Consider the following 56396-nt stretch of genomic DNA (forward strand, 5'->3'; position numbering starts at 1 on the left):
ACACCGCCGCTCATCGACGCGCCGCCGATGAACGACGCGGCGATCGCCTCCAGTTCGAAGTTCACACCGGCCTTGGGCGAGGCCGCGTTGAAGCGGGCCGCGAAGACCAGACCGGCGAGCGCCGCGAGCATGCCCATGTTGAGGAAGACCAGGAAGGTGACCTTCTTGTCCCGCACACCGGAGAGCTTCGCGGCGGGCAGGTTGCCGCCGATCGCGTAGATGTGGCGGCCGATGACGGCGTTGCGCATCACGTAGCCGAAGCCGACGACGAGGACGCCGAGGATGATCAGCACCACCGGCGCGCCCTTGTAGCTGGCGAGCATCATCGTCACCGTGAGCACCGCGGCGGCCAGGGCCACGATCTTCAGCAGGAACAGCTTGAACGGCGGCACGTCGAGCGCGAACTCCTGCTGCCGCCTGCGGTCACGGAACTCCTGCAGCACGATGAACGCGATCACGGCGAAGCCGAGCAGCAGCGTGAGGTTGTGGTAGTTGGTGTCCGGGCCGACCTCGGGGAGGAAGCCGTTGGAGACCTTCTGCAGACCCTCGGGGAACGGGCCGAGCGTCTGGCCCTCCAGGAAGATCTCCGTCAGACCGCGGAAGGTCAGCATTCCCGCCAGGGTGACGATGAAGGACGGTATGCCGAGATACGCGATGAAGAAGCCTTGCGCGGCTCCCGCGGCGGCGCCCAGGAGCAGGCACAGCACCACGGCGATCGGCCAGTCGAGGTCGTGCTTGACCATCAGCACGGCCGCCACCGCGCCCACGAAGGCGGTGAGCGAGCCGACCGACAGGTCGATGTGGCCCGCGATGATGACGAGCATCATGCCGATCGCGAGGATCAGGATGTAGCTGTTCTGCAGCACCAGGTTGGAGACGTTGCGCGGGAGCAGCAGGTCGCCGTCGGTCCACACCGCGAACAGCACCACGATCAGGCCCAGCGCGATCAGCATGCCGTACTGCCGCATGTTGCGGCGCATGCCGTCGACCATCAGCTGCAGCAGGCCGTCGCCGCCGCCTGTCGAGCCGCCCTTGCCGGCGGGGGCCGGCGCGGGGGACTTGGCGGTCACATTCGTGCTCATCGGTCTTACCTCTTGTCCTTCGTCATCTGGCGCATCAGCACTTCCTGCGTGGCCTCGGCCCGCTGGACCTCACCGGTCAGCCGCCCGGCGGACATCGTGTAGATGCGGTCGCACATTCCGAGCAGTTCGGGCAGCTCGGAGGAGATGAAGACGACCGCCTTGCCCTCGGCGGCCAGTTTGTCGATGACCGTGTAGATCTCGAACTTGGCGCCCACGTCGATGCCGCGGGTCGGCTCGTCCAGGATCAGCACGTCGGGACCCGCGAAGATCCACTTGCTGAGGACGACCTTCTGCTGGTTGCCGCCCGACAGCTTGCCCACCGGCTCGAAGACGGTCGGCGCCTTGATGTTCATCGACTTGCGGAAGCCCTCGGAGACCTGCCGCTCGGCGTGCTCGTCGACGACACCGCCCTTGGCGACCTTGCCCAGCGCGCTGAGCGAGATGTTCCGGTTGATGGTGTCGATGAGGTTGAGGCCGTAGTGCTTGCGGTCCTCGGTCACGTACGCGATGCCGTGCTTGACCGCGTCCGACACGGTCTTCGTACGGATCTCCTTGCCGTCCTTGAGGACGGTGCCGCCCGCGTACCGGCCGTAGGTGCGCCCGAAGACGCTCATCGCCAGCTCGGTGCGCCCGGCGCCCATGAGCCCGGCGATACCGACGATCTCCCCGCGGCGCACCTGGATCGACACGTCGTCGACGACCTTGCGCTGCTGGTCGATCGGGTGGTGCACGGTCCAGTTGCGGATCTCCAGGGCCGGAGCCGCGCCCACCTCCGTGTCGTGCGGGGTGCGTTCCGGGAAGCGGTGGTCGAGGTCGCGTCCGACCATGCCGCTGATGATCCGGTCCTCGGTGGTCTCCGCGGCCTTCACGTCGAGGGTCTCGATGGACCGCCCGTCGCGCAGGATGGTCACCGAGTCCGCGACCGTCTCGATCTCGTTGAGCTTGTGCGAGATGATGATCGAGGTGATGCCCTGGTCCTTGAGACCCAGGATGAGCTCCAGGAGCTTGCCGCTGTCCTCGTCGTTCAGAGCCGCCGTCGGCTCGTCGAGGATCAGCAGCTTCACCTTCTTCGACAGCGCCTTCGCGATCTCGACGAGCTGCTGCTTGCCCACGCCGATGTCGGCGACGCGGGTGTCGGGGTGCTCGTCGAGCCCGACCCGCCGCAGCAGTTCGGTCGCGTGCTTCAGCGTCTCGGTCCAGCTGATGAACCCGCGCGTGGCGTGCTCGTTGCCGAGGAAGATGTTCTCCGCGATGGAGAGGTAGGGCACCAGGGCAAGCTCCTGGTGGATGATCACGATGCCGTGCTGCTCGCTCGCCCTGATGTCCTTGAACGTGCAGGGCTCACCCTCGAAGAGGATGTCGCCCTCGTACGTCCCGTGCGGGTGGACGCCGGAGAGGACCTTCATGAGGGTCGACTTCCCGGCGCCGTTCTCCCCGCAGATGGCGTGGACCTCGCCGGGCCGGACGCTCAGAGAGACGTCCGACAGCGCCTTGACGCCGGGGAAGGTCTTGACGATCGAGCGCATTTCCAGGACGGGTCCCGCCATGGTCGTGCCTTCCAATCCTTAGAAAACGGCGGTTGTTACTTGAGGTCGCTTTCCTTGATGTAGCCCGAGTCGACGACAACTTCCTTGTAGTTCGACTTGTCGACGTTGACCGGGTCCAGCAGGTACGCGGGGACGACCTTCGCGCCGTTGTCGTACGTCTTGGTGTCGTTCGTCTCCGGCTTCTTGTCCTTCAGCACGGAGTCGACCATGTTCGCGGCCACCTCGGCGAGCTTGCGGGTGTCCTTGTAGACGGTCTGCGTCTGCTGGCCGGCGATGATCGACTTCACCGAGGCGACCTCGGCGTCCTGGCCCGTGACGATGGGCAGCGGCTTGCTCTTGCTGCCGTAGTCGTCCGACTTGAGCGCGGACAGGATGCCGATGGAGATGCCGTCGTAGGGCGAGAGCACCGCGTCGACCTTGGCGCTCTTGTACGCCGAGGTGAGCAGGTCGTCCATGCGCTTCTGGGCGGTGCCGCCGTCCCAGCGCAGGGTGGTGACCTGGTTGAGCTTCGTCTGACCGGACTTGACGACCAGCTGCTTCTTGTCGATGTACGGCTGCAGGGCGTTCATCGCGCCCTTGAAGAAGTACTGGGTGTTGTTGTCGTCGTTGGAGCCGGCGAAGAGCTCGACGTTGAACGGGCCCTTCTTCGAGCCGTCCTTCAGACCGAGCTTCTCGACGATGTAGCCGCCCTGGAGCTCGCCGACCTTCTCGTTGTCGAACGACGCGTAGTAGTCGACGTTCGGCGAGTTGAGGATCAGGCGGTCGTAGGAGATGACCGGGATGTCGGCTTCCTTGGCCTGCTGCAGAACGTTGTCGAGCGACTTGTTGTCGATCGCAGCGATGATCAGCGCGGAGACACCCTGCGTGATCATGTTCTCGATCTGCGAGACCTGCGTGTCCGGGTCGTCCTCACCGTAGGCCAGCTTGGTCTTGTAGCCGGCGGCCTTGAGGTTCTTCTCCACGTTGGCGCCATCGGCGATCCAGCGCTCCGAGGACTTGGTCGGCATGGCGATGCCGACGGTGGAACCCTTCGCGTCTCCCTTGTCGCCCTCACTGCCGCCGTCACTGTCCTGCCCGCAGGCGGAGAGGGTGAGGGCGAGGGAGGCTGCCGCGGCTATGGCGGAGAGGGCTGCCTTGCGATTACGCATGATCATCTTCCTTGATGCTCTGACGGGGGCTCGGTCTTCAGTTGTAGGGCGTTGGAGCGAGGAACGACCGAGAGGAGATGTGTGGGATTGTGTTCGGCCGCGTCGGCTTTTGTGAAGGGGGTGTAGTCGGAACGTTATGAGGGAATGTCAAACCGTTGGAGTGTTCCGGGCAGTCGCGAGCCGAGCGGCGCCATGTCGCCGTCCGCGCCGTGCCGCGCCAGCAGGTCCAGGGCGAGCCGGCCGCGCCGCACCCTCTCCCGTGCCGTGGACAGCGTCAGGTCCCTCATGTGGTGGCCGTACGGGTAGATCCCGGGGGCCTTGGACAGGCCGAACTTCAGGTACAGCGGTGCGCCGCGCCGGATCAGCTCGGCCACCTCGTACATGCGCACGTAGCCGCCGAGATCGTCGGGGGCCTCGATGTACATGTCCATGGGGGCTGCGCTGACCCTGCGGATCTCCGTCAGGTGGTCCAGCGTGAGATCGCTGGGCACGTTGATGGAGTCTCCGCCGAGCTGCTCGTACACGGCGTACGCCGCCGGGTTGACCGGACCGATGAGCGCCGAGACCTTGAGCGTGGTGTCGGCCGGGATGATCCCGGCGACACGGGCCCTGTGCAGAGTCCACAGCACGCCCTCGTCAGCCACGAGGAGGCACTTTACGCCCAACTCCGTTGCGCGTACGGCGTCTTCGAGACAGCCCGCCACCGCATCGTGACCACGCGCCCTGGTACCGCCGCCCCGCGAGTCCGTACGCGTCGAGCCGCCGATGTCCCACGTGCCGCGCGGACCCGTGAAGAGGCACAGCTCGATGTCCCGCTCGGCGGTGGCGTCGACCATCTCGGTGATCTCGGCGTCGGTCAGCATCCAGACGCCGCTGCCCTGGCTGATCCGGTGGATCGGCACATCGAGCCGCGAGGCCTCCTTGAGGACCACGGCCAGCGCCTCGGGCCCCTCGCAGGAGGGGATCTCGGTACGCCACCGGCCGCCTCCCGGGAAGGAGTGCGGTGAGGCGTCGGCGGGGGACAGGGCGGGGGCGCCCAGGCCGAGCGCGGCGAGCGCCTGCTCACCGGGTCGACGGGCCGCTCTGGGAGAAGCGTCGGTCACAAGCTTTCCTTAGCTCTGGCGAAGTATTCGTTCGATATGTCGGACATGGTTCGTGTCGGTGGATGTACGCCGGTGCGGAGCGTCAGGTCTCCGCACCGGCGCACGGATCGGGGGCCGGCCGGTACCGCGGGCCCTCAGGGGCGCAGCAGCACCTTGCCGACCTTCGGATCGCCGGACCCCACAAGCTCGATGGCGTGGGCGAACTCGTCCAACGGAAGTTCGTGTGTCACCAGCGGCAGCGGATCGAGAAGCCCCGCGCCGAAGACCCGTACCGTGTGCGCCCAGGCCTCCGGCGGCGCCCCGAACACGGTGTGCACCTCCAGCTGCCGTACGACGAGGTCCGTGGGGTCCAGACCCTCCGCGCCCGCCGCCGGGATGCCCGTGAGCACCAGTCGGCCGCCGCGCCTGAGCAGCGAGGCGGCGGTGGTCGCGGCGGTCGCCGAACCGGCGGTCTCGATCACCACGTCGAAGTCGGCGGGCAGCTCCTGGTCCCGGGTACGGAAGTCGGTGGCGCCGAACTTCCTCGACAGCTCCGCACGGTCCGGGCGGGTGCCCACCACGAGCAGCTCCGAGGGCGAACCCGCCTTCAGGAACTGCACGGCGAACATGCCGAGCGTGCCGGTGCCGACGACCGCGACCCGCTCACCGGGCCGCGCGTTCGCCTTCAGCGCCGCCGCCGCGATGCAGGCCGCGGGCTCCAGGAGCGCCGCCGCCGTCAGGTCGGCGTCGTCCGGGAGGACGTGCAGCAGCCGGGCGGGCAGCGTGAGCGTGCCGGCCATCGCGCCGGGCTGGGTGAAGCCCGTCTCCTCGTAGCCGGCCGTGCACAACGTTGTCTCGCCCTCGTGGCAGCGGTCGCAGACCTGGCAGTTGCGGAACCCCTCGCCCACCACCTTGCGGCCCACGAGACCCTCGGGGACCCCGCCGCCGACCGCCTCGACCGTCCCGGACCACTCGTGGCCCGGGGTCAGCGGATAACGGACGTACCCCTCGGGGCGGTTGCCCTGGAACACCTCGCGGTCACTGCCGCAGATCCCGCTCGCGTGGACCCGTACCAGGGCCTCGCCGGCGGAAGGTGCCGTGGGCTCGTGGGGGGCCAGCCGGTGCTCGCCCGGCCCCTCGATGACGACGGCCTGGGATGCGGCGCTCATGACTGCTCCGTGGCGGTGGGGCGGGTCGGGGTCCCGAGGAGGCGGTACGCCCTTCGGGCCGCCGCGGCCCGCGACGACGGCGGCGTCCGGCGGCTGGGCACAGCCTGCCACAGACCCCTGTACAACTCGGCGCCGGGCGCCGTCACTTGGAAGCGCCCTTCGGCTTGCGCTGCTCCCAGCCGTCCGCCCACAGGTCGAAGCGCGCCTGCTGCTGCGGGAACTCCGCCGCCGCGTCGGTGTCCAGCTCGACACCGAGACCGGGCTCGTGCGACAGCTCGAAGTAGCCGTCGACGACCTGCGGAGCACCCTTGACGATCTTCTTGATGTCCGCGTCGGCGAAGTCGTTGAAGTGTTCGAGGATCTTGAAGTTCGGGGAGCTGAAGCCGACCTGGAGGGAGGCGGCGGTGAGGACCGGGCCACCCACGTTGTGGGGCGCCACGAGGACGTAGTGGGCCTCGGCGGTCGCCGCCAGCTTCCGGGTCTCCCAGATGCCGCCGAGGTGGCCGACGTCCGGCTGGATGATGTCCACGGCCTGGCTCTCGAACAGCTCACGGAACTCGATGCGATCGTGAATACGCTCGCCCGTCGCGACCGGGATGTCGACCTTCGCCGCCACCTTCTCCAGCGCCTTCAGGTTCTCCGGCGGAACCGGCTCCTCAAGCCACGCGGGCTTGAAGGGTGCGAGATCACGGGCGAGCCGGATGGCCGTCGCCGGCGAGAAGCGGCCGTGCATCTCCAGCATCAGCTCGGTGTCCGGACCGATCGCGTCACGGACCGCCTCGATCAGCGAGACCGAGTACAGCGACTGCTCGTGGTCCAGCTCGAAGTGCCCCGTCCCGAACGGGTCGATCTTCAGCGCCTTGTACCCGCGTGCGACGACCGCCTGAGCCGCCTTGTGGTACGCCTCCGGAGTGCGCTCCGTGGTGTACCAGCCGTTCGCGTACGCCTTCACGCGGTCGGTGACCTTGCCGCCCAGCAGCTGCCACACGGGCACGCCCAGGGCCTTGCCCTTGATGTCCCAGCACGCCATCTCGATCACGGCGATACCGGACATCACGATCTCGCCGGCGCGCCCGTAGTCGCCGTACTTCATGCGGCGTACGAGGTCCTCGACAGCGAAGGGGTCGGAACCGAGAATGTGATTGGCCTGCGCCTCGCGCAGATAGCCGATCAGCGCGTCGGTGTGCCCCAGCATGCGGGTCTCGCCGACTCCGGTGATGCCCTCGTCGGTGTGCACCTGGACATAGGTCAGGTTGCGCCATGGCGTCCCGACCACGTGTGTGCTGATTCCGGTGATGCGCACGGAAATTGCCCCTTGTGCTCTGCGGCTGCTTTTTACTTCTGTTCGATATTTCGTCACACGTTCGAAATGCTGGCCAGACAGTAAGGATGTGGCGGCGTAAGTGTCAATGGGTCGAACGAAGAACGGTTTCGGCGCGATGGCGAAGGAAGGCGGGGAATGGTCCGGCCTGTCCTCAACTGGCACACCCGAACGGGCAGTTCAGCACAGAACTTTCACAGCTTCGGCTGTGAACGTGACCTGAGCGGAGTTTAGTCTTCCGGCGTCATGGACTACTGCCTCCCGTGCCAACGGCACCTCAATGGCGCCCTCGCTTGCCCGGGGTGCGGTACATCGGCCGAAGCCTGCCGGGAGTACGCCGCCTCCCAGGACGAGCGGGAGGGCGCCGACGAGCGCGACGACCCGCCGGGCGAGGGTGACGGCGACGAGTCGGAGGGCGGCGCGGGGCGCCGGGCCCGGCGTGGACGCGGCGGGAGCCGCGGGGTGCGCGCGAACCGGCGCGACCGGAAGGCCGCGTTGCACCGGCGGCGGCGCAAGCGGGTGCTCCTCGTGGCTGCGGGGCTGCTGCTCGCGGCCGGCGGGCTGAGCCTCGCCGAACTGGGCATCGAGGCGCCCTCCTCCGAGCCGAAGGCGTCGGCCGAGGAGAAGCCGTCGGCCGGGTCCTCGGCCTCCGCGGACGGGTCGGCGGCGTCCGGCGGGGGCGGCGCCGGGTCTCCGGGAGCCTCGCCCTCCGCCTCCGAGTCGAAGAAGTCCAAGGACTCCGAGAAGGACAAGGCCAAGAAGGACGGCAAGGACAAGAAGGACGACGAGGGTACGGAATCGGCCGGTTCGGCGTCGGCGACGGTCGATCCGACGTCCTCCGCGCCGGCCCCGGGGTCGTCGGACCCCGGCGCTCCCGAGGCGTCGGATCCCGGTACGCCCGATCCCGACCCCACGACGGAGGACCCGGGCTCCGACGACCCGGAACCGAGCCCGACGGAGTCGTGCGACCGCTTCTTGTGGTGGTGCACGTAGCCGCTGGCCGCGGGGTGGCTGGTTTGTAGGGTGCGGGCCGGCGGGGGCTTGTCGCGCAGTTCCCCGCGCCCCTGGCGGTGGGGCCTGAGGCCGGTTCGCCGGGTGCGGGCCGGTGGGGGTTGGCCGCGCAGTTCCCCGCGCCCCTAGGGGGCGGGGCCCTTCAGGGGTGCGGGGAACGGCGCAATCTTTTGTTTTTAGGGGCGCGGGGGACGGCGCGGCCGGCCCCCACCGGGCCGCAGGTCATTCGGCGACGGGGCCGTCCCCCACCCCGGTGGGCCCGTCCAGCATGCGCAGCAGCAGGCCCCGCAAAGCCATCCGCTCCTCCCGCGACAGCCCGGCCAACGGCTCCCGGGCGAACCGAAGGGACAACCGCAGGCTCCGGGCGACAGCCCGCCCCTCCTCCGTCACCGCGGCCAGCTTCACCCGCCGGTCGGACGGATCCGGTCGCCGCTCCGCCAGTCCCCGCGCCTCCAGCCGGTCCACGATCCCGGTCACGTTCGACGGCTCGCACTTGAGCTTCTGGGCCAGCCGCCGCATCGGCAGCGGCTCCAGCGAGAGCAGGCTCAGCAGCCGCGCCTGCGCCCCCGTCAGCGCGTGCTCCGCCGCCGCGTCCTCGTACTCCTCGTGGTAACGGGCCACGACCGTGCCGATGAGGTCGACGACCTCAAGAGTCAGTGGGTCGAACGAGGGAGTCTTCTGTGTGGCCATGACCGACAGGCTACCCGGTTACTTGACATCATGAAATATTCAGGAGCATGGTTGTTTCACATACTGAAGCATTCTCATGTGTGGAACCCGTTGCACCAGGAAAGGCGCCCTCCATGACCGACACATCCGAGCTCCCCACCACGAACCGCGAATGGCACCTCGTGAGCCGCCCGGTCGGCGTGCCGAAGCCCGAGGACTTCGCCCTCGTCGAGGCCGACCTGAAGCAGCCCGGCCCGGACCAGATCGTCGTGCGCAACAAGCACCTCTCCGTGGACCCGTACATGCGCGGCCGTATGAGCGCCGCCAAGTCGTACGTCGCCCCCTTCGAACTGGGCAAGGTCATGCAGGGCGGCGCGGTCGGCGAGGTCGTCGCGTCGAACGCCGCGGGTGTCTCCGTCGGCGACCACGTCCTGCACCACTTCGGCTGGCGCGAGTACGCCGTCTTCGACGCCAAGCAGGCCGTCAAGGTGGACGCCGAGGCCGCGCCCCTGACCACGTACCTCGGTGTCCTCGGCATGACCGGCCTCACGGCGTACGCGGGCCTGCTGCGCACCGCCTCCTTCAAGGAGGGCGACTCCGTCTTCGTGTCCGGTGCGGCCGGCGCCGTCGGCAGCCAGGTCGGCCAGATCGCCAAGCTCAAGGGCGCCTCGCGGGTCATCGGCTCCGCCGGCTCCGACGAGAAGGTCAAGCTGCTCGTGGAGGAGTACGGCTTCGACGCCGCCTTCAACTACAAGAGCGGCCCCGTGGGCGAGCAGCTCAGAAAGGCCGCCCCGGACGGGGTCGACGTCTACTTCGACAACGTCGGCGGTGACCACCTGGAGGCGGCCATCGGCTCCCTCAACCTGCACGGCCGGATCGCCATCTGCGGAATGATCTCCGTCTACAACAACACGGAGCCCGCTCCCGGCCCGAAGAACCTCGCCCGCCTCATCGCCACCCGCGGCCGTATCCAGGGCCTGCTCGTCGGCGACCACTACGACCTGCAGCCGCAGTTCGTCCAGGAGGTCGGCCCCTGGGTCGCGTCCGGCGAGCTCAAGTACCGCGAGACGGTCGTCGAGGGCATCGAGAACAACCTGGAGGCGTTCCTCGGGGTTCTGCGCGGCGACAACACCGGGAAGATGATCGTCACGCTCTGAGTCGACATGACTTTCGGTGGCAGGGGCTTCTGCCACCCTTCCGTCATGCGGTAATTTCTTTCCGAAGCTGTCGTGAATCGTGGGCGCGAGTCGCGGCGGACCAAGGAGGAACACACCGTATGTCCAGCTCCGCAATCCGACCTTCCGATGTCCTGTACACCGCCGTGGCCACCGCGGAGAACGGCCGTGACGGCCGGGTCGCCACCGATGACGGCGTGCTCGATGTCGTCGTGAATCCGCCCAAGGAGATGGGTGGGAGCGGCTCCGGCACGAACCCGGAGCAGTTGTTCGCGGCGGGCTACAGTGCCTGCTTCCAGGGTGCGCTCGGTGTTGTCGCCCGCCGGGAGAACGCCGACATCTCCGGGTCGACCGTCACGGCGAAGGTCGGTATCGGCAAGAACGACGACGGGTTCGGGATCATCGTGGAGATCTCCGCGGACATCCCGAACGTCGACCCTGCGGTGGCGCGGGCGCTGCTGGAGAAGGCGCACGAGGTGTGCCCGTACTCCAAGGCGACGCGCGACAACATCACGGTCACCTTGACCTGACCTCCCCGGCGGGGGCCGCCCGCGCAGTTCCCCGCGCCCCTAAAGGATTGCGCCGTTCCCCGCGCCCCCAAGAAGGGGCGCGGGGAACGGCGCAATCCTTTCGTCTTTGGGGCCGCGGCCGATTGGGGGGGCTGAACCCCCGGTTCACGAGGCCGTGCTCAAGAGCGTGCCGCCGAGTGAACGGCGAGAACCAACCGCTGGTTCTCCGGCGCCGCGCCGCCCGGGAACGCGATCCGCCGCCGCGTGTACCCGTACGCCAACCCCGCCCGGGGATCCGCGAACCCCTGCGACCCACCGGCCCCACTGTGCCCGAAGGCCCCCGCCCCCAGGAACGGATGCCACATGTCGGCCGTGGCCTGGAACCCCAGCCCGTACGACTTGTGCGCCCGCGCGACCAGGTCGTACCCCACGGAGTGGATCTGCCCCACCTCGGCGACCGTGTCCGGCTTGAGCAGGGCGGCCCGCCCGCCGAGACCGACCGCCGCCGCGTACATCCCGGCGAGCCCGCGCGCGGAGGCGACCCCACCCGCGGACGCCTGCCCCGAGGCCCGCACCGCACGCGAGTTGGGGAAGTCCACCAGCGGCACAGCCCCCGGCACATGCTCGTTGAACGCGATCGAGGCCAGCGTGTGCGGCCCCCGGGGCGTCGCGTCCAGCAGCGCCTGCTCCGGCGGCGTCGGCGTCATCGGCTGCACCGACAGGTACCGGTGCTCCTCCGACTCGGGCAGCCCCAGATAGAAGCCCAGCCCGTGCGGCGCGCGGATCCGCTCCTCGTACACCTCCTGGAGCGTACGGCCGGTGACCCGTCGTACGACCTCGCCCGTGAGTGCGCCGATCACCAGCGCGTGGTAGCCGAAGGCCGTGCCCGGCCGCCAGAACGGCCGCTGGGCGGCGAGCCGTTCGGCGACCACCCGGTCGTCGGCCAGCTCGTCGAGGGTGAAGCCCGCGTCCGACCCGACCAGCCCCGCCCGGTGCGCCAGCAGCTCCCGCAGGGTCACCGCGGACTTGCCCTCCGCCGCGAACTCCGGCCAGTAATGGGCCACTTCGCGGTCCAGGTCCAGCGTGCCGTCCTGCACGAGCAGGGCGACCACCAGGTGGGCCGCCCCCTTCGAGGACGAGAAGACCCCGAACAGCGTGTCGCCGTCGGTGTCCGCGCCGGTCCACAGATCGACGACCCGCCGCCCCCGCACGTACGCGCTCAACTGGCCCGCGTAGTCCGGGCGTTCGGCGGCGACGACGGACGCGAACTCCTCGCGCACCGCCTCGAAGCCTTCGGCGACGGTGCCGTGGATCTCCTGTGCCATCCGTGCTCTCCTCGTATCGCCGGATCCCGGGACCTGTGGATCTCCGGATCCCCGTTCTCAGTGTTCCCTGTTCACTCTCTGCTCTCAGGACACGGTCAGCAAGGCCCGTGCCACCTGGGGGAATTCACCCTTCGGATGATCGCGGAAGAGCGGCTCCGTGCCGAACAGCACGGCATGCGGTCCGCTGACCACCGAAGCCCGTCCCGCGGCCTGCGCGGGGCCGCCGCTGCCGTCCTCCAGCGCACGCCAGTGGCCCGAGACGAGCGGAGCGCCGCTCGCGTACGACTGCTCCACGCGCACCCCGGCGCCGAGTCCCGTGAACCACACCGGCGCGTAGACGAAACTGTGGTCGGGCGCGCCCGCGGTCACCCCGCCGCCGGACGAGTTGACCACGCGGACCACGCCGTTGGCGTCCGGGTTGCCCTCCACCGGCTCGACCGCGAGGAGCCCCGCGGCGGCGTTGACGGCCGCCCCGGTGGCCCCGCGGCCCACAAGCCCGGCGCGGGCCAGGAAGGCGTCCAGGGCGGTGCGTGCGGTCGCGTCGAGGTCGGCGGGGTCCAGTCCCGAGGACGCGAACAGGACGTCCGCCCGCGACCAGTCGAAGCCCGCGTTGAGGACCGCCGTGGACACCGGGACGACGTCGAAGTTCATCTCCCGCAGGGCGAACAGCTCTCCCGGCGTGACCGCCGCGGCGACCCGGACCCGCCGCAGCGGAGCGCCCCCGGCGGCCTTCGTCGCGTCGAAGGCCACGTCGTACGTCCTCGCGAGCGCCGCGGCCCTCGCGCGGGCCGACGCGGGCACGATCGCACTGCCGTCGGCCGCCCGGCGTACCGGAACACCGTCCGCCAGCAGGGAGTTGAGGGCGGCGATCTCGCGGGCGTCGTCGAGACGCAGCCGCAGTGTGCCGCGCGGTGCCACGTACCCGACCTTCGAGGCGGCGTGCACCGCGCGGTCCGGCACGGCGAGCTTCGCGGTCCGTACGGTGTCGACGGTCGCCCCCCACAGCCGGCCGAGGCTCCAGCCGGAGATGTCGTACATCACCGACACCTTGTCGCTGATGTCCCGGCCGTCCGCCAGCATCACATTGGCCATGCCGCGCTTCGGCTGCCGCAGGTCGACGACGTACGAACCCTTCGCGTACGCCTTCCCGCCGAGCCTGAAGTCCCTTGTGGCCTGCCGGACCTGAACGTCGTTGGCGAGCAGGTGGTCGACGAGCCGGGCCGCGGCCGGGGCCGAGCGCTGGGCGTCGGCGCCCGCCGGAATCACGTACGCGCGGGGGAAGTCCGTCGTGTAGACGTCCTCCGGGCCGATGCCGGGGACGCCCGGCACGGTCTCCGGCGAGACGGGGACCTGCGCGGCGCCCGTCACGCTCCGGCGGAAGACCTCGATCTGGTCGGCGACGAGCGAACCGCGGTGCGTGCGGGCGTAGTCGAGGCTGGCGCGCATCGCCGCGCCCGCGATGGCCACGTTGATCGCCGAGCGGCGGCGCAGCTCGGTGACGGGCAGTTCGTCGTACTCCTCGTTGTTCACCGCCATCGGGAACTCGACCGTGTGCGCGGCGACCGTGCCGTGGAACGGCATGTACTGCGGGGTGAAGATCGGCGGCCAGTCGTCCCAGCCCTCCTCCTGGTCGCGGAAGGGAATCTGCGCGGGCTCGACGCCGTCAGCCCCGGGGGTGTATCCGAGGCCGTTGACGGCGGCCTCCATGCCGAGCGCGTTGGCGTAGGTGTTCTTCAGGAAGAGGTCGTACTCGTAGTTCTCACCGTGCGGGGGAGTCGTCGGCTCGATGAGCGTGCCGTTGACGTAACCGTGCAGGTCGACCATGAGCGCGGGCTGCTTGTCGATCGCGATCTGCCGCATCGCCCGTACCTCGGGCTGCGAGGCGGTCACGAAGTCGCGGTTCAGGTCGAAGCCGTTGGCGTTCGCGCGGGTGCCGGCGATACGGCCGTCAGGGTTCGCGGTGACGTTGAAGTACACGCGGTTGTGGGCGAGGAGGTCGGCGGTGGCCCCGTCCTTCGCCGTGGCGAGCTTCTCGATCAGCTTGAGGGAGGCGTCCGTGCCCTCCCACTCGTTGCCGTGGATGTTGTTGTTGAAGAAGACCGGCGTCTTGTAGTCACGCTTGACGGCGGGGTCCTTGGCGGCGGCGACGGGCGCGTTCTCGATCAGCTCGCGCATACGCTCCTGGGCGCGCGCCTGCCCGGCCGACTCGGGCGCGGTGACGGTGACCAGATAGAGCCGATGGCCGCCGGCCGACCGGCCCGCGACCTCCACGCTCACTCGGTCGCCGATCCGCTGCAGGGCGTTCAGCTTCGGGGAGATGGCGTGATACGGGGTGAGGCCCAGCTTGACGGACTTGTCCGCAGGGTCCTCCGGGTCCGGGGTGAGGACCTGCTCGCGCGGATAGCCCCGTACGGACCCCGAGCCGGGGGTGAGTTCGGTGACCGGGGCGGTCAGGGCGCGATCGGTGGCGCTCTCGGGTGCCTTCGCGGCACCGCCGGAGAGGCCGCCGTAGGGACCGGATCCCTCGCGGACCGGAGCCTCGGGGCCGGGGCCGGGGCCGGGCGTCGGGTCGGCGACGGCGCCGTTCGGGGTGAGCAGGAGCGCGGCCGCCGCGGTGGCGGTGGCCGTGGCGATCAGGACGGGTCTCGGTAGGCGCACGTGTACCTCCACGGAGAGGGCCTGACGGGGGTCACTTCGGTACGGGAGGTCTACCTGTTCGTCTCTCGTGCAACAAGGGGGCGTTGCCGTAACCAATGGGGCGGACGCGGGGTCCCCGGCCGATCGGAGGGGGCATCCTGGGTGTGGCCCCGGCAACCCGGCAGGCACCCGGCAGCACGCGCGCGTGAGGCGAGGAGAGCAGCCCATGGCAACGATTCCGTCGCTCCCCAGCAGGGACGACGTCGCGCGTATCGCGCGCAGCACGACCGACATCACCGGCCAGCTCCTGGACACCGCGGGGAACCTCACCCGCATCGCCGTCAACACCTTCGACCCGAGGGACGGTTCGGGCGCGGAGGTACTGCGGGTGCTGCGTGAGACGACCGCCGAACTGGCCGAGGCGAGTGCGTCGCCCGAGGCGCAGGAGGCGTTCTACCGGATCGTGGACACGCTGACGCGGCTGGGGACGAGCGGGGCGCCGCTCGCCGTCCACCCGGTCAGCGAGCCGGCGCGGGCGCTGCTCACCGCGCTCGGGGACAGCCTGCTGCCGCTCCTCGACGCGGTGGAGCCCGCGGTGGAGGAGGCCGCGGAGGCGCTGGGGGAGCTGGTGGACGCCACGTCGCCGCTGCTGCCCGCGGCGGCGGGGGTGGCGGCCGGGACGCTGCTGGTGCTCGCGCCGGTGATCCGCGCGGCGGCGGACGTGCTGCGGGACTCGTCGCCCGAACTACGGCGGGTCGCGGACGCGTTGACGTCGGCGCTGGCTCCGCTGCTGCCCGTGCAGGTGGCGTTGGCGGAGCGGGCGGCCGTGGCGGGGGCGGGGGCGGTCCGCGCGGTGCTGCCGCCGCTGGCCGACCTCACGGAGGTGGCTGCCGCCGGGTTCCGGGCGGGGCGGCCGTTGCTGATCGCGGGGGAGGAGGTGGTGGTCTCCGGGCTCGAACGGCTCCAGCCGCTGCTTCTCGCTTCCGCGGGGTGGGCGGGGAGGGTGGCTCGGGCGGGGGCGGTGCGGGTGTCCGCGGCGGTCTCGCCTGCGGCGGGCCCGGCGGTAGTGGTGGCCGTCCACCCATCGTGACGCGCGTCCCCCACGGGCCGGTCGCGCCGTTCCCCGCGCCCCTGAGGGGGTGCGTGCGGGGGTCGTTCGTCGGGCGCGGGCCGTCGTGGGTTGCCCGCGCCGTTCCCCGCGCCCCTCAGGGAGTGGGGCCTGGCGTCGGCTTGCACGGTGCGGGCCGTGGGGGCTGGCCGCGCCGTTCCCCGCGCCCCTGAAGGGGGCCCTTCAGGGGCGCGGGGAACGGCGCAGTCTTTTGCTTTTGAGAGGCGCGGGGAACTGCGCGGCCAGCCCCCACCGGCCCGCAGTCGGCGGAGGTACGTGAGGGGGGCTGCGGCGGCGCCCCGGGTAAGGTGCAGGCATGCGTGATCTTGGGGTGGGGTTCCGGTACTTGCTGCGCGGCCAGCGCTGGGTGACCAGGCACGGAAAACAGTTCGGCTTCGGACTGATCCCGGGCCTCATCACCCTCGTGCTGTACGCCGCAGCCCTGATCGCCCTGGCCCTGTGGGGCACGGACTTCGTCACCTGGGCCACCCCCTTCGCCGACGACTGGTCGTCCCCCTGGCCCGGCCTCTTCCGCGGCTTCCTGACGGCGGTCCTCTTCGCCCTCGCCCTGCTCCTCTCCGTGCTCACCTTCACCGCCGCCACCCTCGTCATCGGCCAGCCCTTCTACGAGAGCCTCTCCGAGAAGGTGGACCGGGACGTCTCCCCGGACGGCACGGCCCCCGAGTCGGGCCTCCCGCTCTGGCGCGAACTGCTGATCTCGACCCGGGACAGCCTCCGGATCGTGGCCCGGGCCGTGGTGTGGGGCGTACTGCTCTTCGCGCTCGGGTTCGTCCCGTTCGTCGGCCAGACCGTCGTCCCGGTGATCGGCTTCTTCGTCACCGGCTTCTTCCTCACCGAGGAGCTGACGGCGGTCGCCCTGCAACGCCGCGGCGTGGTGGTCCGCGACCGCCTCACCATGCTCCGCTCCCGAAGGATGCTCGTCTGGGGCTTCGGCACCCCGCTGGCCATCGCCTTCCTCGTCCCCTTCGTCGCCGTCTTCCTGATGCCCGGCGCGGTCGCGGGCGCCACACTGATGGCCCGCGACCTGCTGGGCGAGGAGACCCGCGGCGAGAACCCGGACGCCGAGAACCCGGACGAGCACCCCGCGGGCTAGTCCGTCGCTCCGTCCGCCGCCACCGTCAGGATCGACCGCACCTGGGCGATGATGTCCAGCCGGTTCTGCACGAACTGGGCGTCGGTGACCGCCCCGCTCGCCGGATCCGTGTTGCCCGCCCCGAACTCCAGTACCGGCGTGTGGACATGCCCGCCGGGGAGCGAGCCGCCCAGACCGAGCCGGTCCCGCAGAAGCGTCGCGCGGTAGGCGATCTCGTTGGAGAGGTAGTTGCCGCCCCCGCCCGCCCGGGCCGTCGAGCCGGCGGTCGGCCCCTCGGGGCGCACGACGGGATCCGTCCCGCCCGCCGGGATCTCGGTCACCGACGTGTTGTCGTACACGGGGAAACGCCCCGTGTCCGCGGCGACGATGTCCTTGTACGGGAGGGTGGTCGTCGTCCACTGCGGCTGCGAGGCCGGGTCGGTGACCGGGACCGTCTCGGTGCGTGAGAGGTTCTCGTTGTCCGGGAAGCCGCCCCGCCAGGCCCCGTTGGTGCGCTCGATGTCGAAGCGGCCCACCCGACCCTGGCTGACCGTCGTGAACAGGTCGACGTGCGGGAGATGCGGACGCAGCGTCCGTTCCACGGTCAGGTCGGCGAAGTCCTGCCAGCGGACCGGGAAGACGGCCGTCTCGATGCGCGCCGGACCGTCCGCCGTCCTGATCACCGTGCCGTCCAGAGCGAGCGCGGTCGCCCCCGACGGGTTGGAGATCCGCACGTCCCGGTCCAGCGTGAACGGGTCGAAGCCGGTCAACAGGATCCGCTTGACCTTCGTGGAACCGGACTTGGACGTGGACTTCGACTTGGCGTGCGGATAGCGGATGGTGTCCTGGCCGCGCGAGGTCCGCTCCAGCGCGGCGAGCAGCTTCGCGCGCCGGGCCTCGGTGAGGCCGAACTCCGGCTGCCACTGGCGTACTTCGCGGGTCATGCCGAGCCGGGCCCAGTACAGCGGCCGGTCGTCGTCCCTGCTGAGGTCGCCGCCCGCGGGGCCGCGGCCCTGGGCCCGGTCCACCGCCCGCTGCCACAGCCGGGCGCCCTGCCGTTCGACCACCCGCTCGGCCTGCGCGTACGAGCGGGCCTTGCCCAGGGCCCGGGTGAACTCCGTTGCCACCGTGTCGAATCCGGAGCGGGCCAGGATCTCCTGGGGCGCCGCCTTGGCGAGGCGCTGTTCCTCCACGGTGGGCGCCGCAGCGGGGTTCTCCGCGGCGAGGGCGGGCGGTGCGGCGAGTCCGGCCAGCAGAGCCAGGCCGAGGGCGCCGATCCGAACACGTATGTGCGTCAAGGCGGTTCAGGTCCTTCCGTCGCGAGTGGGGACGTCGTCGGATGGCGGCAGTATGCGTGACGCGCGGGACGCACGCCATAACGCGTGACCCTGGTGACGCCGGTGACCCCGGTGAGGGTCAGCCCTCGCCCAGCAGCGTGAGGAAGTCCCGGAACGCCGCCGGCATGTCCACCGACTCCGGCGCGAGCAGCCACTGGTACTGCAGCCCGTCCATCACCGCGACGAGCAGGGGCGCGGCCCGCTCCGGAGTGAGCCCGCTCGGCAGCCGCTCCCCGTACTCGGTCCGCAGCATCCTGGCCATGTTCGCGCGTACGGCCTCGTACCGTTCGGTGAAGAACTCGCGCGCCGGATGCCCCTCCGTGACGCTCTCGCCGAGCAGCGCCGAGAAGGTCTGTACGATTCCGGGCCGCATGGCGTTGTACTCGACCAGCTGGCCCAGCAGTTCGAGCCGCCACCCCGTGCCGGGGACCGCGTCCCACTGGTCGCGCTCCGCAAGGACGGCGACGAGCAGCGCCTCCTTGGTGGGGAAGTGGTGCAGCAGCCCCTGCGGGGTGAGGGCGACCCGCTCGGCGACCGCCGCCAGGCTCGCGCCCCGGTAGCCGCGCTCGGCGATCACCTCCAGCGCCGCCCGGAGGATCTCCGCGCGCCGCTCCGTGCCCCTGGCCGATCTGGGCGCCCCGCTCGTCATGACGTCACCGTACGACGGACAGGGCTCTCCATGCGGCTCTCCATCCAGAGATTATTACACCAGGATAACGAAACCTACCGATCAACAGGTAACGCGGGCAGGATGGTATCGACGGAGCGGACTCAACGAGGAGGCACGGCCATGGCAGGAACGCGGCCCACCCCGGCCGATCAGGCGCGCGAGGCGGTGGTCGAGGCGGCTCTCGCGCGCCTCGACCTGGACACGAAGGCGCGGCTGCTCGCCGGCCAGGACATGTGGTCCCTGCCCGAGCTGCCCGAGATCGGGCTGAAGTCACTGGTCATGTCCGACGGCCCGATCGGCGTCCGGGGCGTGCGCTGGACCGCCGACGACCCGTCCATCGCCCTGCCGTCCCCGACCGCGCTCGCCGCCACCTGGGACCCCGCCCTGGCCCGCCGCGCGGGCCGCCTCCTCGCCCAGGAGGCCCGCCGCAAGGGCGTCCACGTGCTGCTCGCCCCCACGGTCAACCTGCACCGCTCCCCGCTCGGCGGCCGGCACTTCGAGGCGTACAGCGAGGACCCGTACCTCACCGGACGGATCGGCACCGGGTACGTGAGGGGCGTACAGGAGGGCGGGGTCGGGACCACCGTCAAGCACTTCGTCGCCAACGACGCCGAGACCGACCGCTTCACCGTGAACAACGTGGTCTCGCGGCGCGCCCTGCGCGAGCTGTACCTGGCCCCCTTCGAGGCCATCGTCGAGAACGCCCACCCCTGGGGCATCATGACCGCCTACAACTCGGTCAACGGCACCACGATGAGCGAGCACCGGTACCTGGTCGAGGAGATCCTGCGCGGAGAATGGGGCTTCGACGGCTTCAACGTCTCCGACTGGATGGCCGCCCGCTCGACCGTCGGCGCCATCGAGGGCGGCCTGGACGTCGCGATGCCCGGCCCGACCACCGTGTACGGGCCCGCGCTCGCCGCCGCCGTCCGGGCCGGCGAGACCGACGAGGCCAAGGTCGACGGGGCCGTGCGCAACGTCCTGCGCCTCGCCGCCCGCGTCGGCATCCTGGAGGGCGCCGCACCGGTCGTCACCGAGGTTCCCCCGACGGTCGACGGCGAGTCCCTGGCCCGCGAGATCGCCCGCCGCTCCTTCGTCCTCGTACGCAACGAAGGCGCACTCCCGCTCCCCGCCGGGCACTCGGTCGCGCTCCTCGGCGCCGCCGCCCGTGACGCCCGCGTTCTCGGCGGCGGCTCCGCCACCGTCTTCCCGGCCCACGTCGTCTCCCCGCTCGACGGCCTCACCGCCGCACTGCCCGAGGGCGCGCTGACGTACGCGGTCGGCGCCGACCCGAGCCAGGAACTGGCCGCCGCCGACAAGGGGTTCGAGCTGCGCGCGGTCTGCCGCGACACCGAGTGCACCGTGCTGGGCACGCGCTCCGCGCCGAGCGGCCACATCCAGTGGATGGGCAACGACCTGCCCGACGGCGTCACCCACGACAGCCTCCACAGCGTCGAACTGACCGGCACCTTCACCCCGCGCGAGAGCGGCCCGCACACGTTCGGCATCAAGGGGCTGGGCGCCTTCACGCTCACGATCGACGGCGCCGAGCACTTCGACGGGGTCCAGAGCACCGACCTGGACGACCCGTTCGTGACGTTCTTCGGCGACCCCGTGAAGCACGCGACGGTGGACCTGACGGCCGGCAGCTCCTACGAGATCTCCCTGCGCCACATCGTCGTCGTCCCCGCAGACGCGCCCATGCGGGTCATCAGCTTCACGCTCGCCCACCAGGAGCCCGCCCGCGACCCCGACGAACTGATCGCCGAGGCCGTCGCCGCGGCCCGCGCCGCCGACTCGGCGATCGTCGTGGTCGCCACGACCGAACGCGTGGAGTCCGAGGGCTTCGACCGCAAGGACCTCCGACTCCCGGGCCGTCAGGACGAGTTGGTGCACGCGGTCGCCGCCGCCAACCCGAACACCGTGGTGGTCGTCAACTCCGGATCCCCGGTGGAACTGCCGTGGCGCGACGAGGTCGCCGCCGTGCTGCTCGGCTGGTTCCCGGGCCAGGAGGGCGGCGCGGCCCTCGCCGACGTCCTCACCGGCGCCCACGAGCCCGGCGGCCGGCTCCCCACCACCTGGGGCCCGTTGGAGTCCGCCCCCGTCACCGGGGTCACCCCCACCGAAGGTGAACTCCCTTACACGGAGGACGTGTTCATCGGCTACCGGGCCTGGGAGAAGGAGGGCCGCACCCCGACGTACCCCTTCGGTCACGGCCTCGGCTACACCGACTGGACATACGACGAGATCGACGTGACGGGCACGACGGTCACGGTCCGGCTCACCAACTCCGGCACCCGCACGGGCCGCGAGACCGTCCAGCTCTACCTGACCCCGTCGGACCCCACCCCCGACCGTCCGACCCGCTGGCTGGCGGGCTTCGCGACGGTCGAGGCCGCCCCAGGAGAGTCGGTACACACGTCCATCGACCTCCCGGTCCGAGCCTTCGAGATCTGGGACGAAGAGTCCAACACCTGGACCCCGGTGAAGGGCACCTACGAGATCGAGGCGTCCCACAGCCTCACGGACACCCGACTGAGGGCGCCCATTAGCTTTTAGCTTTTAGGGGCGCGGGGAACGGCGCGACCAGCCCCCACCGGACCGGCACCCGAAAACGAGCCCCCGGGGTCACCGAGGCGTACGGGACGTGACAACCCCGTACGCCATCTCGGCAAGCCGAGCCTGACCGTTCACGCTCGGATGGAACCAGTCCCAGTGACTCAACTGCGCGGTCCCGAACCGGTACTCGAAGACCGCCCCACCATCGAACCGGCACCGCCGATCCTTCGCACACACCTCTTCAAGAACCGAGTTGTACGACTCGACCCGGTCCTGCACCCGATCCCGCCGCGACGTGGCCGCCGAGCTCAACGAGTCGGCGTCCCCCAGCATCGAAGGACAGATCCCCAGCTTCCAGATCTGCTTGCCCATCGGATTCGTCCGCCCCTGCGACCACAGCCGCTTCAGATCGGGCACGCTCGACACGTACACCTGCGTCTTCGGCAGCGCGGACCGCAGCGTGCTCAGCGCGTCCTCGAACTGGGTGCGGAATCGAGCCACCGAGGTCATCGCGGACACCGACGAACGGCAGGCGTCGTTCGCGCCGGCCATCACCGTGACCAGCTCGGGCTTCTTCGCCGCGGCCTGCGCCATCTGACCGGGCAGGTCCGCCATGCGGGAGCCGGTCACCGCGTAGTTCCAACTGCGCTGCGCGGCGCCGGAGGTCCCCAGGAGACGTACCGCGAGGCTCTTCACCTTCGTGTCGGAGCCGGTCGCCCACGAGACCTCGGGGCAGTCGGTCAGTACCGAGCAGGCGTCGAACCCGCGGGTGATCGAGTCGCCGACCGCGGCCAGCGAGCGCGGGCTCCGGTCCCAGTCGGGCGTGGGCTTCGGTGAGGGTTTCCCGCCCCGCGCCTCAGTTCCTGACGGTCCTGGGGAATTGCCGCCGACCGCGTCGCATCCGGCCAGTCCCGCGACGCCGACAAGAGCCGCCACGACGGCCGCGAGGAGGCCCCGCGAACGGTGACCACGGTTTCGCATCCCCAGTTCCCCTCGTTCATCACGCAACGGCACTCCGCCCCGGAGCGTCCTCCCGGGTGAAACCTCCGTGTTTCCGGGCGCTTGGACCGACGGTACGTCACACTCCTTGCGCCCTCGCACGGTAGCCTCGGCACACGTGGCTGCCCTGCCACTGAACGATCCGCCAAGCCGCAAAGTGCCCGCTCTGTCCGGAGGTGCCAGTGACGACACGTGGAGTTCTGTACGTGCACTCCGCGCCGCGTGCGCTGTGCCCACACGTCGAGTGGGCGGTCGCGGGTGTGCTCGGCACGCGGGTCAGCCTCGACTGGATCCGGCAGCCCGCCTCACCCGGCACCTGGAGATCCGAGTTCTCCTGGAAGGGCGAGGTCGGCACGGCCTCCAAGCTCGCCTCGGCGCTGCGCGGCTGGCAGATGCTGCGCTTCGAGGTCACCGCCGAGCCGTGCGCCACGGCCGAGGGCGAGCGTTACAGCTGCACCCCCGAGCTGGGCATCTTCCACGCGGTGACCGGGATCCACGGCGACATCCTGATCCCCGAGGACCGCCTGCGCGCCGCCCTGGTCCGCTCCCAGCAGGGCGAGACCCATCTGGAGTCCGAACTCACCAGACTCCTGGGCAAGCCCTGGGACGACGAACTGGAACCCTTCCGCTACGCAGGCGAAGGCGCCCCCGTCCGCTGGCTCCACCAGGTGGTCTGACCCCCAAAGGGACGCCTCTCGGGGGCGCGGGGAACGGCGCAGTCTTTTGCCTTTCGCCCTCAGGGGCGCGGGGAACGGCGCAGTCTTTCGTCTTTCAGGGGCGCGGGGAACGGCGCAATCTTTTGCCTTCAGGGGCGCGGGGAACTGCGCGACAAGCCCCCACCGGACCCGCACGCACCCACAAACGCAAGCGGCCCGGCCCCAAGAAGAGACCGAGCCACTCACCAACCAAGCCAAAAGGCCAAACGGCCGAACGGCCGACTCAGACGGTGCGGAACGCAAGTACCACGTTGTGCCCACCGAACCCGAACGAGTCGTTGAGCGCGGCGATCCGCCCCTCGACAGGCAACTTCCGAGCCTCACCACGAACGATGTCCGCGGTGGCCTCCGCCTCGGGGTCGAGGTTCTCGACATTGATGGTCGGCGGCGCGATCCGGTTGTAGAGCGCCAGCACCGTGGCCACCGACTCCACCCCACCGGCACCGCCGAGCAGATGCCCGGTCATGGACTTCGTACCGGACACGGCGAAGTGATCGGCGTCGTCGCCGAACACCTTCCGCAGAGCCTTCAGCTCGGCCACGTCACCGGCCGGCGTGGAGGTCGCGTGCGCGTTGACGTGCACGATCTCCGCCGGGTTCAGGTCGGTGCTGTCGAGCAGGTGCTGCAGGGCGGCCGCGATACCGCGGCCCTCCGGCTCCGGCTGCACGATGTCGTGGCCGTCGGAGGAGATGCCCTGGCCGACCGCCTCCGCGTAGACACGGGCCCCGCGCTTGGCGGCGTGCTCGGCCGACTCCAGGACCAGGACGCCTGCGCCCTCGCCGAGGACGAAGCCGTCACGGCCGATGTCGTAGGGACGCGAGGCGCCCTGCGGGTCGTCGTTGTTCTTGGACATCGCCATCATGTTGCCGAACGCGGCGATGGGAAGCGGGTGGATGGCCGCCTCGGTGCCACCGGCGACGACGACGTCGGCGCGGCCGGTGCGGATCATCTCGATGGCGTAGCCGATGGCCTCGGCGCCCGACGCACAGGCGGAGACCGGGGTGTGCACACCGGCGCGGGCGCCGACGAGCAGACCCACGTTGGCCGAGGGGCCGTTGGGCATGAGCATGGGAACGGTGTGCGGGGAGACGCGGCGTACGCCCTTCTCCTTCAGCACGTCGTACTGGTCGAGCAGGGTCGTGACGCCACCGATGCCGGAGGCGATGACCGTGCCGAGCCGGTCGGGGTCGACGGTCGCGCCCGGTTCGGCGGCGTCCGAAGCCTCGGCGCCGGCCTTGTCGGTGAAACCTGCGTCAGCCCAGGCCTCCTTGGCCGCGATCAGCGCGAACTGCGCCGAGCGGTCGAGGCGGCGGGCCTGCGGGCGCGGAATGACCTCGCCCGGCTCCACGGCGATCTGTGCCGCGATACGGACCGCCTGGTCGGCGGCCCAGTCCTGCTCGAGAGGGCGGACGCCGGAACGTCCGGCGACCAGGCCCTCCCAGGTAGAGGCTGCGTCGCCACCCAGCGGTGTGGTTGCGCCGATACCGGTGACGACCACGGTGCGATTGGTCGGGCTCACGGGAATTCTTTCTCCAACGGATACGAGGATTCAGCGGCGCCACCGCCGGGTGGCGGGGCTAGCAGCAGTCGGGGGTGAAGGTTGCTCAGCCCTGGTGCTTGAGGATGTACTCGGTCGCGTCGCCGACCGTCTTGAGGTTCTTGACGTCGTCGTCGGGGATCTTGACGTCGAAGCGCTCTTCGGCGGCGACGACGACCTCGACCATGGACAGCGAGTCGACATCGAGGTCGTCGGTGAAGGACTTCTCCAGCTGGACGTCCTCGACCGGGATGCCGGCGATCTCGTTCACGATGTCGGCAAGACCGGCGACGATCTCTTCCTGAGTGGCGGCCATGTCAGGCGCTCCTTCTTGTGTATCCAGAGGGTGTGGCGGAACTGCCGCCCGGAAAGATCCGGACGGTGTGCCTAGGGGAGGGTAACGACCGTCGCGGCGTACACGAGACCCGCCCCGAAGCCGATGACGAGCGCGGTGTCGCCGCTCTTCGCTTCGCCGGTCGCCAGGAGCCGCTCCATCGCGAGCGGAATCGAGGCGGCCGAGGTGTTGCCGGTGGTACGCACGTCACGCGCGACCGTGACGTGTTCCGGCAGCTTGAGAGTCTTCACCATCGAGTCGATGATCCGCTCGTTGGCCTGGTGGGGAATGAAGACGTCCAAGTCGTCCGCAGTGAGTCCGGCGGCTTCCAGCGCCTCCTTGGCGACCTTGGCCATCTCGAACACGGCCCAGCGGAACACCGCCTGGCCTTCCTGCGTGATCGCGGGGAACTTGACCTCGCCCTTGGAGTCCAGGGGCAGCTGGGACACGTCCCCGCTCCTGAACTGGTCCCAGGGCACGGTCTGCTTGATGGTGTTGGACTTGTCGCCCTCGGAACCCCAGACGGTGGGGCCGATGTGCGGCTCCTGAGAGGGCCCCACGACGACCGCGCCCGCGCCGTCACCGAACAGGAAGGCCGTCGCGCGGTCCTCCAGGTCGGTCAGGTCGGACAGCCGCTCGACGCCGATGACGAGCACGTACTCGGCGGAACCGTCCACGATCATGCCCTTGGCGAGGGTCAGTCCGTAGCCGAAGCCGGCGCAGCCCGCCGAGATGTCGAAGGCCGCGGCCTTCGCCGTGCCGAGCTTGTCGGCGATCTCGGTGGCGACGGCCGGGGTCTGGCTGAAGTGGGAGACGGTCGAGACGACGACGGCGCCGATCTGCTCGGCGTTGATCCCGGCGTCGGCGATCGCCTTGCCGGACGCCTCGATCGACATCGCGGCGACGGTCTCCTCGTCGTTGGCCCAGTGCCGGGTCTCGATGCCGGAGCGCGAACGGATCCATTCGTCGGACGAGTCGATGCGTTCGAGGATCACCTCGTTCGGTACGACACGAACCGGGCGGTAGCCGCCCACGCCGAGGATCCGCGCGTACGGGGCGCCCTTGCGGGCCTTGATCTTCGACATGCTCTGTCGGCTCCTTACGCGCTCAGGCGGAGGCGTGCTCGGCGATGAGCTCGCGAGCCGCTTCGAGGTCGTCGGGTGTCTTGAGCGCCAGCGTCTTCACGCCGGGCAGCGCGCGCTTGGCGAGACCGGTCAGCGTGCCACCGGGGCACACCTCGACCAGCGCGGTCACGCCGAGTTCCTTGAAGGTCTCCATGCACAGGTCCCAGCGGACCGGGTTGGCGACCTGACCGACCAGACGGGAGACGACCTCGGCGCCCGTGGCGACGGCCAGGCCGTCCTTGTTCGAGACGTACGTGATCGTCGGGTCCGCGGGCGAGAGCTCCGCCGCGGCCTTCGCGAGGACGTCGACCGCCGGGCTCATGTGACGGGTGTGGAACGCGCCGGCGACCTTCAGAGCCACCACCCGGCGTACGCCCTCGGGCTTGTCGGCCTCCAGGGCGGCCAGCTCCTCCAGCGTGCCGGCGGCCACGATCTGGCCCGCGCCGTTCACGTTCGCCGGGGTCAGGCCGAGCTTCTCCAGGTGCGGGATCGTCACTTCGGGGTCGCCGCCGAGCAGCGCCGACATACCGGTCCGGGTGACGGCGGCGGCCTCGGCCATCGCCAGGCCCCGCTTGCGCACGAGCTTCAGGGCGGCCGTGTCGTCCAGGACGCCCGCCAGGACGGCGGCCGTGATCTCGCCGACGCTGTGCCCCGCGACGGCGGCAGGCGTCGTGGCACCGAGTGCCGAGGCGGACAGGAGACCCGCGGCGACCAGCAGCGGCTGGGCCACGGCGGTGTCGCGGATGGCGTCCGCGTCGGCCTGCGTGCCGAAGTGGGCAAGGTCGAGCCCGATGGCGTCCGACCACGCGGCGACGCGGTCGGCGGCGCCGGGGAGGTCGAGCCAAGGAGTCAGGAAGCCGGGCGTCTGGGCGCCCTGGCCGGGAGCGACGAGTACGAGCACTCTCACACTCTCTCTTGTGAACGGGCACGGCCGCCCGTGGGGACAGGGACGAAGAACAGGAGGGGGAATTGTAGGTCCCCGACAAAAGCCTAGAGCTGGGGATCTCCATCGGCCAGACGCCCCAGGATGAGCGCGATCCGCAGCGTGAACGCCGAACGTACGTCGGAGGGCGACCAGCCGGTGACGTCAGTCACACGTCGAAGCCGGTAGCGCACGGTGTTGGGGTGCACGAAGAGCATCCGGGCCGCGCCTTCGAGACTGCTCGCCTGTTCGAGATAGACGCTCAGTGTCTCCAGGAGCGCGGACCCGGCCTCCTGGAGCGGTCTGTAGATCTCCTCCACCAGTTGGTCGCGCGCCGCCGGGTCACCGGCGATCGAGCGCTCCGGCAGGAGATCGTCGGCCAGCACCGGCCGGGGGGCGTCCTGCCAGGCGAAACACGCCTTGAGCCCGGCGGCCGCGGCCTGCGCGGAACGGGTCGCGGCGAGCAGGTCGGGCACCACGGGGCCCGCCACCACCGCACCGGCCGCGTACGGCCCGATCAGGGACTTGGCGACCGCCAGGGGATTGTCGCTGCCGCCCGCGATGACGACCAGACGGTCACCGAGGACGCCGGTGAGCACCTGGAGCTTGGCGTGCCGGGCGGCCCGCCGGATGGCCTCGACGGTCAGCTCGCTGTCACCGTCGGGTGCCGTGCCCAGCACCACGCACACATGCTCGGGCGCGTTCCAGCCGAGGGCCGCGGCACGGGACACCGCGCCCTCGTCGGCCTCGCCGGAGAGCACCGCGTTCACGACCAGCGACTCCAGGCGGGCGTCCCAGGCACCGCGTGCCTCGGCGGCCTGCGCGTACACCTGGGCGGTGGCGAAGGCGATCTCCCGGGCGTACACGAGCAGCGCCTCGCGCAGCACGTTCTCGTCGCCGGGGGCCGCGACCTCGTCGATCGCGGACTCCATCACCTCGATGGTCGTCCGCACCATCTCCACGGTCTGGCGCAGGGTGATCGCCCTGGTCAGCTCGCGCGGGGCGGTGCCGAAGACGTCCGTGGAGATCGCCTGGGGAGCGTTCGGATGCCGGAACCACTCGGTGAACGCGGCGATACCGGCCTGCGCGACGAGGCCGATCCACGACCGGTTCTCCGGGGGCATCGCCCGGTACCAGGACAGCGTCTCGTCCATGCGCGCGATGGCCTGGGCGGCGAGACTGCCGGACGACTTCTCCAGCCGCTTCAGGGTCGCGGTGTGCGCGTGGGCGGCGCGCGCCGCTCGTTCGGTGTTGCTGGATTCGGGTTCGGGCACGGAACAAGACTGCCTTATCCGGACGGCAGGATGCGGCGGAGGGTCGCAGGTGACACGCCCGACAGGTCTACCGTGGGTCGCGTGATGGACGTACGGCGCGCAGACGACCGCTACCGGGGAGGCGATCCGGCGGCCGGGATCGAGTCCCTGCACGCCTTCTCCTTCGGCCCGCACTACGACACGGACAATCTCCGCTTCGGCGCGGTCCTCGCCTGCAACGAGGAGCGCCTCGCGCCGGGCGCGGGCTTCGACGAGCACCCGCACAGCCACACGGAGATCGTCACCTGGGTCGTCGAGGGCGAGCTGACCCACCGGGACTCCACGGGCCACGAGTCGGTCGTGCGCCCCGGGGACGTCCAGCGCCTCAGTTCGGCGGGCGGGGTCCGCCACGTCGAACGCAACGACGGCGACAGGCCGTTGCGGTTCGTCCAGATGTGGCTCGCCCCGCTGGAACCGGGCGGCGATCCGGCGTACGAGGTCGTCCACGGGATCGCGGACGCCACGCCGTACGCGGTCCCGGAGGCGGGGGCGATGCTCCACGTCCGCCGGCTGGCCCCGGGGGAGCGGACCGCCGTCCCGGACACCCGCTTCCTGTACGCGCATGTCGTACGCGGCGAAGTGCTGCTGGACGGCGAGGTGCTGGGCGCGGGGGACGCGGCACGGGTCACGGACGCGAAGGACCTGGAGGCGGTGGCCCGGGGGAGCGCGGAGCTGCTGCTCTGGGAGATGACGGCCGGCTGAGCGTCCCGGCGGGCATCACCCCGCGGACAGGCGGGCCAGTGCCGAGCGGCTCGCGTCGTCGGCGGGGCGGTAGATCACCAGCCGCTGGTCCAGGTCCTGGATCGGGGTGAGCACCTCGAAGTCCACCGAGATCTCACCGATCTCCGGGTGCCGCATCACCTTGCGCCCGCGGCCCTTGACCTTGACGTCCCGCTCGGCCCACATGCGCGCGAACTGCTCGTCGTGCGTACTGAATTCGACGATGAGGTCGGCCAGGCCCCGGTCCTCGGGATGCGCGGCCCACGCGGCGCGCAGATGGGCCACCCCCTCCCGTACGACGCGTTCGCGGTCGACGTAGAACTCGCGGGTCCGGGGATGCATGAGGCACATCCACATGGAGTTGCGCTGCGACGGCGGCAGGGTGCCGAAGTCCACCAGCAGCTCCGCCATCTCACGGTTCCAGGACAGGATGTCGTAGCGGTGGTTCAGCACCATGGCCGGCAGGGGTGACAGGTCGGTGACCAGCCGGGCGAGGGTCGGCACCGCGGTGGTGGCGGGTCCGTCGGCGTCATCGGGGCGGCGCTGCCGGGCCAGGTCGAAGACATAGGTACGTTCGTCGGGGGCCAGGCGCAGCGCCCGGGACAGCGCCTCCAGCACGCCCACCGAGGGCCGCAGTCCGCGCCCCTGCTCCAGCCGCACGACGTAGTCGACGCTGACCCCGGCCAGTTCGGCGACCTCCTCGCGGCGCAGTCCCGGGGTCCGCCGGGATCGCCGGCGCGAGGGCAGACCGACATCGTCCGGGTCCAGCCGTTCGCGCCGGGTCCGCAGGAACGCGGCCAGCTCCTGTGTCGCGTCCACGGTGCGGGTCGTCATGTGTGATCCAACAGCCGGGGTAGGACTCGTGTTCCCAGGAAGTTCCTTCCCTTACCCCTGGCCCGGGCCGGTCACAGACTCGCTGTCGACAACGGATCACGAGCACATCCGAGCACAGGAGGACATCATGTCGCTCACCCTCGACAGCTACCGGCTGCTGGGCCGCTCCGGGCTGCGGGTCTCACCGCTGGCCCTGGGCACCGCGACCTTCGGCACCGAGTGGGGCTGGGGCGCCGAGCGGGACGAGGCGCGCAAACTGTTCGACCTCTACGTGGAGCGCGGCGGCAACTTCATCGACACCGCCAACACCTACACCGACGGCAGCTCCGAGCGCCTGCTGGGCGAGTTCACCCGCGACAACCGGGAAAGCCTGGTGCTGGCGACGAAGTACACGACGCTGCGCCGGCCCGGCGATCCCAACTCCGGGGGCAGCCACCGCAAAAGCCTGTTCGCGTCGGTGGAGGCCAGTCTGCGACAGCTGAACACGGACTACATCGATCTTCTCTACCTGCACGTGTGGGACTTCACGACACCGGTCGAGGAGATCCTGCGCGGCATGGACGACCTGGTCCGGCAGGGCAAGATCCTTTACGTGGCGATCTCCAACGCCCCGGCCTGGCAGGTGTCGCGCATGCAGACGATCGCCGACCTGCGCGGCTGGTCACCTCTGGTCGCCCTGCAGATCGAGTACAACCTGATCGAGCGCACCGGCGAACGCGACCTGATCCCGATGGCGCGCGAGATGGGGCTGGCCGTGATCCCGTACTCGCCGCTGGCCGGCGGCGTGCTCACCGGCAAGTACGGCCGCGACGACCTGACCGCGCCGAACGGTGCGTCGGACGGCGCGTCCGGCGACGGCACCCGCAAGAACTTCAACCTCGCCCTGGGCACCCTCACCGAACGCAACCTGGCCGTCGCCGACGTCGTGCGGGAGGTCGCCGCGGAGCTGGGCCGCACACCCGCGCAGGTCGCTCTGGCCTGGACCCTGCGGAACCCGGGCGTGACGGCACCGGTCATCGGCGCCCGTACCCCCGCGCAGCTGGAGGGCAATCTGGGCGCCCTGGAAGTCGACCTCACCGCCGCGCAGCTGGCCCGCCTCGACGAGGCCGGCGCCGTCGGGCTCGGCTTCCCGCACGACATGCTCGCCAGTGACCACATCCGCCGGGTGACCACGGGCGACCTGCGGATCGAGGCCCGCCGCTGACGGGAGGATTCCTAGCGCCCCAGCTCGGCCAGGACCGCGTCCGTGAACGCGGGCCACGCCTCCGTCGCCCAGGTGCCGAACGCCCGGTCCGTCAGGGCCACGCAGGCGACCCCCGCGGCCGGGTCGATCCACAGGAACGTGCCGGACTGGCCGAAGTGTCCGAAGGTGCGGGGCGAGGACGAACTGCCCGTCCAGTGGGGGGACTTGGAGTCGCGGATCTCGAAGCCGAGGCCCCAGTCGTTGGGGTTCTGGTGCCCGTATCCCGGCAGGACACCCTTCGTCCCCGGGTACTGCACGGTCATCGCCTCCGCGACCGTGCGCGGGTCGAGCAGCCGCGGCGTCTGCACCTCGGCGGCGAACCGCACCAGATCGTCGACGGTCGAGACACCGTCCTTCGCGGGCGATCCGTCGAGGGTCGTCGACGCCATCCCGAGCGGTTCGAGGACCGCCTGCTCCAGGTACTCGCAGAAGGGGATCTCCGTCGCCTTCGCGACGTGCTCGCCGAGCTGCTCGAACCCGGCGTTGGAGTACAGCCGCCGCTGTCCGGGCGGCGCCGTCACCCGGTGCTCGTCGAAGGCGAGCCCGCTGGTGTGGGCGAGCAGATGCCGCACGGTGGACCCCTCGGGCCCGGCGGGCTCATCCAGCTCGACGGCCCCTTCCTCGTACGCCACGAGCACGGCGTAGGCGGCGAGGGGTTTGGTGACGGAGGCCAGCGCGAAGGGCTGGGTGACGGGCCCGTGGGTCCCCAGCACGGTGCCGTCCGCCCGTACGACGGCGGCGGCAGCGGTGGGTACGGGCCACTTCTCGATCAGCGCGAGGCTCTCCAAAGACATGCCCAGAGCCTACGGGCCCCTTCAGGGGCGCGGGGCTGTGACATGTGCGGCTCCGCCGCGTGGGCGCGGCCGGCCACGACGCACCGGCACTCGTCCACCACCGGTCAGAACTTCAGCCGCATCAACGGATCCGGAGTCCGGACGAACCCGATCGACTCGTACAGCGGCGCGGCCTCGGGCGAGGCGGTCAGATCGATCTGTCCGACCCCCTGCCCCCGGAACCACACCACCAGCTCCTCCATACAGGCCCGCGCGTACCCCCGCCGCCGCACACCGGGATCCGTCGCGACACTGAACACGTATCCGATCCGCCCGTGCGGATTCCCGGGCCGCCCGATCCGGTACTCCAGGGTCCCCACCACGAGCGCCCCCAGCGCCCCCGCCCGCTCGGGATGATCGACGACGAAGGCCGCGAAACCCCCGTCGGGATCGGCCAGCCGACCCCGTACGGTGGCCAGGGACTCGGCATGCCAGCCGGTGGACGTGTCCGCCCCCGCCATCGAGTCGATCAGGATCTGACGCAGTCGGAGCAGCTCCTCGGCGTCCTCGGGCACGGCACGGCGTACAAGGCTCATGATCGGCACGCTAGCCAGCGCGGCGCCCCGTGTCGCCGGAATTTCATCCGTTTCCGCTTGCTTGGAGTGCACTCCAAGGTTTTAGCGTTGGGGTCATGACGGTGATGGAGACCACGGAGCCCGGGACCGACATCTGTGTGGCCCCGCCGAAGGCGCTGAGGCGCCCCGACGGGCGGGACCAGTACACGATCAGCGAGGTCGTCGCGTTCACCGGCCTGACGGCGCACACCCTGCGCTGGTACGAGCGGATCGGGCTGATGCCGCACATCGACCGCTCGCACACGGGCCAGCGGCGCTACAGCAACCGCGACCTCGACTGGCTCGACCTCGTCGGCAAGCTGCGGCTGACCGGGATGCCGGTCGCCGACATGGTGCGGTACGCGGAGATGGTGCGCGCGGGCGACGACACGTACGCCGACCGTTTCGAGCTCCTGGAAGCGACGCGCCGGGACGTGCGGGCCCGGATCGCGGAGCTGCAGGACACCCTCGCCGTGCTCGACCGGAAGATCAATTTCTATGCGGACGCCGGGCAGGCCCTGGCGTCGGAGAGGTCCCGATGACGGACAGCAGGATCGCGAAGGCACCGCTCGGCACGGGAGGCCCCGAGGTCGGCGTGCAGGGCCTCGGCTGCATGGGCATGAGCTTCGCGTACGGTCCGACGGACGCCGAGGAGGCACGGGCCACCCTGGAGCGCGCGCTGGAACTGGGTGTCACGCTCTACGACACGGCCGACGCCTACGGACAGGGTGAGAACGAGCGGTTCCTGGCGCCGTTCTTCGCGGCGCACCGCGACGAGGTGGTCGTCGCTACGAAGTTCGCGATGACGATCCCGCCGGACGAGCCGACCAAACGGATCATCCGCAACGACGGCCCGTACATCCGGCAGGCGGTCGAGGCGAGCCTCAAGCGCCTGGAGGTCGACGTGATCGACCTCTACTACATGCACCGCCGTGACGTGAACGTGCCCATCGAGGAGACCGTCGGTGTCATGGCCGAGCTGGTCCGCGAGGGCAAGGTCAAGCAGCTCGGGCTCAGCGAGGTGACGGGCGGCGAGCTGCGGGCCGCGCAGACCGTGCACCCGATCGCGGCCGTCCAGTCGGAGTGGTCGCTGTTCAGCCGGGACATCGAGGCGGGTGTCGTCCCTGCGGCCCGTGAACTGGGCGTGACCCTGGTCCCGTACTCCCCGCTCGGGCGGGGCTTCCTCACGGGCTCCTTCTCCGACGCCGACAAGGACCTCACCGCCGACGACTTCCGCCGGCAGCAGCCGCGCTTCACGGGCGACAACGCGGCGGCGAACGCGGCTCTGCTGGAGCCGATCCGGGCGGTGGCCGCGGCGCACGGGGTCTCCGTGGGGCAGGTCGCGCTGGCCTGGGTCCATCAGCAGGCGGCGACGCACGGGCTGCCTGTCGTGCCCATTCCGGGGACCCGGAGGCGCACGCGGGTGGAGGAGAACACGGCGGCCACGCGGGTCGCTCTGACCGAGGCCGACCTCGGCGTCCTGGACGGCATCGCCGGCAAGGTCGCGGGCACCCGCTACCCCGACATGACGTTCACGTCGGCGAGCCGGGAGTAGCCCTCCGGGCAGGGGAAAGGGACGGGGACGGTTCCCCGCCTGCGGCCAGCCACGACGTGCCCGCAGCCGTCGAACGACCCCAGCCCCACAGCCGTGGAACTCACAGCTCGGCGAGCAGCTCCGCCTTCTTGACGGAGAACTCGTCGTCCGTGACGAGCCCGGCCTCGTGCAACTCCCCGAGGTGCCGGATCCGCTCGGCGATATCGGCCGGATCCCGCCGGGCCCGCGGCGCCGCCGCCACGGCGACGGCCCCGTCGGCGACCGGAGCCGCCGGCCCCCCGGACCGCACAGCCGCCAGCACGGCCGCGGCGAACGGCAGAGACTCGTGCACCGGCCCGTACCCCAGCCCGAAGACCACCGCGGCCGGATCCTGATCCGCCTGGGCCGGCTGCGCGACCCCCGTCTCACGCCGCAGCAGCCGCAGATGCCCCTCGAAGACCTCGGGCGAACGCCACTCCACCCCGCACAGGTCGGACACGGCGAACGACTGGTCGCCGGCCTTCCACTTCGTCGACGAGGCGCCCGTCCAGAACCACCGGAAGGCCACGGACTTCCCGTCGAAGGAAGCCTTCCCGTCGTACGCCTTGAACTGGAGCGGCGTCTCGGGCGCCTGCACCAGATAGCGCTCGGCCGGCCCCGTGTCCTCGGGCGAGAGCATCGCGCGCAGCTCGTCCGCGTAGTACTCGGCGAGCGTCTCGCGCTCGGCAGGCAGCACCAGGCGATAGGGGTCGCACACGTCCTTCAGCTGTCCCGCGGCCGCCTCCATCAACGGATCCGCGCCCGCTCTCGGCTCGGCGCGCAGGACGACCGTCCCGCGCTTGCCGGGCGTCAGCGTCACCGCCGCGATCGCGTCGAGCGGGATGCGGCGCTCACCGAGCGCCTGGAACAGCTTCGGCGTGCGAATCCCCCGTTCGAAGCGGATGAGCACGGAGTCGGACTCGAACTCCCAGGCGGCATGAAATCCGGCCAGTACGTCACCCATGCGGGCCATCGTATGCGGCATGCGCTTCCTCGTCCCCTCCCTGAGCGGACCGCAGTTTCTGCGTTCTCTACGCGCGTCCGGCTTCAGCCGCGCCGGACAAACCCTTCCGGCACACGTCATCCTCGTGTGCGCAGCGAACCGCGCGGTACGCGCCAATACCGATCTCGGCGAAGTTCCGCAGGCTGTCGGTGCCCGGTTCGAAATACCCGGTGTGTCCCTTGGCCCCGCGCGCGGACAGCACGCGTGCGCCGAAGTCCGAGGACATCGGATCGGCGCCGTGTCCGAGCCCGCCGACCTCAAGGTGCGGTACGTCCTGAATCCAGTCGTCGGAGTCCCGTACGGCCCACACCCGGGCCGCGGTGCGCAGTTGCGCAGCCCGCTCGACCCGCATGCCGGGGCTGCCCGCGACCGCTATGTCGGAGACCCGCGGCGGCAGTGACCGGGCGGCCACACCGCAGACGACGGATCCGTAGCTGTGGCAGTAGAGCGCGACGCGCGAGCGGCCGGGCAGTGCCCGTACGAGGGCGGCGAGCCGGACCGCGCCCTCCTCGGCGCGGGTCCCGGTGGCCGCGTCCATGCCGAGCCCGTTCGGCGTCGTGTAGTCGGCCCACGCGATCACGGCCGTACGCGTCTCGGGGCTCGCGTCCCGCTCGGCGCGGTACAGGGCCTTGGCCATGCCGACCGGCGCCGTGTACTTGCGCTCGGTGCGCTGGAAGGTCAGCAGGTCGGTGTCGACGCCGGGCACCACGACCGAGACCCGCTCGGCCCCGCCGAGGTTCCCGAAGACCTCCGCGACCCGGCCCGAACCCATCGGGTCGAAGGCGAGGATGCGGCGCTTGTCGGCCATCAGCGCCTCGTAGCGGTGCATCCGGCGGCCCGCGTCGCGCTTGCCGACCGCGGAGAGCCGGTTGTCCCGCATGCGTTCGAGCTCGACCTTGCGTGCCTGGCCGAGGGCGATCCGGTTGGCGCGGTAGCGGAGATCCACCGGCGCCCCGTTCATGTTGCCGACCGCGAGCGGATAGCGGGCGGCGAGCCGGGTCCGCTGGTGCGCGTCGAGCGAGGCGAAGAACTGGGTCAGCCGGGTGGGCGTCGTCCTGTCCGGGTCCGGCAGCCGGTGCCCGCCCATGTGGCCGCGTTCCCAGGCGGAGAGGGAGGCCGCGAGCGGTGTGGCCGCCGCTCTGTGGCTGCGCACCGCGGTCCAGCCGGTGGTTCCGAGCATCACGAACACCACGGCCAGCGCGAGCAACATGCGCCAGACGTTGAGTTGGGGGGTGGAGTCGAAGGAAGTCACTGAAAGGACACACTAGGAGAACGAGAGGGTCTCGCGTTAACCGAGTGAGGCGGATCACGTTTCCGTTGGGGTAATTGGGGCAAAGTGGGCCCGCCTTCGAGCGGGCCATCACGCTGTGTACGCACATGGGATGATCCGCACCCTTTGATCGTAACCCTCTGTCGGTGGGGGGTTACTCGCCGTCCTCGTGGTCGGGCTCGTCGCGCGGCCGCCAGTTCTCGGCCGACGCGGGCCCCATCTGGTCGAGATACGAGGCGGTCAGCCCGCGCATGGCGGCCACGCTGAAATCCTCGCCCGCGCCCCACCGGCGGGCCGCCAGCCGCATCACCCCGCCGAACAGGGCCACCGCCACCCGCGGACGCGGGTCGGCGTCCACGTCGACGCCCTCGCGCTCGGCGATCGTCCGGGCGAGCCGCTCCTCCAGCCCTTCGTGGCGGCGCAGGTGGATGGCGAGCAGCGCGGGTGTCGACTCGATCAACTGGTACGTGCGCATGTGCAGTTCGATCGGGACGACGGCCTCGATGGCCTCCCCGATGGTGTCCCAGCTCGCCATGACGGCCCGGCGCAGCGCGTCCAAGGGCGGTTCGTGGGGCGGGCGTTGGCGCACCGCCGCCAGGAAGTGCGACTCCGTCATCTCCTGGACGGCGAAGGCGGCCTCCTCCTTGCCGGCGAAGTACCGGAAGAAGGTGCGCTGGGAGACGTCGACGGCCTCGGCGATCTCGTCGACGGTCGTCCGCTCGTACCCGTTGGCCGTGAACAGCTCCAGGGCGGCCCGCACCAGCGCGTCCCGGGTGCGCTGCTTCTTGCGCTCGCGCAGCCCCGGTCGTGGCGCCGTGTCCATGTGTCCTCTTTCCCGTCCACCGGTGGGCATCCAGGTGTCCACCGGGCGGCGCGTCCGCTCGGCAGGTGACCTGTCAGTTACCGAATTGTGAATTGGTTTGTCAATTGTCAGCGGCTGTCACTAATCTCGATCGCATGACTAGTCAGACCACCGTCGACAAGACGGGCCCGGCCGACGAGGCCCCGACTGCCGCCTCCGGCCCGGCACCGGCCGAGGGGCTCCGCGGTCACCCGTGGTTCACCCTCATCACCGTGGCCGTCGGCGTCATGATGGTGGCCCTCGACGGCACCATCGTGGCCATCGCGAACCCGGCCATCCAGAAGGATCTGGGCGCCACCTTCGCAGACGTCCAGTGGATCACGAACGGCTACTTCCTCGCGCTCGCCGTCACCCTGATCACGGCCGGCAAGCTCGGCGACCGGTTCGGCCACCGTCAGACCTTCCTCATAGGCGTGGTCGGCTTCGCGGCGGCCTCCGGGGCCATCGGGCTCTCCGACAGCATCGCCTTCGTGGTGACCTTCCGGGTGCTCCAGGGCCTGTTCGGCGCGCTGCTGATGCCGGCCGCGCTCGGCCTGCTGCGGGCCACCTTCCCGGCCGAGAAGCTGAACATGGCGATCGGCATCTGGGGCATGGTCATCGGCGCCTCCACCGCGGGCGGCCCGATTCTCGGCGGAGTGCTCGTCGAGCACGTCAGCTGGCAGTCCGTCTTCTTCATCAACGTGCCGGTCGGCATCCTCGCGGTCGTCCTCGGCGCGGTGATCCTGACCGACCACCGGGCCAAGAACGCGCCGCGCTCCTTCGACCTGCTCGGCATCGGCCTGCTGTCCAGCGCCATGTTCTGTCTCGTCTGGGCGCTCATCAAGGCTCCGGCGTGGGGCTGGGGGGACGCGCTGACCTGGACGTTCCTCGGCGTCTCGGTGGTCGGCTTCGCGCTGTTCGCGTTCTGGGAGAACCGGGTGCGCGAGCCGCTCATCCCGCTCGCCCTCTTCCGCTCCGTGCCGCTGTCGGCCGGTGTGGTCCTGATGGTGCTCATGGCGATCGCCTTCATGGGCGGCCTGTTCTTCGTCACCTTCTACCTGCAGAACGTGCACGGGATGAGCCCGGTCGACGCGGGTCTGCATCTGCTGCCGCTCACCGGCATGATGATCGTCGGCTCGCCGCTGGCCGGCGCGCTGATCGGCAAGACGGGACCGCGGGTCCCGCTCGCGGGCGGTATGGCGTTCACGGCCGTCGCCATGTTCGGCATCTCGACCCTGGAGACGGACACCGGCAGCGGGCTCATGTCGATCTGGTTCGGGCTGCTCGGCCTCGGCCTCGCGCCCGTGATGGTCGGCGCCACCGAGGTCATCGTGGGCAACGCGCCGATGGAGCTGTCCGGTGTCGCGGGAGGCCTGCAGCAGGCCGCCATGCAGATCGGCGGCAGCCTCGGCACGGCGGTCCTGGGCGCCGTGATGGCCTCCAAGGTCGACAACGACCTCGCGGGCAACTGGGCCGACGCGGGGCTCCCGAAGCTCTCCCCGGCCGAACTCGACCAGGCCGCGGAAGCGGTGCAGGTCGGTGCGCCGCCGGTGGCGCCCGGCACGCCGCCGGAGATCGCCGCGAAGATCACTGAGGTCGCGCACGACACCTTCATCTCCGGTATGAGCCTGGCGAGCCTCGTGGCGGCGGGCGTCGCCGTCGTGGCCGTCTTCGTCGCCTTCCTCACCAAGAGGGGCGCCAACGCGGACGCGGGCGCGGGAGTCGGCCACATCTAGGACCGCGACCCTGCCTTCCGGCATCTCCTATACAGCCCCGCCGAGTTGTTCGGCGGGGCTTTCGCCTATCCGGGTGACACCTTTCCGTATGACTTTCATATCGCCCGGGTCGCAGGTCAAAGTTGTCTCAACTGATCCGTACGGAACGGGCAGTTCGGTGAGGACGCGGCGTGCTGCCGGAGGGGGGCAGCACGCCGCGCAACCGCCGAAAAGACCTACGCGTCTGAATTGACATGACCGGGGTACCCGACTTCCGAGCCCGAACCGACCGGCATTCGGTCGGCTCAGAGGTCCAGGGAGTTGATGATGGCGGGCTACAGCCACACCTCGCGCAAACACCCTCGCTCGCGTCGCCGTACGGGGTCACGGAGCGGGCCGGACAGCGCGACGCTCGGAATCATCGGAGCCATCTGTGCGGTCGCCGGATTCTTCGTGCTGGGGATCATCCTCGGCCCGGTGGCGATCGTGTGCGGCTGGCTGGCCATGGGGCGCCGCTGGAGCGGCACCCGTCAGGTACCGGCGCTGATCGCGGTAGTACTGGGAGCGATCGACACCGTCCTGGCCATCGTGTGGATGGCCGGAACGGCATCCCCCGGCGGCATGATGTTCTGACCGATCCGAGATCTGACGATGTCCCCCGCGGCTCCCTCCGGGAGAGGCGGGGGACATTTTTGTCCCCGCCGCCCGCCGCGCCCCTGAAAGCACCGGGGTGCGGCTTGTCGTCGAGTGCGGGTGAGCGGGGGCTGGTCGCGCAGTTCCCCGCGCCCTTTGGGGGGCGCCGGGACTGAGCGACACGATTCCCCCAGCCAGCACCGAAAGCAGGGGCGCAGCCCCGCTGCCAGGGGCGCGGGGAACGGCGCGCTCAGCCTTCACGCACCCGCACTCGACGCCGGCCCGCGCCCTGGTGCATTCAGGGGCGCGGGGAACGGCGCGCTCAGCCTTCACGGACCCGCACGTGACGCCGGCCCGCGCCCTGGTGCATTTAGGGGCGCGGGGAACGGCGCGCTCAGCCTTCACGGACCCGCACGTGACGCCGGCCCGCGCCCCGGTGCATTTAGGGGCGCGGGGAACTGCGCGCTCAGCCCTCACTCACCCGCACATGACGCCGGCCCGCGCCCCGGTGCTTTCAGGGGCGCGGGGAACTGCGCGGCCAGCACCCAGGCACCCGCACCGGACAGCGACGCCCAGGTCAGGCCAAGGCCAAGGCCTAGGCGTCGCCCCCCGCGACGCCGGGATCCGCCGAGGCCACATCGAGCAGCTGATACCGATCGATCGCCTGCTTCAGCAGCGAACGGTCGACCTTCCCCTCACGCGCGAGCTCCGTCAGCACCCCCACCACGATCGACTCCGCGTCGATGTGGAAGAACCGCCGAGCAGCCCCCCGCGTATCGGCGAACCCGAACCCGTCGGCCCCCAGGGACTGGTAAGTCCCCGGCACCCACCGCGAGATCTGGTCCGGAACCGACCGCATCCAGTCGGAGACGGCCACGAACGGCCCCTCGGCCCCCGACAGTTTGCGCGTCACATAAGGAACACGCTGCTCCTCCTCGGGGTGGAGCAGATTGTGCCGCTCCACCTCCACGGCCTCGCGCCGCAGCTCGTTCCAGGAGGTCGCCGACCACACGTCGGCCCGTACGTCCCAGTCCTCGGCGAGCAGCCGCTGCGCCTCGACGGCCCACGGCACCGCGACACCGGACGCCATGATCTGCGCCGGGATCGAACCCGAAGTCCCGGGCGCGAAGCGGTGGATGCCCTTGAGAATGCCCTCGACGTCGACGTCCGCCGGCTCGGCCGGGTGCTGGATCGGCTCGTTGTAGACGGTGAGGTAGTAGAAGACGTCCTCGCCGTGCGGGTGCTCGTCGGACGAGCCGTACATCCGCCGCAGCCCGTCCTTCACGATGTGCGCGATCTCGAACCCGTAGGCCGGGTCGTACGCCACACAGCCGGGGTTGGTCGAGGCGAGCAACTGCGAGTGCCCGTCCGCGTGCTGCAGACCCTCACCGGTCAGGGTCGTGCGTCCCGCGGTCGCACCCAGTACGAACCCGCGCGCCAACTGGTCGGCCATCTGCCAGAACTGGTCACCGGTGCGCTGGAAACCGAACATCGAGTAGAAGACGTACACCGGGATGAGCGGCTCGCCGTGCGTCGCGTAGGCCGAGCCGGCCGCGATCAGGGAGGCCGTACAGCCCGCCTCGGAGATGCCGTCGTGCAGCATCTGCCCGGTCGGCGACTCCTTGTACGCGAGCAGCAGGTCCCGGTCCACGGCCTCGTACTGCTGCCCGAGCGGGTTGTAGATCTTCGCGCTCGGGAAGAACGAGTCCATGCCGAACGTGCGGTACTCGTCGGGCGCGATCAGCACGAACCGCCTGCCGATCTCCTTGTCCCGCATGAGGTCCTTGAGCAGCCGTACGAACGCCATGGTCGTGGCGATCGACTGCTGACCCGAGCCCTTCTTCACACTCGCGTACGTCTTGTCCTCGGGCAGTACGAGCGGCTTCGACCGCACGACCCGCGTCGGGACGTATCCGCCGTTCCCCTTGCGGCGGTCGTGCATGTACTGGATCTCCTCCGAGTCCCGGCCCGGGTGGTAGTACGGCGGCGCGCCGGACTCCAGCTCCTTGTCGGAGATCGGCAGGTGCAGCCGGTCGCGGAAGCCCTTGAGGTCGGCGACCGTCAGCTTCTTCATCTGGTGCGTGGCGTTGCGGCCCTCGAAGTTCGGGCCGAGCGTCCAGCCCTTGACCGTCTGCGCGAGGATCACGGTCGGCTGGCCGGTGTGCGCCTTGGCCGCCGCGTACGCCGCGTAGACCTTCTTGTGGTCGTGGCCGCCGCGGCCCAGGTGCAGGATCTGGTCGTCGGTCATGTTCTCGACCATCGCCCGCAGCCGGTGGTCGTGACCGAAGAAGTGCTCGCGGATGTACGAGCCCGTCTCGGTGGCGTACGTCTGGAACTGGCCGTCGGGCGTGGTGTTCAGCTGGTTGACGAGCACGCCGTCGCGGTCCTGCGCGAGCAGCGGGTCCCAACTGCGGTCCCAGACCAGCTTGATGACGTTCCAGCCGGCACCGCGGAACTGCGACTCCAGCTCCTGGATGATCTTTCCGTTGCCGCGGACGGGCCCGTCGAGACGCTGGAGGTTGCAGTTGACTACGAAGGTGAGGTTGTCCAGGCCCTCGCGCGCGGCGATGGACAGCTGTCCGAGCGACTCCGGCTCGTCCATCTCGCCGTCGCCGAGAAACGCCCAGACGTGGGATTTGGAGGTGTCCGCGATGTCGCGCGCCTGCATGTAGCGGTTCATCCGCGCCTGGAAGATCGCGCCGAGCGGACCCAGGCCCATGGAGACGGTCGGGAACTCCCAGAAGTCCGGCATCGACCGCGGGTGCGGGTACGACGACAGCGCGTACGGGGCCTTCGACTTCTCCTGCCGGAAGGCGTCCAGCTGCCGCTCGTCGAGGCGGTCCAGCAGGAACGCGCGGGCGTAGATGCCGGGGGAGGCGTGCCCCTGGAAGAAGATCTGGTCGCCGCCGTCACCCCCGTCCTTGCCGCGGAAGAAGTGGTTGAAGCCCACGTCGTAGAGCGACGCGGAGGACGCGAAGGTGGCGATGTGGCCGCCGACGCCGATCCCGGGGCGCTGGGCCCTGGACACCATCACGGCCGCGTTCCAGCGGGTCGCGTTGAGGATCTTGCGTTCGATCTCCTCGTTGCCGGGGAAGAACGGCTCGTCCTTGGTGGCGATGGTGTTGACGTAGTCGGTGCTGCGCATCTCGGGCACGGCCACACGCTTCTCGCGTGCGCGTTCGATCAGCCTCAGCATGAGATAGCGGGCCCGTTCCCGGCCGCGCTGGTCGACAGCGGCGTCGAGGGAGTCGAGCCACTCCTGGGTCTCTTCGGGATCGAAGTCAGGGACCTGACTCGGAAGGCCGCCAATGATGATCGGGTTGCGATCGGGTCCGGAAGCCACGCTGTTCCTTCGCTCTCAGGGGGCCGCTTCTTCTCGGTTCTTCTCAGTTTTTTCTTTGGTTTTTCTCTGGTTTCCTGGGCGTCTGCGCCGTTCCCCATCGTGTACCTCGGGAGCGGAAACGTCATCTCTACCGAGAGGTAACCGACACGTTCGTCCCGCTCTCCCGAGGGCGGGTCCGGCAAATCGCAACGATACGCCCGACCCGTGACGCGTACCGCAAAGGCATTCGAGTCTCGTACCCTCGTAGGGTTCCGAAATTCACAAACCGGGCAGATTCCTGTGGTGTGCGTCACGAGCGGCTGTGATTCCCTGACTGGAGTTGCGGCGACACGGCCTGGATCGTCACCGTTTCGGCGGTCTTGACGGCCGGGTACTTGCGCGATCCGCCCCGCCCGTGTGGACTACGGCCAATGCTGCGCGCACGCGCGTGGCTTGAACTTCCCCAGGATCTCGGCTTCGTCCGAGCCGGGGAGGACCCCATTACCGAACATGATCAGGAGGCAACCCGTGAGCGCGACCGCGGACCACGCGGAGGAGCGGACGAGCCTGGCCGCCAGGCTGGGATTCCAGCCCGAGCAGGTGGTCCAGGAGATCGGCTTCGACGACGACGTCGACCAGGAGCTCCGCTCGGCCATTGAAGAAGTAATCGGCAGCGAGCTCATGGACGAGGAGTACGACGACGTCGCCGACGCCGTTGTGCTCTGGTTCCGAGACGACGACGGCGACCTGACGGATGCGCTGGTGGACGCCACCACGTACGTCGAAGAGGGCGGCGCCGTCCTGCTGCTGACGCCCAAGACCGGCCGAGACGGTTATGTGGAGCCCAGCGACATCGCCGAAGCTGTGACGACCGCGGGTCTGTCCCAGACCAAGGGCATCAGCGTGGGGAAGGACTGGAGCGGCACGAAGCTGGCTACGCCCAAGACGGCGGCCAAGAAGCGCTGAGGCGCAGCCGAGGCCAGGAGGCCCCCGTCGACTTCGGTCGGCGGGGGCCTTGTCCGTTCCGGCCCTGACTCCGGCCCGGGGCCGCGGGCACCTGCGGTGGGCCTTGCGGGGGCCCGGTGGGTGGGTGCGGGTCCGCTGTGGCTGGCCGCGCCGTTCCCCGCGCCCCCTTTCGGGGTGGGGGCGGGAGCGCTGCGTAGGGTGGGTGTCACTCGTACGGACCCGTCGACGGAAGGGACGCAGGACCATGGTCAGCGAGACGATCGGGGTCGGCGACAAGGCCCCGGACTTCGAGCTCAAGGACAATCACGGTGCCACCGTGAAGCTCTCCGACTTCCGCGGCGCCAAGAACGTGGTGCTGCTCTTCTACCCCTTCGCCTTCACCGGCGTGTGCACCGGCGAACTCTGCGCGCTGCGCGACAACCTGCCGCGGTTCGCCGACCGTGACACCCAGCTCCTCGCCGTCTCGAACGACTCCATCCACACCCTGCGCGTCTTCGCCGAGCAGGAGGGCCTGGAGTACCCGCTGCTGTCGGACTTCTGGCCGCACGGCGAGGTCTCGCGCGCGTACGGCGTCTTCGCCGAGGACAAGGGCTGCGCGGTGCGCGGCACCTTCGTCATCGACAAGGAGGGCGTCGTCCGCTGGACCGTCGTCAACGCCCTGCCGGACGCACGGGACCTGGACGAGTACGTACGGGCGCTCGACGCCCTGTGACGCCGGTGCCGCGGCCGTCCGCGGCACCGTCCCGCCCCGCCCTGGATGCCGACACTTCGGGATTCTTCGTGCCCCAGGGACTGCGGTGGCGGGGAACCTCTCACTAGGATCGACTCGTTGATCCGATACCAACGCACTACGGGGCTTCCCGCCCCCGGACACCATTGGGAGGACTCGTGGGAGTCAGCCTCAGCAAGGGCGGCAACGTATCGCTTTCCAAGGAGGCGCCGGGCCTGACCGCGGTCATCATCGGTCTGGGGTGGGACATTCGCACCACCACCGGTACCGACTTCGACCTCGACGCCAGCGCGATCCTGACGAACGCGGAGGGCAAGGTCAGCAGTGACGCCAACTTCGTGTTCTTCAACAACCTGAAGAGCCCCGACGGCTCCGTCGAGCACACCGGTGACAACACCACCGGTGAGGGCGAGGGCGACGACGAGCAGATCAAGGTCAACCTCGCCGGTGTCCCGGCGGACATCGAGAAGATCGTCTTCCCGGTATCGATCTACGACGCCGAGAACCGCCAGCAGTCGTTCGGCCAGGTGCGCAACGCGTTCATCCGCGTCGTGAACCAGGCCGGCGAGGCGGAGATCGCCCGGTACGACCTCTCCGAGGACGCCTCGACGGAGACCGCGATGGTCTTCGGCGAGCTGTACCGCCACGGCGCGGAGTGGAAGTTCCGCGCCATCGGCCAGGGGTACGCCTCAGGCCTGCGCGGCATCGCGCAGGACTTCGGCGTCAACGTCTGAGCCCTCGGCCCTGTCGTCACGGCGGGGCCCCGCCCGGGGTCGTCCGCGACTCCGGGCCGCTTCACCACTTCCCGTCCGGCGCTGCACACTCACGGCCCAGCCGTCACCTTCCCGTCCGCCGGGAAGACGACGGCAGGGCCCAGTGCGGCGCCGGACGTGCTGGACAACCAATGGCTTCACCGGAGAGGACCGAAACATGGGCGTCACGCTCGCCAAGGGGGGCAATGTCTCCCTCTCCAAGGCCGCACCGAACCTCACACAGGTGATGATCGGGCTCGGCTGGGACGCGCGCTCCACCACCGGAGCCGACTTCGACCTCGACGCCAGTGCACTGATGTGCAACTCGGGTCGGGTGCTCGGCGACGAGTGGTTCATCTTCTACAACCAGCTGAAGAGCCCGGACGGCTCGGTCGAGCACACCGGGGACAACCTCACGGGTGAGGGCGAGGGCGACGACGAGTCCATCCTCATCGACCTCTCCAAGGTGCCCGCCAACGTCGAGAAGATCGTCTTCCCGGTCTCGATCCACGACGCCGACAACCGCGGCCAGACCTTCGGCCAGGTCAGCAACGCGTTCATCCGGGTCGTGAACCAGGCCGACGGCCAGGAGCTGGCCCGTTACGACCTCTCCGAGGACGCCTCCACGGAGACCGCGATGATTTTCGGTGAGGTCTACCGCTACGGCGGCGAGTGGAAGTTCCGCGCGGTGGGCCAGGGCTACGCGTCCGGGCTGCGGGGCATCGCCCTGGACTTCGGAGTCAACGTTTCGTAAAGCCGGGTACGCGGAAGGCCACCCCTGTGATCAGAGGGTCGGCCGTGGTGTCGCGAAGTGGTGTGAAGTGGCGTCACGAAAAGTGAGACGGCCCAGGTGGCAGAAGGCGCGTCACCTGGGTTCGGACCCTCTGGACCTGCGACTCTTCGAGCGGAAGGGCCCGGCCCTCTCCTCCGGAGGGTCGGCCCTCTAGACTTCGAGGTCAATGTTTCGTAAAGCCGGGTACGGCGGGGGGAAACCCCCTCCGGACTTCGTCCGGGGGTAGCCCCCCAACTCACGATTGGGTAGCCAGTGGTTCTGAAAACCTTCGGCTGGTCGTTCGCGGTCACCGCGCTCGGCCTGGTCGCAGCGGTTTTGATCGGCGGATGGACCGCGTTCGGGATCGTGCTGATCCTGTCCATCCTCGAAATCTCGCTGTCCTTCGACAACGCGGTGGTCAACGCCGGAATCCTGAAGAAGATGAGTGCCTTCTGGCAGAAGATCTTCCTCACCGTCGGCATCCTGATCGCCGTATTCGGAATGCGGCTCGTCTTCCCCGTCGTGATCGTCGCGATCAGTGCCTCGCTCGGCCCCATCGAAGCGGTCGACCTCGCACTGAACGACGCCGACCGATACCAGGAACTGGTCACCGACGCCCACCCGTCGATCGCCGCCTTCGGTGGCATGTTCCTGCTGATGATCTTCCTCGACTTCATCTTCGAGGACCGTGACATCAAGTGGCTCGGCTGGCTGGAGCGCCCCCTCGCCAAGCTCGGCAAGGTCGACATGCTGTCGGCCTGCATCGCCCTGATCATCCTGCTGGTCACCGCGCTGTTCCTGGCCCCGCAGGCCCACCTGCACGCGGGATCCGCCGACAAGGCGGAGACGGTCCTGCTCGCGGGCGTCGCCGGCCTCATCACGTACCTGGTCGTCGGCGGGCTCTCCGGATTCTTCGAGAACCGTCTCGAAGAGGCCGAGGAGCGCGAGCACGAGGCCGAGGAGGAGGCCAAGGCGAAGGGCAAGGAGATCTCCGCGGGAGCCCTCGTCGGCAAGGCCGCCTTCTTCATGTTCCTGTACCTCGAAGTGCTGGACGCGTCCTTCTCCTTCGACGGTGTCATCGGCGCCTTCGCCATCACCAACGACATCGTCCTGATGGCGCTGGGCCTCGGCATCGGCGCCATGTACGTCAGGTCGCTGACCGTCTACCTGGTCCGCCAGGGCACCCTCGACGACTACGTGTACCTGGAGCACGGCGCGCACTACGCCATCGGCGCCCTCGCCATGATCCTCCTGGTGACCATCCGCTTCGAGGTCAACGAGATCATCACCGGTCTCATCGGTGTCGTGCTGATCGCCTGGTCCTTCTGGTCCTCGGTGCGCCGCAACAAGGCGCTGGAGGCCGCGGAGGGAAAAGCTGACCCCTCGGACGACAAGACAGAGGTCTCGTCCGGGGTGTGACACCGGTCAGGTTGAGGAACGCTCTGTGAGGGGCGGTTGCCGAGGAGTCCTCGGCAGCCGCCCCGGCGTATGGGGCCCCGATTTTCCGTCGGGGCGGGGTGAACAGGCGAGCGTGGGGGCGGGAATGAGTTTCTGGGAAGGCCTGTGGCGCGGGCGGTCGACGCAGTTCGACTCGGGCAGTGCGGCGACCAACGCCATCGAACTGACCAAACGGAACCAGACGATCTCACTCACCAAGCAGGGTGCGGCCACCGGCAATCTCCGTATCAACCTCTCGTGGCGGATGCGGACCTCCGACATAGGCGGGGCCCAGCGGGGGAGTCTGCTGCGCCACCCCTTCAAGGCCCTGAAGCCGGAAGTGGTGCAGGCGCACACCCAGTCCATGGTCAACGTCGACCTCGACCTCGGCTGCATGTACGAGCTGACCGACGGCAGCAAGGGAGTCGTCCAGCCGCTCGGGGGCTTCCTGGGGGACCTCAACGGCGCGCCCTACGTGAAGCTCAGCGGTGACGACCGGTTCGGCTCCGGCTCGGGCGAGACGATCTTCGTCAACCTCGACCACCGCGAGAACATCAAGCGGCTGCTGGTCTTCGTCTACATCTACGACCAGACCCCCGCCTTCGACCGTACGCACGCCATCGTGACCCTGTACCCGAGCAACGGGCCCCGGATCGAGATCGGCCTCGACGAGCGGCACTCCCAGGCCAGGTCCTGCGCGGTCGTCATGATCGAGAACGTCAAGAACGAACTCGTGGTCCGCCGCGAGGTGAAGTTCGTGTACGGCTTCCAGGCGGAGCTGGACCGCCTCTACGGCTGGGGCCTCCAGTGGGGCCGAGGCTACAAGGCCAAGGCCGACCGTTAGCGGCCCCGTCAGGGGCACGGGCGGAGCCGCACATCGACCCGGCCCCGCGCCCCTTACGGGGCCAGGCCTAGCGGCCGATGAACTGCGGCCCCTGCGGCGGCAGCCGGAAGTCGGGGTCCTGGGCGGGCCCCACCGGCTGCGGGTAGCCGTAGCCGGACTGGGCGGTCGCCGCGGCAGGCTGGGGCGGCGGATACCCATAGGCCGGCGCGCTGGTCGGCTGCGGATACCCGTAGGCGGGCTGCGTGGCAGGCGGCTGCTGCCGAGTGGGATCAGGACCGGCCGCGGCCGGGGGATATCCGTACGCGGGCTGCACCGGCTGCTGAGGCACCTGCGTGGTGGGCTGCTCGGGCGGCAGCGGCTGAGAACCGGCCTGCCCGGCGGACGCCGGGCCGTCCTCGGACTCGGAGGTCCCGGAGGCCCCGGCGGCCTCGGACTCGTCCACCGAGATGCCGAAGTCGGCAGCGAGCCCCTGCAGACCGTTCGAATAGCCCTCACCGAGCGCCCGGAACTTCCAGCCCTCGCCACGCCGGTACAGTTCACCGCAGATCAGCGCGGTTTCCTCGCCGGTCTCCGGCTTGATGTCGAAGTACGCCAGCGGCTCGGCGTCCCCGATCGTGGCGTCGAACACCAGAATCCGCAGCGCGCGCACCCGGTCGAAGGTGACGTCGTCGGCGGAAGCGACAAGGAGAATCCGTCCCACACCGTTGTCGACGCCGGCCAGATCCGACTGGATCGTGTCGGTGAGCCCCTCGGCGAGACCGTCGTTCACGCGCTTCTTGCCGAGTCGCCAGACCTTGCCCGAAGGATGCCGGGGCTGGTTGTAGAAAACGAAGTCCTCGTCGGAGCGCACCCGACCGTCGGGGCCGAGGAGAAGTGCGGAGGCATCCACGTCCGGGACACCCCGTCCCGGCGTCCAGCGCAGCACGGCGCGCACCGCCGTGGCGTCCAGCGGGACGTTCGACCCCTTCAGCATGGCGTGCGTCATGCGGTCATCCTGCCTTCTCGGCCGTGGTCGGGACAACGCGGGGGTGTGCTCCCGTTCGGCTTGCCGCGCGGATGGGCGGGCACAATGGTGTTTGTCGGCGTTACCTGAATTTCATGCCCGATGGGAATCCCGGACACGGATCTCTACGTACTATTACCGGCCACATATCGTCAGGCCATCTAGCCGCCCCGGGGGAGACTCATGCGTCATTTCGGGCATATTGCCCCTCAGGTGCGGGAGCGCCTCTTCTTCCAGGAGCCGTGCGTCTTCACCGCGGACTCCTCGCCCCGAGTGCTGGCCGCGGCACTCGGAGCGACCCTCTACTCGCCCGCGACCAGGCAGAAGCTGGCCGACGACATCGTCAAGCAGGTCGGCCGCGGTGTCGTCTCGATGGTGGTGTGCCTGGAGGACTCGATCGGCGACGCGGACGTCGCGGACGCCGAGGAGAACCTCGTCAGACAGTTCCGTGACCTGGCCGACCGCCCCGAGGCTGAGCTGCCCCTGCTCTTCATCCGGGTCAGGACCGCCGAGCAGATCCCCGACCTCGTCCGGCGGCTCGGCGCCGCCGTGCGGCTCCTGTCCGGATTCGTACTGCCGAAGTTCACCGAGGAGCGGGGAATCCCGTTCCTGGAGGCGCTCACCGAGGCCGAGGGCGCGAGCGAACGGCGGCTCTTCGCCATGCCCGTCCTCGAATCGCCCGATCTGCTGTACCGCGAGTCCAGGGCGGAGACCCTCGCCGGGATCTTCCGGTCCGTCGACAAGTACCGCGACCGCGTACTCGCCCTGCGGCTCGGCGTCACCGACTTCTGCTCGGCCTACGGGCTGCGCAGGGCGCCCGACATGACCGCGTACGACGTGCAGATAGTGGCCTCCGTGATAGCGGACGTGGTGAACGTCCTCGGGCGGGCCGACGGCACCGGATTCACGGTGACCGGGCCCGTGTGGGAGTACTTCCGCGTCCAGGAGCGCATGTTCAAGCCGCAGCTGCGCCGCAGCCCCTTCCATCCGGAGGCCGACGCCCTGCGCGCCACCCTGATCGAGCACGACATGGACGGCCTGCTGCGGGAGATCTCCCTCGACCGGGCCAACGGGCTGCAGGGCAAGACCTGCATCCACCCCTCGCACGTACTGCCCGTGCACGCCCTGTCCGTCGTCAGTCACGAGGAGTTCAGCGACGCCCAGGACATCCTGCGGCCCGAGCGGGGCGGCGGAGGGGTGCTGCGGTCCGCGTACACGAACAAGATGAACGAGGTGAAGCCGCACCGCGCCTGGGCGGAACGCACCCTCCAGCGCGCCGAGGTCTTCGGTGTCACCAACGAGGACATCGGCTTCGTGGAGCTGCTCGCCGCCGGAATTCCCGGCTGACACACCATCCTCGGCCGACACGCAAGGAATCCATGAACAAGGCTGTGAACGACGGGTCCGGCGTCTGGTCCGCGACGGGCTTCCGCCCCGGAACCAGGGCGGGAGCCGGGTCCGGGGGCCGGGCCGCCGCGCGCGGACCCGTCGACGGGCCCGGTGAGGGATCCGTCGGCGAGGTCTGGTCCGGGAGCTGGGTCGCCGGGCGCCTCGGCGTCGAGCTCCTCGGGGACGAAGGGCTCGGGGAGCTGCTGGGGCTCGCCCTCCGGCGCAACCCCAAGCGGGCGCATCTGCTCGTGTCGAACGTGCTGGGCAAGCACGTACCGCAGTCACCCGCCGTCGTGTACGGGTACGGATTCGCGCTCGGGCTGCGCGTACGCGACCTGCTCGGCGAGGACGAGGCCGCCCGGGCCGTCGTCCTCGGCTACGCGGAGACGGCCACCGGGCTCGGCCACTCGGTCGCGGACGGCGTGGGCCTCGCCCCCTGCCTCCACTCGACCCGGCGCCCCGTCGAGGGCGTCGCGACGGCGGGCGGCTTCGAGGAGTCGCACTCGCACGCCACCTCGCACCTGCTGCTCCCGGAGAACCCGGACCTGCTGGCCGGCGACGGCCCGCTCGTCCTCGTCGACGACGAGTTCTCCACCGGCAACACGATCCTCAACACCATCCGTGACCTGCACGAACGCTATCCGCGCGGCCGGTACGTGATAGTCGCCCTGGTCGACATGCGCTCAGCCGCGGACCTCGGCCGCCTGGCGGACTTCGCCCAGGAGATCGACGCGACCGTGGACCTCGTGACGGCCGCCTCCGGCACGGTACGGCTGCCGGACGGCGTACTGGAGAAGGGGCAGGCGCTGGTCGCCGAGCACGAGGCGACGGCCGTGGCCCCCGCGCCCCGCCCGGAGCCCGGCACGATCACCCGCGTCGACCTCGGCTGGCCGCAGGGCCTCGCCGACGGCGGACGGCACGGCTTCACGCCCGGACACCGCGTCCGCCTGGAGGGCGCCCTGCCCGCCATGGCCGCCCGAATAGCCGACGCGCTCCCGCCCGGCGCCCGCCGCGGCCGCGTCCTCGTACTCGGCTTCGAGGAGCTGATGTACGCGCCGCTGCGGCTCGGTGTCGCGCTGGAGAAGCTGACCGACGCCGAGGTGCGCTACTCCACGACCACCCGCTCTCCCGTCCTGGCCGTCGACGACCCCGGCTACGCGATCCGTACCCGGCTCGTCTTCCCCGCCCACGACGGCCCGGCCGACGGGCCCGGCGAGCGGTACGCCTACAACGTCGCGGGCGCCGGCTTCGACGCCGTCGTCGCCGTGGTCGACTCCACCGCCGACACCCCCGAACTGCACGCCCCGGACGGCCTGTTGGCGCGGCTCGCCGCACACGCGGGCAGTGTGCTGCTGGCCGTCGTCCCCTCGTACGTACCCGAACCCGCACGGGATTCCGGTGCGGAGTCCGTACAGGAATCCGCACCGCGATCCGCTGAAAGGCCTTTGATGCTGCCCGAGCCCCTCCGCGGTCCCGACTTCTCCTCGTACGCGGCGGACGAGGTCGGCTGGCTGCTGCAGGACCTCTCGGACACCCGCCTCGAAGCGCCCACCGAGGAGCGCGAGGAGGCCATCCAGAGCGGCGGCGCCCACTACGCGGAGTCGCTCCCGGTGGAGTACCAGCCGAGCCCGCAGTACCAGGAGCTGTTCCGCGACGCGCTCGCCGGTTCGGCCGCCCGGATCGCCACGGCCGTCGGCGCGGTCACCGAGACCGTCCTCGCCGAACGCTCCCCGCGTCCCGTGCTCGTCTCCCTGGCCCGCGCCGGCACCCCCGTCGGCGTCCTGATGCGCCGCTGGGCCCGGCACCGCCACGGCCTCGACCTGCCGCACTACGCCGTCTCCATCGTGCGCGGACGCGGCATCGACGCCAACGCGCTGCGCTACCTCGCCGCCCACCACGACCCGGCCGACGTCGTCTTCGTCGACGGCTGGACCGGCAAGGGCGCCATCACCCGCGAACTCGCCCAGGCCATCGAGGAGTTCGAGGCATCCGACGGCATCACCGGCTTCGACCCGGAGATCGCGGTCCTCGCCGACCCCGGCTCCTGCGTGCGCACGTACGGCACCCGCGAGGACTTCCTCATCCCCTCCGCCTGCCTCAACTCCACGGTCTCCGGGCTCATTTCACGTACGGTGCTCCGTGCCGACCTGGTCGGCGAACACGACTACCACGGGGCGAAGTTCTACCGCGAACTCGCCGGCACGGACGTCTCCGTCGAGTTCCTGGACGCGATCTCCGCCCGCTTCGACGAGATCGGCGACGCGGTGGACGACCGGGTCAAGGAACTGCTCTCCGCCGACCGCGCCCCGACCTGGGAGGGCTGGGCGGCCGTCGAGCGGATCAGCGAGGAGTACGGCATCCACGACGTGAACCTCGTCAAGCCGGGCGTCGGCGAGACGACCCGGGTGCTGCTGCGCCGCGTCCCCTGGAAGATCCTCGCCCGGGCCGGGGCGGGCGCCGACCTCGACCACGTACGCCTGCTCGCCGAACAGCGCGGTGTACCCGTCGAGGAGGTGGCCGAACTCCCGTACACCTGCGTCGGGTTGATCCACCCCAAGTACACGCGCGGCGCGACCGGCGCCGACGGCAAGTCGGTGACGGTCTGATGCCCGGCCCCGCTCCGCGCGCGCTCGTCGCCAGCGACCTCGACCGGACGCTCATCTACTCCGCCAACGCGCTGGCCCTGACCGGCCCCGACGCCGAGGCGCCCCGGCTGCTCTGCGTCGAGGTGTACCAGAGCAAGCCGCTGTCGTACGTGACCGAGACCGCGGCCGGACTGCTCACCGAACTGGGCGAGGCGGCGGACTTCGTCCCGACCACGACCCGTACCCGCGAGCAGTACCACCGCATCCGGCTCCCGGGCCCCGCCTCCAAGTACGCGATCTGCGCCAACGGCGGCCACCTCCTCGTCGACGGCGTCTCCGACCCCGCGTGGCAGGCCCGGGTGGCCGAGCGCCTGGCGAGCGAGTGCGCCCCGCTGGACGAGGTGCGCGCGCACATGGCGGCCACCGCCGACCCGGCGTGGGTGGTCAAGCAGCGGGTCGCCGAGGACCTCTTCGTGTACTTCGTCGTCGAGCGCGACCTGCTCCCCGCGGACTGGGCCAAGGAACTGGCCGTCTGGGCGGAGAACCGCGGCTGGACCGTCTCGGTCCAGGGCCGCAAGGTCTACGCCGTACCGAAGCCCCTCACCAAGAGCGCGGCCATGCGGGAGGTCGCCCGCCGTACGGGGGCGGCCCTCACCCTCGCGGCAGGCGACTCCCTGCTCGACGCCGACCTGCTGCTGGCCGCGGACCGCGGCTGGCGGCCGGGCCACGGCGAGCTGGCCGAGGCGGGATGGACGGCACCGGGGGTCACCGCGCTTGCGGAGCGTGGTGTGGTCGCGGGGGAGCGGATCCTCGGGGAGTTCCTCAGCGCGATCCGGTAGGCGTGTCGGTGGGAGTACGGGGCGTGCGGGTACCGGAGTCCTTCTCCGCACGCCGTCGGCCACCGCGCCCCGGCCGGAACAGGCGCACGCCCACGAGCACCAGCACCGCGAGCGCCGCGCCGGCCAGGACGACCTTCGAGTACGTCGACACGTAGCCGGCGACGTCGGTCCAGTTCTCGCCCAGGAAATAGCCGGCGAGGACGAAGACCGTGTTCCAGATGGCGCTGCCCAGGGTCGTCAGACCGAGGAAGACGGGCAGGGGCATGCGCTCGACGCCCGCCGGCACCGAGATCAGACTGCGGAAGACGGGGATCATCCGCCCGAAGAAGATGGCCTTGGTGCCGTGCCGGGAGAACCAGGCCTCGGTCTTCTCGATGTCGGACACCTTGACCAGCGGCAGCCGCGCCGCGATCGCCACCGTACGGTCGCGGCCGAGCAGCGCCCCCACGCCGTACAGCGCGAGCGCCCCGACGACCGAACCGGCCGTCGTCCAGAGCAGGGCGGCGAACAGGTTCATCTGCCCGGTGCTCGCCGCGAACCCCGCGAGCGGCAGGATCACCTCGCTGGGGATGGGTGGGAACAGGTTCTCCAGGGCGATGGCGATGCCCGCGCCCGGGGCGCCGAGCGTGTCCATCAGGCCGTTGATCCACTGCGGTGCGCTGCTGTCGGTCACGCCCCCGACGCTAGAGACCCGAAGCTGAAGCCAGACTGAAGCCGGGTTCTCGGGCGTCGGGTGGGGGCGTCACCGGGTGCGGTCGCGCACGGTGCGGGCGGCGCAAGGTGCGTGTGCCACCAGGCATGGGTGTCAGCAGGTACGGGAGTCAGCAGGTACGGGTGTCAGCAGGTACGGGTGTCAGCTGCAGCAGCCCCCGCCGCAGCAACCACCGCCACCCCCGCCTCCGCCACCGGCGCGGCGCGCCTCGGCGGGCGCCGAGGCGGAACCGCCGACCGCCACCGTCGACAGCAGCTTCACCGTGTCGTCGTGGCCGGCCGGACAGGCCGCCGGCGCGGACGACTCGGCCATCGGACGGCTCTTCTCGAAGGTGTCGCCGCAGGTCCGGCAGCGGTATTCATAGCGAGGCATGCGCACAGGTTAGCGGGCGCCGCGGTTCTCTCCCAGGGGAGCCGGAGCGGAGCCCTTGCCCTGTGCCAGGGCCTTCGCGCGCAGTTCGGCCCCCGCCTTCACCCGCTGCTCACGCTCCGCCTGTTCGGGATGGCGGGACCGCCAGTACGGGTTGTCGTGGGGCAGGGCCGACCCGACCCGCCCGTACATCCCGAAGAACATCAGCATCACGCCGACCACGAAACTGAACAGGACGTTCGGGATGCGGAAGGCCAGGAAGTTGTAGTCCGTGTCGAGCAGGGCGAGGTTCACGAAGCCGCTGAGGATGAAGAGGACTCCGAGGACCATGTTGATCGTCGAGGCGACGTTGCCGCCGATGACCATGCCGACGAAGAGCAGCAGCCCGGCGCAGATCGAGATCACGCTCAGCGCGCCGTTGGTGCTCAGCCCCGAGACCTTGTCCCCCTGGGTGTCGAAGAACCCGACCCGGTCGACCAGACCCAGGATGCCGAAGGCGAGCAGCACGAGCCCCATCAGCCCCGCGCCGATCCGGTAGAACAGGCTGAGCCGGTGGTCGACCGGCAGGTGCTCGTCCAGTCTGATCCGCCGTCTGGGCGCCGTACGCAGTACATGCGTGGCCATGTCCGCCTCCTCGGGTGCGCGCTCGTTTCCGAGCGGAGGGCGACCGTCCTCACCCCAGCATCCGCCCGGCGCGCCGGTCACGCCATCCCTGGGCTCCCGCGCGGCTGCCGGCTGCCGGCTGCCGGCAACCGGCTCTCGGGCCAGCGGGGCGGGGGCCGGTGGGTACGTCCGGTCTGCTGGTCAGCCATGCCGGTGCCCCGGCAGGACGCGCCGATACTCGGTGGAGTCGGCTGGGCGGGCGCCGCAGGATGGGGCGTATGAGTCCGCAGACCGTCACGCACCGGGTGGAGTTCCTGCACCACCCCCACCCCGGCTACCCGCACCTCACGGCCTGGGGCATCCGGATCGACGGCACGGACCTGCGCGCCCTGGTGGCGGAGGCGACGCGCGCGCTCTGGGATCGGGAACTGGACGAGGACGACGACACCCCGGAGGAGCGCGAGGAG

At 70.3% G+C, this 56396-nt stretch carries 51 protein-coding genes (2 of these 51 running past the window's edge); 23 read left to right on the plus strand and 28 right to left on the minus strand.

Annotation, left to right across the window (positions count from 1 at the left end; genetic code table 11):
• From mmsB to OHS59_RS30630, 6 genes are all read right to left on the minus strand, one after another.
• Nucleotides 1–1082: the 5' portion of a multiple monosaccharide ABC transporter permease gene (gene mmsB / locus OHS59_RS30605; protein WP_328496571.1), read on the minus strand. The gene continues 166 nt to the left of window position 1, outside the view; only the first 1082 of its 1248 coding nucleotides appear in the window; the start codon lies at nt 1080–1082; its stop codon lies off the left edge, out of view.
• Nucleotides 1083–1087: 5 nt separating this feature from the next.
• Nucleotides 1088–2629: a multiple monosaccharide ABC transporter ATP-binding protein gene (gene mmsA / locus OHS59_RS30610; protein ID WP_328496572.1), complete on the minus strand. Its 1542-nt coding sequence runs from the start codon at nt 2627–2629 to the stop codon at nt 1088–1090.
• Between the two features lie 35 nt (nt 2630–2664).
• Complete coding sequence (gene chvE, locus OHS59_RS30615) at nt 2665–3777, minus strand: multiple monosaccharide ABC transporter substrate-binding protein (RefSeq protein ID WP_328496573.1); 1113 nt, start codon at nt 3775–3777, stop codon at nt 2665–2667.
• A 134-nt stretch (nt 3778–3911) separates the two neighbouring features.
• The gene (locus OHS59_RS30620; protein ID WP_328496574.1) at nt 3912–4880 is read right to left on the minus strand and encodes a hypothetical protein; all 969 of its coding nucleotides are present in this window, start codon (nt 4878–4880) and stop codon (nt 3912–3914) included.
• A gap of 134 nt (nt 4881–5014) precedes the next feature.
• Nucleotides 5015–6028: a zinc-dependent alcohol dehydrogenase gene (locus OHS59_RS30625; protein ID WP_328496575.1), complete on the minus strand. Its 1014-nt coding sequence runs from the start codon at nt 6026–6028 to the stop codon at nt 5015–5017.
• A gap of 142 nt (nt 6029–6170) precedes the next feature.
• Complete coding sequence (locus OHS59_RS30630) at nt 6171–7331, minus strand: mandelate racemase/muconate lactonizing enzyme family protein (protein WP_328496576.1); 1161 nt, start codon at nt 7329–7331, stop codon at nt 6171–6173.
• 264 nt (nt 7332–7595) lie between these two features.
• Between OHS59_RS30630 and OHS59_RS30635 the strand changes: the two genes are divergently transcribed.
• Nucleotides 7596–8342 carry an SCO2400 family protein gene (locus tag OHS59_RS30635; RefSeq protein ID WP_328496577.1) on the plus strand — a complete coding sequence of 249 codons (747 nt, stop codon included), beginning with the start codon at nt 7596–7598 and terminating at the stop codon, nt 8340–8342.
• Nucleotides 8343–8582: 240 nt separating this feature from the next.
• On the opposite strand, the gene OHS59_RS30640 is transcribed toward OHS59_RS30635, so the two are convergent.
• Nucleotides 8583–9050, minus strand: a complete 468-nt coding sequence (locus tag OHS59_RS30640; RefSeq protein WP_328496578.1) for a MarR family winged helix-turn-helix transcriptional regulator — start codon at nt 9048–9050, stop codon at nt 8583–8585.
• Between the two features lie 113 nt (nt 9051–9163).
• On the opposite strand from OHS59_RS30640, the gene OHS59_RS30645 reads away from it, so the two are divergent.
• Together OHS59_RS30645 and OHS59_RS30650 are read left to right on the plus strand one after the other, a co-directional pair.
• Nucleotides 9164–10186 (plus strand): NADP-dependent oxidoreductase, encoded by a 1023-nt coding sequence (locus tag OHS59_RS30645; protein ID WP_328496579.1) that lies wholly within the window; start codon nt 9164–9166, stop codon nt 10184–10186.
• A gap of 119 nt (nt 10187–10305) precedes the next feature.
• Nucleotides 10306–10734 (plus strand): organic hydroperoxide resistance protein, encoded by a 429-nt coding sequence (locus OHS59_RS30650; protein ID WP_328496580.1) that lies wholly within the window; start codon nt 10306–10308, stop codon nt 10732–10734.
• A gap of 158 nt (nt 10735–10892) precedes the next feature.
• Here OHS59_RS30650 and OHS59_RS30655 read toward each other — a convergent pair whose 3' ends face one another.
• On the minus strand, nt 10893–12038 hold the full coding sequence (locus tag OHS59_RS30655) for a serine hydrolase domain-containing protein (protein ID WP_328496581.1): 1146 nt from the start codon (nt 12036–12038) through the stop codon (nt 10893–10895).
• 84 nt (nt 12039–12122) lie between these two features.
• Complete coding sequence (locus tag OHS59_RS30660) at nt 12123–14696, minus strand: M14 family zinc carboxypeptidase (protein WP_328496582.1); 2574 nt, start codon at nt 14694–14696, stop codon at nt 12123–12125.
• 205 nt (nt 14697–14901) lie between these two features.
• Between OHS59_RS30660 and OHS59_RS30665 the strand changes: the two genes are divergently transcribed.
• Entirely contained in the window at nt 14902–15765 is an 864-nt protein-coding gene (locus OHS59_RS30665) for a hypothetical protein (RefSeq protein WP_328496583.1), read from the plus strand.
• A gap of 334 nt (nt 15766–16099) precedes the next feature.
• The gene (locus OHS59_RS30670; protein ID WP_328496584.1) at nt 16100–16897 is read left to right on the plus strand and encodes an EI24 domain-containing protein; all 798 of its coding nucleotides are present in this window, start codon (nt 16100–16102) and stop codon (nt 16895–16897) included.
• Here the strand turns inward: OHS59_RS30670 and OHS59_RS30675 are convergent.
• Both OHS59_RS30675 and OHS59_RS30680 read right to left on the minus strand, forming a co-directional pair.
• Nucleotides 16894–18174, minus strand: coding sequence for a pyroglutamyl peptidase (locus OHS59_RS30675; protein ID WP_328496585.1), 1281 nt, complete (start codon nt 18172–18174; stop codon nt 16894–16896). The genes OHS59_RS30670 and OHS59_RS30675 overlap by 4 nt on opposite strands.
• Nucleotides 18175–18292: 118 nt before the next feature.
• Entirely contained in the window at nt 18293–18862 is a 570-nt protein-coding gene (locus tag OHS59_RS30680) for a TetR/AcrR family transcriptional regulator (RefSeq protein ID WP_328496586.1), read from the minus strand.
• 141 nt (nt 18863–19003) lie between these two features.
• On the opposite strand from OHS59_RS30680, the gene OHS59_RS30685 reads away from it, so the two are divergent.
• Entirely contained in the window at nt 19004–21442 is a 2439-nt protein-coding gene (locus tag OHS59_RS30685) for a glycoside hydrolase family 3 protein (protein WP_328496587.1), read from the plus strand.
• A gap of 69 nt (nt 21443–21511) precedes the next feature.
• Here the strand turns inward: OHS59_RS30685 and OHS59_RS30690 are convergent, their stop codons facing one another.
• Nucleotides 21512–22423 carry an SGNH/GDSL hydrolase family protein gene (locus OHS59_RS30690; protein WP_328496588.1) on the minus strand — a complete coding sequence of 304 codons (912 nt, stop codon included), beginning with the start codon at nt 22421–22423 and terminating at the stop codon, nt 21512–21514.
• Between the two features lie 200 nt (nt 22424–22623).
• Between OHS59_RS30690 and OHS59_RS30695 the strand changes: the two genes are divergently transcribed.
• Nucleotides 22624–23118 (plus strand): DUF3145 domain-containing protein, encoded by a 495-nt coding sequence (locus OHS59_RS30695; RefSeq protein WP_328496589.1) that lies wholly within the window; start codon nt 22624–22626, stop codon nt 23116–23118.
• A 262-nt stretch (nt 23119–23380) separates the two neighbouring features.
• On the opposite strand, the gene OHS59_RS30700 is transcribed toward OHS59_RS30695, so the two are convergent.
• The 5 genes from OHS59_RS30700 to OHS59_RS30720 form a co-directional block, all read right to left on the minus strand.
• Nucleotides 23381–24676 (minus strand): beta-ketoacyl-[acyl-carrier-protein] synthase family protein, encoded by a 1296-nt coding sequence (locus OHS59_RS30700; RefSeq protein WP_328496590.1) that lies wholly within the window; start codon nt 24674–24676, stop codon nt 23381–23383.
• Between the two features lie 85 nt (nt 24677–24761).
• The gene (locus OHS59_RS30705) at nt 24762–25010 is read right to left on the minus strand and encodes an acyl carrier protein (protein WP_055611752.1); all 249 of its coding nucleotides are present in this window, start codon (nt 25008–25010) and stop codon (nt 24762–24764) included.
• A gap of 71 nt (nt 25011–25081) precedes the next feature.
• Complete coding sequence (locus OHS59_RS30710) at nt 25082–26113, minus strand: ketoacyl-ACP synthase III (protein WP_328496591.1); 1032 nt, start codon at nt 26111–26113, stop codon at nt 25082–25084.
• 22 nt (nt 26114–26135) lie between these two features.
• A complete protein-coding gene (locus tag OHS59_RS30715; RefSeq protein WP_328496592.1) occupies nt 26136–27053 on the minus strand; it encodes an ACP S-malonyltransferase in 918 nt (305 codons plus the stop codon).
• Between the two features lie 89 nt (nt 27054–27142).
• Nucleotides 27143–28348: a PucR family transcriptional regulator gene (locus OHS59_RS30720; RefSeq protein ID WP_328496593.1), complete on the minus strand. Its 1206-nt coding sequence runs from the start codon at nt 28346–28348 to the stop codon at nt 27143–27145.
• Nucleotides 28349–28432: 84 nt separating this feature from the next.
• On the opposite strand from OHS59_RS30720, the gene OHS59_RS30725 reads away from it, so the two are divergent.
• Nucleotides 28433–29089 (plus strand): pirin family protein, encoded by a 657-nt coding sequence (locus tag OHS59_RS30725; RefSeq protein WP_328499421.1) that lies wholly within the window; start codon nt 28433–28435, stop codon nt 29087–29089.
• 15 nt (nt 29090–29104) lie between these two features.
• On the opposite strand, the gene OHS59_RS30730 is transcribed toward OHS59_RS30725, so the two are convergent.
• Nucleotides 29105–29941: a helix-turn-helix transcriptional regulator gene (locus tag OHS59_RS30730; RefSeq protein ID WP_328496594.1), complete on the minus strand. Its 837-nt coding sequence runs from the start codon at nt 29939–29941 to the stop codon at nt 29105–29107.
• A gap of 127 nt (nt 29942–30068) precedes the next feature.
• On the opposite strand from OHS59_RS30730, the gene OHS59_RS30735 reads away from it, so the two are divergent.
• Entirely contained in the window at nt 30069–31145 is a 1077-nt protein-coding gene (locus tag OHS59_RS30735; RefSeq protein ID WP_328496595.1) for an aldo/keto reductase, read from the plus strand.
• Between the two features lie 11 nt (nt 31146–31156).
• Here the strand turns inward: OHS59_RS30735 and OHS59_RS30740 are convergent, their stop codons facing one another.
• On the minus strand, nt 31157–31978 hold the full coding sequence (locus OHS59_RS30740; protein ID WP_328496596.1) for a serine hydrolase domain-containing protein: 822 nt from the start codon (nt 31976–31978) through the stop codon (nt 31157–31159).
• Between the two features lie 104 nt (nt 31979–32082).
• On the minus strand, nt 32083–32553 hold the full coding sequence (locus OHS59_RS30745; RefSeq protein WP_328496597.1) for a GNAT family N-acetyltransferase: 471 nt from the start codon (nt 32551–32553) through the stop codon (nt 32083–32085).
• Nucleotides 32554–32648: 95 nt separating this feature from the next.
• Between OHS59_RS30745 and OHS59_RS30750 the strand changes: the two genes are divergently transcribed.
• A complete protein-coding gene (locus OHS59_RS30750; protein WP_328496598.1) occupies nt 32649–33113 on the plus strand; it encodes a MerR family transcriptional regulator in 465 nt (154 codons plus the stop codon).
• A complete protein-coding gene (locus OHS59_RS30755) occupies nt 33110–34126 on the plus strand; it encodes an aldo/keto reductase (RefSeq protein WP_328496599.1) in 1017 nt (338 codons plus the stop codon). The genes OHS59_RS30750 and OHS59_RS30755 overlap by 4 nt, the downstream gene beginning before the upstream one ends.
• 100 nt (nt 34127–34226) lie before the next feature.
• On the opposite strand, the gene OHS59_RS30760 is transcribed toward OHS59_RS30755, so the two are convergent.
• The 3 genes from OHS59_RS30760 to OHS59_RS30770 form a co-directional block, all read right to left on the minus strand.
• Nucleotides 34227–35117, minus strand: a complete 891-nt coding sequence (locus tag OHS59_RS30760) for a DUF4429 domain-containing protein (RefSeq protein ID WP_328499422.1) — start codon at nt 35115–35117, stop codon at nt 34227–34229.
• A 58-nt stretch (nt 35118–35175) separates the two neighbouring features.
• Nucleotides 35176–36399, minus strand: coding sequence for an alpha/beta hydrolase (locus OHS59_RS30765; protein WP_328496600.1), 1224 nt, complete (start codon nt 36397–36399; stop codon nt 35176–35178).
• Nucleotides 36400–36571: 172 nt separating this feature from the next.
• Nucleotides 36572–37240: a TetR family transcriptional regulator gene (locus tag OHS59_RS30770; protein ID WP_328496601.1), complete on the minus strand. Its 669-nt coding sequence runs from the start codon at nt 37238–37240 to the stop codon at nt 36572–36574.
• Nucleotides 37241–37374: 134 nt separating this feature from the next.
• Here OHS59_RS30770 and OHS59_RS30775 point away from each other — a divergent pair, with 134 nt between their 5' ends.
• Nucleotides 37375–38994 (plus strand): MFS transporter, encoded by a 1620-nt coding sequence (locus OHS59_RS30775; protein ID WP_328496602.1) that lies wholly within the window; start codon nt 37375–37377, stop codon nt 38992–38994.
• Nucleotides 38995–39297: 303 nt separating this feature from the next.
• The gene (locus OHS59_RS30780) at nt 39298–39606 is read left to right on the plus strand and encodes a small hydrophobic protein (RefSeq protein ID WP_328496603.1); all 309 of its coding nucleotides are present in this window, start codon (nt 39298–39300) and stop codon (nt 39604–39606) included.
• Between the two features lie 595 nt (nt 39607–40201).
• Here OHS59_RS30780 and aceE read toward each other — a convergent pair.
• Nucleotides 40202–42949, minus strand: a complete 2748-nt coding sequence (aceE, locus tag OHS59_RS30785; RefSeq protein ID WP_328496604.1) for a pyruvate dehydrogenase (acetyl-transferring), homodimeric type — start codon at nt 42947–42949, stop codon at nt 40202–40204.
• A 507-nt stretch (nt 42950–43456) separates the two neighbouring features.
• Here aceE and OHS59_RS30790 point away from each other — a divergent pair.
• The 6 genes from OHS59_RS30790 to OHS59_RS30815 all read left to right on the plus strand — a co-directional run bounded on the left by OHS59_RS30790 (nt 43457) and on the right by OHS59_RS30815 (nt 48429).
• Nucleotides 43457–43894, plus strand: a complete 438-nt coding sequence (locus tag OHS59_RS30790; protein ID WP_055519877.1) for a DUF3052 domain-containing protein — start codon at nt 43457–43459, stop codon at nt 43892–43894.
• Between the two features lie 244 nt (nt 43895–44138).
• Nucleotides 44139–44606, plus strand: coding sequence for a peroxiredoxin (locus tag OHS59_RS30795; RefSeq protein ID WP_328496605.1), 468 nt, complete (start codon nt 44139–44141; stop codon nt 44604–44606).
• A gap of 176 nt (nt 44607–44782) precedes the next feature.
• Entirely contained in the window at nt 44783–45358 is a 576-nt protein-coding gene (locus OHS59_RS30800; RefSeq protein ID WP_055617911.1) for a TerD family protein, read from the plus strand.
• Nucleotides 45359–45554: 196 nt separating this feature from the next.
• Nucleotides 45555–46130: a TerD family protein gene (locus OHS59_RS30805; protein WP_328496606.1), complete on the plus strand. Its 576-nt coding sequence runs from the start codon at nt 45555–45557 to the stop codon at nt 46128–46130.
• A 291-nt stretch (nt 46131–46421) separates the two neighbouring features.
• Complete coding sequence (locus OHS59_RS30810; protein WP_328496607.1) at nt 46422–47567, plus strand: DUF475 domain-containing protein; 1146 nt, start codon at nt 46422–46424, stop codon at nt 47565–47567.
• A 124-nt stretch (nt 47568–47691) separates the two neighbouring features.
• The gene (locus tag OHS59_RS30815) at nt 47692–48429 is read left to right on the plus strand and encodes a TerD family protein (protein ID WP_328496608.1); all 738 of its coding nucleotides are present in this window, start codon (nt 47692–47694) and stop codon (nt 48427–48429) included.
• Between the two features lie 67 nt (nt 48430–48496).
• On the opposite strand, the gene OHS59_RS30820 is transcribed toward OHS59_RS30815, so the two are convergent.
• Nucleotides 48497–49414, minus strand: coding sequence for a TerD family protein (locus OHS59_RS30820; RefSeq protein WP_328496609.1), 918 nt, complete (start codon nt 49412–49414; stop codon nt 48497–48499).
• 201 nt (nt 49415–49615) lie between these two features.
• Between OHS59_RS30820 and OHS59_RS30825 the strand changes: the two genes are divergently transcribed.
• From OHS59_RS30825 to OHS59_RS30835, 3 genes are read left to right on the plus strand one after another with little or no spacing between them, the layout of a single operon-like run.
• The gene (locus OHS59_RS30825) at nt 49616–50779 is read left to right on the plus strand and encodes an HpcH/HpaI aldolase/citrate lyase family protein (protein WP_328496610.1); all 1164 of its coding nucleotides are present in this window, start codon (nt 49616–49618) and stop codon (nt 50777–50779) included.
• 32 nt (nt 50780–50811) lie between these two features.
• Nucleotides 50812–53427, plus strand: coding sequence for a phosphoribosyltransferase (locus OHS59_RS30830; protein ID WP_328496611.1), 2616 nt, complete (start codon nt 50812–50814; stop codon nt 53425–53427).
• Nucleotides 53427–54245, plus strand: a complete 819-nt coding sequence (locus OHS59_RS30835; RefSeq protein ID WP_328496612.1) for an HAD family hydrolase — start codon at nt 53427–53429, stop codon at nt 54243–54245. The genes OHS59_RS30830 and OHS59_RS30835 overlap by 1 nt, the downstream gene beginning before the upstream one ends.
• Here the strand turns inward: OHS59_RS30835 and OHS59_RS30840 are convergent.
• From OHS59_RS30840 to OHS59_RS30850, 3 genes are all read right to left on the minus strand, one after another.
• Nucleotides 54229–54918 (minus strand): DedA family protein, encoded by a 690-nt coding sequence (locus tag OHS59_RS30840; protein ID WP_328496613.1) that lies wholly within the window; start codon nt 54916–54918, stop codon nt 54229–54231. The genes OHS59_RS30835 and OHS59_RS30840 overlap by 17 nt on opposite strands.
• 180 nt (nt 54919–55098) lie before the next feature.
• The gene (locus OHS59_RS30845) at nt 55099–55329 is read right to left on the minus strand and encodes an FmdB family zinc ribbon protein (protein ID WP_328496614.1); all 231 of its coding nucleotides are present in this window, start codon (nt 55327–55329) and stop codon (nt 55099–55101) included.
• 9 nt (nt 55330–55338) lie between these two features.
• Nucleotides 55339–55950 carry a DUF4383 domain-containing protein gene (locus OHS59_RS30850; protein ID WP_328496615.1) on the minus strand — a complete coding sequence of 204 codons (612 nt, stop codon included), beginning with the start codon at nt 55948–55950 and terminating at the stop codon, nt 55339–55341.
• Between the two features lie 257 nt (nt 55951–56207).
• On the opposite strand from OHS59_RS30850, the gene OHS59_RS30855 reads away from it, so the two are divergent.
• Nucleotides 56208–56396 carry the start of a hypothetical protein gene (locus OHS59_RS30855; protein WP_328496616.1) on the plus strand. Its footprint extends 345 nt past the window's final position, so only the first 189 of its 534 coding nucleotides appear in the window; the start codon lies at nt 56208–56210; the stop codon falls past the right edge of the window.

The sequence above is a fragment of the Streptomyces sp. NBC_00414 genome, assembly GCF_036038375.1.
Classification (GTDB): domain Bacteria; phylum Actinomycetota; class Actinomycetes; order Streptomycetales; family Streptomycetaceae; genus Streptomyces.

Bases quoted from the DNA above. Each gene is read 5' to 3' on its own strand.
- mmsA (WP_328496572.1), bottom strand. From the start codon at position 2,629: ATGGCGGGACCCGTCCTGGAAATGCGCTCGATCGTCAAGACCTTCCCC.
- chvE (WP_328496573.1), bottom strand. From the start codon at position 3,777: ATGCGTAATCGCAAGGCAGCCCTCTCCGCCATAGCCGCGGCAGCCTCC.
- OHS59_RS30625 (WP_328496575.1), bottom strand. From the start codon at position 6,028: ATGAGCGCCGCATCCCAGGCCGTCGTCATCGAGGGGCCGGGCGAGCAC.
- OHS59_RS30635 (WP_328496577.1), top strand. From the start codon at position 7,596: ATGGACTACTGCCTCCCGTGCCAACGGCACCTCAATGGCGCCCTCGCT.
- OHS59_RS30640 (WP_328496578.1), bottom strand. From the start codon at position 9,050: ATGGCCACACAGAAGACTCCCTCGTTCGACCCACTGACTCTTGAGGTC.
- OHS59_RS30645 (WP_328496579.1), top strand. From the start codon at position 9,164: ATGACCGACACATCCGAGCTCCCCACCACGAACCGCGAATGGCACCTC.
- OHS59_RS30650 (WP_328496580.1), top strand. From the start codon at position 10,306: ATGTCCAGCTCCGCAATCCGACCTTCCGATGTCCTGTACACCGCCGTG.
- OHS59_RS30655 (WP_328496581.1), bottom strand. From the start codon at position 12,038: ATGGCACAGGAGATCCACGGCACCGTCGCCGAAGGCTTCGAGGCGGTG.
- OHS59_RS30665 (WP_328496583.1), top strand. From the start codon at position 14,902: ATGGCAACGATTCCGTCGCTCCCCAGCAGGGACGACGTCGCGCGTATC.
- OHS59_RS30670 (WP_328496584.1), top strand. From the start codon at position 16,100: ATGCGTGATCTTGGGGTGGGGTTCCGGTACTTGCTGCGCGGCCAGCGC.
- OHS59_RS30680 (WP_328496586.1), bottom strand. From the start codon at position 18,862: ATGACGAGCGGGGCGCCCAGATCGGCCAGGGGCACGGAGCGGCGCGCG.
- OHS59_RS30685 (WP_328496587.1), top strand. From the start codon at position 19,004: ATGGCAGGAACGCGGCCCACCCCGGCCGATCAGGCGCGCGAGGCGGTG.
- OHS59_RS30690 (WP_328496588.1), bottom strand. From the start codon at position 22,423: ATGCGAAACCGTGGTCACCGTTCGCGGGGCCTCCTCGCGGCCGTCGTG.
- OHS59_RS30705 (WP_055611752.1), bottom strand. From the start codon at position 25,010: ATGGCCGCCACTCAGGAAGAGATCGTCGCCGGTCTTGCCGACATCGTG.
- OHS59_RS30710 (WP_328496591.1), bottom strand. From the start codon at position 26,113: ATGTCGAAGATCAAGGCCCGCAAGGGCGCCCCGTACGCGCGGATCCTC.
- OHS59_RS30725 (WP_328499421.1), top strand. From the start codon at position 28,433: ATGGACGTACGGCGCGCAGACGACCGCTACCGGGGAGGCGATCCGGCG.
- OHS59_RS30730 (WP_328496594.1), bottom strand. From the start codon at position 29,941: ATGACGACCCGCACCGTGGACGCGACACAGGAGCTGGCCGCGTTCCTG.
- OHS59_RS30735 (WP_328496595.1), top strand. From the start codon at position 30,069: ATGTCGCTCACCCTCGACAGCTACCGGCTGCTGGGCCGCTCCGGGCTG.
- OHS59_RS30740 (WP_328496596.1), bottom strand. From the start codon at position 31,978: ATGTCTTTGGAGAGCCTCGCGCTGATCGAGAAGTGGCCCGTACCCACC.
- OHS59_RS30745 (WP_328496597.1), bottom strand. From the start codon at position 32,553: ATGAGCCTTGTACGCCGTGCCGTGCCCGAGGACGCCGAGGAGCTGCTC.
- OHS59_RS30750 (WP_328496598.1), top strand. From the start codon at position 32,649: ATGACGGTGATGGAGACCACGGAGCCCGGGACCGACATCTGTGTGGCC.
- OHS59_RS30755 (WP_328496599.1), top strand. From the start codon at position 33,110: ATGACGGACAGCAGGATCGCGAAGGCACCGCTCGGCACGGGAGGCCCC.
- OHS59_RS30760 (WP_328499422.1), bottom strand. From the start codon at position 35,117: ATGGCCCGCATGGGTGACGTACTGGCCGGATTTCATGCCGCCTGGGAG.
- OHS59_RS30770 (WP_328496601.1), bottom strand. From the start codon at position 37,240: ATGGACACGGCGCCACGACCGGGGCTGCGCGAGCGCAAGAAGCAGCGC.
- OHS59_RS30775 (WP_328496602.1), top strand. From the start codon at position 37,375: ATGACTAGTCAGACCACCGTCGACAAGACGGGCCCGGCCGACGAGGCC.
- OHS59_RS30780 (WP_328496603.1), top strand. From the start codon at position 39,298: ATGATGGCGGGCTACAGCCACACCTCGCGCAAACACCCTCGCTCGCGT.
- OHS59_RS30795 (WP_328496605.1), top strand. From the start codon at position 44,139: ATGGTCAGCGAGACGATCGGGGTCGGCGACAAGGCCCCGGACTTCGAG.
- OHS59_RS30805 (WP_328496606.1), top strand. From the start codon at position 45,555: ATGGGCGTCACGCTCGCCAAGGGGGGCAATGTCTCCCTCTCCAAGGCC.
- OHS59_RS30815 (WP_328496608.1), top strand. From the start codon at position 47,692: ATGAGTTTCTGGGAAGGCCTGTGGCGCGGGCGGTCGACGCAGTTCGAC.
- OHS59_RS30820 (WP_328496609.1), bottom strand. From the start codon at position 49,414: ATGACGCACGCCATGCTGAAGGGGTCGAACGTCCCGCTGGACGCCACG.
- OHS59_RS30825 (WP_328496610.1), top strand. From the start codon at position 49,616: ATGCGTCATTTCGGGCATATTGCCCCTCAGGTGCGGGAGCGCCTCTTC.
- OHS59_RS30830 (WP_328496611.1), top strand. From the start codon at position 50,812: ATGAACAAGGCTGTGAACGACGGGTCCGGCGTCTGGTCCGCGACGGGC.
- OHS59_RS30835 (WP_328496612.1), top strand. From the start codon at position 53,427: ATGCCCGGCCCCGCTCCGCGCGCGCTCGTCGCCAGCGACCTCGACCGG.
- OHS59_RS30845 (WP_328496614.1), bottom strand. From the start codon at position 55,329: ATGCCTCGCTATGAATACCGCTGCCGGACCTGCGGCGACACCTTCGAG.
- OHS59_RS30850 (WP_328496615.1), bottom strand. From the start codon at position 55,950: ATGGCCACGCATGTACTGCGTACGGCGCCCAGACGGCGGATCAGACTG.